70 protein-coding genes and 1 other annotated feature are annotated in these 54,845 nt (G+C 49.4%); of the genes, 4 read left to right on the forward strand and 66 right to left on the reverse strand.

From position 1 onward, the window contains the following. Window positions 1–322: 322 nt before the first annotated feature. Window positions 323–544 (reverse strand): hypothetical protein, encoded by a 222-nt coding sequence (locus ACE5KN_RS28975; protein WP_375528055.1) that lies wholly within the window; start codon window positions 542–544, stop codon window positions 323–325. A gap of 197 nt (window positions 545–741) precedes the next feature. Beyond that, a complete protein-coding gene (locus tag ACE5KN_RS28980) occupies window positions 742–1,365 on the reverse strand; it encodes a stage II sporulation protein M (RefSeq protein WP_375528054.1) in 624 nt (207 codons plus the stop codon). Window positions 1,366–1,578: 213 nt separating this feature from the next. Here ACE5KN_RS28980 and pdaB point away from each other — a divergent pair, with 213 nt between their 5' ends. Both pdaB and gerD read left to right on the forward strand, forming a co-directional pair. Beyond that, on the forward strand, window positions 1,579–2,385 hold the full coding sequence (pdaB, locus tag ACE5KN_RS28985; protein ID WP_375528053.1) for a polysaccharide deacetylase family sporulation protein PdaB: 807 nt from the start codon (window positions 1,579–1,581) through the stop codon (window positions 2,383–2,385). A gap of 166 nt (window positions 2,386–2,551) precedes the next feature. Continuing rightward, entirely contained in the window at window positions 2,552–3,247 is a 696-nt protein-coding gene (gene gerD / locus ACE5KN_RS28990) for a spore germination lipoprotein GerD (RefSeq protein ID WP_375528052.1), read from the forward strand. Window positions 3,248–3,311: 64 nt separating this feature from the next. Here gerD and salA read toward each other — a convergent pair whose 3' ends face one another. The 4 genes from salA to ACE5KN_RS29010 form a co-directional block, all read right to left on the reverse strand. Continuing rightward, a complete protein-coding gene (salA, locus tag ACE5KN_RS28995) occupies window positions 3,312–4,406 on the reverse strand; it encodes an iron-sulfur carrier protein/transcriptional regulator SalA (protein ID WP_375528051.1) in 1,095 nt (364 codons plus the stop codon). Between the two features lie 74 nt (window positions 4,407–4,480). Then, window positions 4,481–5,248 (reverse strand): N-acetylmuramoyl-L-alanine amidase CwlD, encoded by a 768-nt coding sequence (gene cwlD / locus ACE5KN_RS29000; protein WP_375528050.1) that lies wholly within the window; start codon window positions 5,246–5,248, stop codon window positions 4,481–4,483. Window positions 5,249–5,315: 67 nt separating this feature from the next. Next, a complete protein-coding gene (sat, locus tag ACE5KN_RS29005) occupies window positions 5,316–6,485 on the reverse strand; it encodes a sulfate adenylyltransferase (RefSeq protein WP_375528049.1) in 1,170 nt (389 codons plus the stop codon). A gap of 22 nt (window positions 6,486–6,507) precedes the next feature. Then, window positions 6,508–7,200, reverse strand: coding sequence for a phosphoadenylyl-sulfate reductase (locus tag ACE5KN_RS29010; protein ID WP_375528048.1), 693 nt, complete (start codon window positions 7,198–7,200; stop codon window positions 6,508–6,510). Window positions 7,201–7,553: 353 nt separating this feature from the next. Here ACE5KN_RS29010 and ACE5KN_RS29015 point away from each other — a divergent pair, with 353 nt between their 5' ends. Together ACE5KN_RS29015 and ACE5KN_RS29020 are read left to right on the forward strand one after the other, a co-directional pair. Beyond that, window positions 7,554–9,266 carry an NAD-dependent malic enzyme gene (locus ACE5KN_RS29015; RefSeq protein ID WP_375528058.1) on the forward strand — a complete coding sequence of 571 codons (1,713 nt, stop codon included), beginning with the start codon at window positions 7,554–7,556 and terminating at the stop codon, window positions 9,264–9,266. Window positions 9,267–9,402: 136 nt separating this feature from the next. After that, entirely contained in the window at window positions 9,403–10,353 is a 951-nt protein-coding gene (locus tag ACE5KN_RS29020) for an AEC family transporter (RefSeq protein WP_375528057.1), read from the forward strand. Between the two features lie 139 nt (window positions 10,354–10,492). On the opposite strand, the gene rpsI is transcribed toward ACE5KN_RS29020, so the two are convergent. From rpsI to ACE5KN_RS29320, 60 genes are all read right to left on the reverse strand, one after another. Beyond that, window positions 10,493–10,885, reverse strand: coding sequence for a 30S ribosomal protein S9 (gene rpsI, locus ACE5KN_RS29025; RefSeq protein ID WP_355325467.1), 393 nt, complete (start codon window positions 10,883–10,885; stop codon window positions 10,493–10,495). A gap of 19 nt (window positions 10,886–10,904) precedes the next feature. Next, window positions 10,905–11,342: a 50S ribosomal protein L13 gene (gene rplM, locus ACE5KN_RS29030; protein ID WP_375528047.1), complete on the reverse strand. Its 438-nt coding sequence runs from the start codon at window positions 11,340–11,342 to the stop codon at window positions 10,905–10,907. Window positions 11,343–11,551: 209 nt separating this feature from the next. Then, window positions 11,552–12,337: a tRNA pseudouridine(38-40) synthase TruA gene (truA, locus tag ACE5KN_RS29035; RefSeq protein ID WP_375528046.1), complete on the reverse strand. Its 786-nt coding sequence runs from the start codon at window positions 12,335–12,337 to the stop codon at window positions 11,552–11,554. Between the two features lie 532 nt (window positions 12,338–12,869). Beyond that, a complete protein-coding gene (gene rplQ, locus ACE5KN_RS29040; protein ID WP_305753562.1) occupies window positions 12,870–13,235 on the reverse strand; it encodes a 50S ribosomal protein L17 in 366 nt (121 codons plus the stop codon). A gap of 33 nt (window positions 13,236–13,268) precedes the next feature. Continuing rightward, window positions 13,269–14,213 (reverse strand): DNA-directed RNA polymerase subunit alpha, encoded by a 945-nt coding sequence (locus ACE5KN_RS29045; RefSeq protein WP_305753563.1) that lies wholly within the window; start codon window positions 14,211–14,213, stop codon window positions 13,269–13,271. A gap of 136 nt (window positions 14,214–14,349) precedes the next feature. Continuing rightward, window positions 14,350–14,745: a 30S ribosomal protein S11 gene (gene rpsK / locus ACE5KN_RS29050; protein WP_076315711.1), complete on the reverse strand. Its 396-nt coding sequence runs from the start codon at window positions 14,743–14,745 to the stop codon at window positions 14,350–14,352. A gap of 19 nt (window positions 14,746–14,764) precedes the next feature. After that, window positions 14,765–15,133 (reverse strand): 30S ribosomal protein S13, encoded by a 369-nt coding sequence (gene rpsM, locus ACE5KN_RS29055; protein WP_355325481.1) that lies wholly within the window; start codon window positions 15,131–15,133, stop codon window positions 14,765–14,767. A 21-nt stretch (window positions 15,134–15,154) separates the two neighbouring features. Next, on the reverse strand, window positions 15,155–15,268 hold the full coding sequence (gene rpmJ, locus ACE5KN_RS29060) for a 50S ribosomal protein L36 (RefSeq protein WP_003333770.1): 114 nt from the start codon (window positions 15,266–15,268) through the stop codon (window positions 15,155–15,157). Window positions 15,269–15,391: 123 nt separating this feature from the next. After that, window positions 15,392–15,607, reverse strand: a complete 216-nt coding sequence (infA, locus tag ACE5KN_RS29065) for a translation initiation factor IF-1 (RefSeq protein ID WP_006212898.1) — start codon at window positions 15,605–15,607, stop codon at window positions 15,392–15,394. Window positions 15,608–15,609: 2 nt separating this feature from the next. Continuing rightward, on the reverse strand, window positions 15,610–15,918 hold the full coding sequence (locus ACE5KN_RS29070) for a hypothetical protein (protein ID WP_375528056.1): 309 nt from the start codon (window positions 15,916–15,918) through the stop codon (window positions 15,610–15,612). Between the two features lie 9 nt (window positions 15,919–15,927). After that, window positions 15,928–16,680, reverse strand: a complete 753-nt coding sequence (gene map / locus ACE5KN_RS29075; protein WP_375528045.1) for a type I methionyl aminopeptidase — start codon at window positions 16,678–16,680, stop codon at window positions 15,928–15,930. Window positions 16,681–16,685: 5 nt separating this feature from the next. After that, window positions 16,686–17,330, reverse strand: a complete 645-nt coding sequence (locus ACE5KN_RS29080; RefSeq protein WP_375528044.1) for an adenylate kinase — start codon at window positions 17,328–17,330, stop codon at window positions 16,686–16,688. Window positions 17,331–17,420: 90 nt separating this feature from the next. Further along, window positions 17,421–18,719, reverse strand: a complete 1,299-nt coding sequence (secY, locus tag ACE5KN_RS29085) for a preprotein translocase subunit SecY (RefSeq protein ID WP_375528043.1) — start codon at window positions 18,717–18,719, stop codon at window positions 17,421–17,423. After that, on the reverse strand, window positions 18,719–19,159 hold the full coding sequence (rplO, locus tag ACE5KN_RS29090) for a 50S ribosomal protein L15 (protein ID WP_375528042.1): 441 nt from the start codon (window positions 19,157–19,159) through the stop codon (window positions 18,719–18,721). Before rplO ends, secY begins: the two co-directional genes overlap by 1 nt. Before the next feature lie 40 nt (window positions 19,160–19,199). After that, entirely contained in the window at window positions 19,200–19,385 is a 186-nt protein-coding gene (gene rpmD / locus ACE5KN_RS29095; protein ID WP_375357253.1) for a 50S ribosomal protein L30, read from the reverse strand. 12 nt (window positions 19,386–19,397) lie between these two features. After that, window positions 19,398–19,895, reverse strand: a complete 498-nt coding sequence (gene rpsE / locus ACE5KN_RS29100; RefSeq protein ID WP_375357252.1) for a 30S ribosomal protein S5 — start codon at window positions 19,893–19,895, stop codon at window positions 19,398–19,400. Window positions 19,896–19,922: 27 nt separating this feature from the next. Continuing rightward, window positions 19,923–20,291 (reverse strand): 50S ribosomal protein L18, encoded by a 369-nt coding sequence (rplR, locus tag ACE5KN_RS29105; RefSeq protein WP_375528041.1) that lies wholly within the window; start codon window positions 20,289–20,291, stop codon window positions 19,923–19,925. 114 nt (window positions 20,292–20,405) lie between these two features. Further along, a complete protein-coding gene (gene rplF, locus ACE5KN_RS29110) occupies window positions 20,406–20,948 on the reverse strand; it encodes a 50S ribosomal protein L6 (protein ID WP_375528040.1) in 543 nt (180 codons plus the stop codon). Between the two features lie 31 nt (window positions 20,949–20,979). Continuing rightward, window positions 20,980–21,378, reverse strand: coding sequence for a 30S ribosomal protein S8 (rpsH, locus tag ACE5KN_RS29115; RefSeq protein WP_375528039.1), 399 nt, complete (start codon window positions 21,376–21,378; stop codon window positions 20,980–20,982). 32 nt (window positions 21,379–21,410) lie between these two features. After that, window positions 21,411–21,596 carry a type Z 30S ribosomal protein S14 gene (locus tag ACE5KN_RS29120; RefSeq protein ID WP_013312154.1) on the reverse strand — a complete coding sequence of 62 codons (186 nt, stop codon included), beginning with the start codon at window positions 21,594–21,596 and terminating at the stop codon, window positions 21,411–21,413. Between the two features lie 69 nt (window positions 21,597–21,665). Continuing rightward, entirely contained in the window at window positions 21,666–22,208 is a 543-nt protein-coding gene (rplE, locus tag ACE5KN_RS29125) for a 50S ribosomal protein L5 (RefSeq protein WP_375528038.1), read from the reverse strand. Window positions 22,209–22,238: 30 nt separating this feature from the next. Next, a complete protein-coding gene (rplX, locus tag ACE5KN_RS29130) occupies window positions 22,239–22,595 on the reverse strand; it encodes a 50S ribosomal protein L24 (protein ID WP_355325521.1) in 357 nt (118 codons plus the stop codon). 76 nt (window positions 22,596–22,671) lie between these two features. After that, window positions 22,672–23,040: a 50S ribosomal protein L14 gene (gene rplN, locus ACE5KN_RS29135; protein WP_305753576.1), complete on the reverse strand. Its 369-nt coding sequence runs from the start codon at window positions 23,038–23,040 to the stop codon at window positions 22,672–22,674. Between the two features lie 35 nt (window positions 23,041–23,075). Further along, entirely contained in the window at window positions 23,076–23,339 is a 264-nt protein-coding gene (gene rpsQ / locus ACE5KN_RS29140) for a 30S ribosomal protein S17 (protein WP_355325525.1), read from the reverse strand. 48 nt (window positions 23,340–23,387) lie between these two features. Further along, window positions 23,388–23,585: a 50S ribosomal protein L29 gene (rpmC, locus tag ACE5KN_RS29145; protein WP_355325528.1), complete on the reverse strand. Its 198-nt coding sequence runs from the start codon at window positions 23,583–23,585 to the stop codon at window positions 23,388–23,390. Beyond that, complete coding sequence (gene rplP, locus ACE5KN_RS29150) at window positions 23,575–24,009, reverse strand: 50S ribosomal protein L16 (protein WP_305753579.1); 435 nt, start codon at window positions 24,007–24,009, stop codon at window positions 23,575–23,577. The genes rpmC and rplP overlap by 11 nt, the downstream gene beginning before the upstream one ends. A gap of 2 nt (window positions 24,010–24,011) precedes the next feature. Then, window positions 24,012–24,677: a 30S ribosomal protein S3 gene (gene rpsC / locus ACE5KN_RS29155; RefSeq protein ID WP_355325532.1), complete on the reverse strand. Its 666-nt coding sequence runs from the start codon at window positions 24,675–24,677 to the stop codon at window positions 24,012–24,014. 13 nt (window positions 24,678–24,690) lie between these two features. Continuing rightward, window positions 24,691–25,023 (reverse strand): 50S ribosomal protein L22, encoded by a 333-nt coding sequence (gene rplV, locus ACE5KN_RS29160; RefSeq protein ID WP_375528037.1) that lies wholly within the window; start codon window positions 25,021–25,023, stop codon window positions 24,691–24,693. Between the two features lie 35 nt (window positions 25,024–25,058). After that, entirely contained in the window at window positions 25,059–25,337 is a 279-nt protein-coding gene (rpsS, locus tag ACE5KN_RS29165) for a 30S ribosomal protein S19 (protein ID WP_305753582.1), read from the reverse strand. Between the two features lie 66 nt (window positions 25,338–25,403). Further along, window positions 25,404–26,234 (reverse strand): 50S ribosomal protein L2, encoded by an 831-nt coding sequence (rplB, locus tag ACE5KN_RS29170; protein ID WP_375528036.1) that lies wholly within the window; start codon window positions 26,232–26,234, stop codon window positions 25,404–25,406. A gap of 30 nt (window positions 26,235–26,264) precedes the next feature. Then, complete coding sequence (gene rplW, locus ACE5KN_RS29175; protein ID WP_375528035.1) at window positions 26,265–26,555, reverse strand: 50S ribosomal protein L23; 291 nt, start codon at window positions 26,553–26,555, stop codon at window positions 26,265–26,267. Next, complete coding sequence (rplD, locus tag ACE5KN_RS29180; RefSeq protein ID WP_355325542.1) at window positions 26,555–27,178, reverse strand: 50S ribosomal protein L4; 624 nt, start codon at window positions 27,176–27,178, stop codon at window positions 26,555–26,557. Before rplD ends, rplW begins: the two co-directional genes overlap by 1 nt. Window positions 27,179–27,204: 26 nt before the next feature. Continuing rightward, window positions 27,205–27,828, reverse strand: coding sequence for a 50S ribosomal protein L3 (gene rplC, locus ACE5KN_RS29185; protein ID WP_375528034.1), 624 nt, complete (start codon window positions 27,826–27,828; stop codon window positions 27,205–27,207). A gap of 39 nt (window positions 27,829–27,867) precedes the next feature. Beyond that, complete coding sequence (gene rpsJ / locus ACE5KN_RS29190; RefSeq protein ID WP_006676490.1) at window positions 27,868–28,176, reverse strand: 30S ribosomal protein S10; 309 nt, start codon at window positions 28,174–28,176, stop codon at window positions 27,868–27,870. Between the two features lie 304 nt (window positions 28,177–28,480). Further along, entirely contained in the window at window positions 28,481–29,671 is a 1,191-nt protein-coding gene (gene tuf, locus ACE5KN_RS29195; protein ID WP_375528033.1) for an elongation factor Tu, read from the reverse strand. 92 nt (window positions 29,672–29,763) lie between these two features. Further along, entirely contained in the window at window positions 29,764–31,839 is a 2,076-nt protein-coding gene (gene fusA / locus ACE5KN_RS29200) for an elongation factor G (RefSeq protein ID WP_375528032.1), read from the reverse strand. Window positions 31,840–31,885: 46 nt separating this feature from the next. After that, window positions 31,886–32,356 carry a 30S ribosomal protein S7 gene (rpsG, locus tag ACE5KN_RS29205; protein WP_375357238.1) on the reverse strand — a complete coding sequence of 157 codons (471 nt, stop codon included), beginning with the start codon at window positions 32,354–32,356 and terminating at the stop codon, window positions 31,886–31,888. 52 nt (window positions 32,357–32,408) lie between these two features. Continuing rightward, window positions 32,409–32,831 carry a 30S ribosomal protein S12 gene (gene rpsL, locus ACE5KN_RS29210; RefSeq protein ID WP_375528031.1) on the reverse strand — a complete coding sequence of 141 codons (423 nt, stop codon included), beginning with the start codon at window positions 32,829–32,831 and terminating at the stop codon, window positions 32,409–32,411. Between the two features lie 148 nt (window positions 32,832–32,979). After that, window positions 32,980–33,231, reverse strand: a complete 252-nt coding sequence (locus ACE5KN_RS29215) for a ribosomal L7Ae/L30e/S12e/Gadd45 family protein (RefSeq protein ID WP_375528030.1) — start codon at window positions 33,229–33,231, stop codon at window positions 32,980–32,982. A gap of 220 nt (window positions 33,232–33,451) precedes the next feature. Next, entirely contained in the window at window positions 33,452–37,066 is a 3,615-nt protein-coding gene (rpoC, locus tag ACE5KN_RS29220; protein WP_375528029.1) for a DNA-directed RNA polymerase subunit beta', read from the reverse strand. 119 nt (window positions 37,067–37,185) lie between these two features. After that, entirely contained in the window at window positions 37,186–40,731 is a 3,546-nt protein-coding gene (rpoB, locus tag ACE5KN_RS29225; RefSeq protein ID WP_375528028.1) for a DNA-directed RNA polymerase subunit beta, read from the reverse strand. 361 nt (window positions 40,732–41,092) lie between these two features. Continuing rightward, window positions 41,093–41,689, reverse strand: a complete 597-nt coding sequence (locus ACE5KN_RS29230; RefSeq protein ID WP_375528027.1) for a class I SAM-dependent methyltransferase — start codon at window positions 41,687–41,689, stop codon at window positions 41,093–41,095. A 137-nt stretch (window positions 41,690–41,826) separates the two neighbouring features. Then, window positions 41,827–42,192 carry a 50S ribosomal protein L7/L12 gene (rplL, locus tag ACE5KN_RS29235; protein WP_375528026.1) on the reverse strand — a complete coding sequence of 122 codons (366 nt, stop codon included), beginning with the start codon at window positions 42,190–42,192 and terminating at the stop codon, window positions 41,827–41,829. Between the two features lie 71 nt (window positions 42,193–42,263). Further along, a complete protein-coding gene (rplJ, locus tag ACE5KN_RS29240; RefSeq protein WP_355325573.1) occupies window positions 42,264–42,767 on the reverse strand; it encodes a 50S ribosomal protein L10 in 504 nt (167 codons plus the stop codon). A 61-nt stretch (window positions 42,768–42,828) separates the two neighbouring features. Beyond that, window positions 42,829–42,981, reverse strand: a sequence feature (ribosomal protein L10 leader region). A 67-nt stretch (window positions 42,982–43,048) separates the two neighbouring features. Next, window positions 43,049–43,741, reverse strand: a complete 693-nt coding sequence (gene rplA, locus ACE5KN_RS29245; RefSeq protein WP_375528025.1) for a 50S ribosomal protein L1 — start codon at window positions 43,739–43,741, stop codon at window positions 43,049–43,051. A 77-nt stretch (window positions 43,742–43,818) separates the two neighbouring features. Then, window positions 43,819–44,244: a 50S ribosomal protein L11 gene (gene rplK / locus ACE5KN_RS29250; protein ID WP_355325579.1), complete on the reverse strand. Its 426-nt coding sequence runs from the start codon at window positions 44,242–44,244 to the stop codon at window positions 43,819–43,821. Between the two features lie 70 nt (window positions 44,245–44,314). Further along, the gene (nusG, locus tag ACE5KN_RS29255) at window positions 44,315–44,848 is read right to left on the reverse strand and encodes a transcription termination/antitermination protein NusG (protein ID WP_355325582.1); all 534 of its coding nucleotides are present in this window, start codon (window positions 44,846–44,848) and stop codon (window positions 44,315–44,317) included. A 22-nt stretch (window positions 44,849–44,870) separates the two neighbouring features. Further along, a complete protein-coding gene (gene secE / locus ACE5KN_RS29260) occupies window positions 44,871–45,062 on the reverse strand; it encodes a preprotein translocase subunit SecE (protein WP_013312170.1) in 192 nt (63 codons plus the stop codon). Between the two features lie 21 nt (window positions 45,063–45,083). Next, window positions 45,084–45,233 carry a 50S ribosomal protein L33 gene (rpmG, locus tag ACE5KN_RS29265; protein WP_076176720.1) on the reverse strand — a complete coding sequence of 50 codons (150 nt, stop codon included), beginning with the start codon at window positions 45,231–45,233 and terminating at the stop codon, window positions 45,084–45,086. A 319-nt stretch (window positions 45,234–45,552) separates the two neighbouring features. After that, window positions 45,553–46,197 (reverse strand): RNA polymerase sporulation sigma factor SigH, encoded by a 645-nt coding sequence (gene sigH / locus ACE5KN_RS29270; RefSeq protein ID WP_355325587.1) that lies wholly within the window; start codon window positions 46,195–46,197, stop codon window positions 45,553–45,555. Window positions 46,198–46,359: 162 nt separating this feature from the next. After that, window positions 46,360–46,881: an NYN domain-containing protein gene (locus ACE5KN_RS29275; RefSeq protein WP_375528024.1), complete on the reverse strand. Its 522-nt coding sequence runs from the start codon at window positions 46,879–46,881 to the stop codon at window positions 46,360–46,362. A 3-nt stretch (window positions 46,882–46,884) separates the two neighbouring features. Then, a complete protein-coding gene (gene rlmB / locus ACE5KN_RS29280) occupies window positions 46,885–47,631 on the reverse strand; it encodes a 23S rRNA (guanosine(2251)-2'-O)-methyltransferase RlmB (RefSeq protein WP_375528023.1) in 747 nt (248 codons plus the stop codon). A gap of 73 nt (window positions 47,632–47,704) precedes the next feature. Continuing rightward, window positions 47,705–48,160: a Mini-ribonuclease 3 gene (locus ACE5KN_RS29285; RefSeq protein ID WP_375528022.1), complete on the reverse strand. Its 456-nt coding sequence runs from the start codon at window positions 48,158–48,160 to the stop codon at window positions 47,705–47,707. Continuing rightward, window positions 48,157–49,560, reverse strand: a complete 1,404-nt coding sequence (cysS, locus tag ACE5KN_RS29290) for a cysteine--tRNA ligase (RefSeq protein WP_375528021.1) — start codon at window positions 49,558–49,560, stop codon at window positions 48,157–48,159. The genes ACE5KN_RS29285 and cysS overlap by 4 nt, the downstream gene beginning before the upstream one ends. Window positions 49,561–49,706: 146 nt before the next feature. Continuing rightward, window positions 49,707–50,354 (reverse strand): serine O-acetyltransferase, encoded by a 648-nt coding sequence (cysE, locus tag ACE5KN_RS29295; RefSeq protein WP_375528020.1) that lies wholly within the window; start codon window positions 50,352–50,354, stop codon window positions 49,707–49,709. Further along, the gene (locus ACE5KN_RS29300) at window positions 50,339–50,605 is read right to left on the reverse strand and encodes a hypothetical protein (RefSeq protein WP_375528019.1); all 267 of its coding nucleotides are present in this window, start codon (window positions 50,603–50,605) and stop codon (window positions 50,339–50,341) included. Before ACE5KN_RS29300 ends, cysE begins: the two co-directional genes overlap by 16 nt. Before the next feature lie 252 nt (window positions 50,606–50,857). Beyond that, window positions 50,858–52,318, reverse strand: coding sequence for a glutamate--tRNA ligase (gene gltX, locus ACE5KN_RS29305; RefSeq protein WP_375528018.1), 1,461 nt, complete (start codon window positions 52,316–52,318; stop codon window positions 50,858–50,860). Between the two features lie 27 nt (window positions 52,319–52,345). Beyond that, window positions 52,346–52,837, reverse strand: coding sequence for a 2-C-methyl-D-erythritol 2,4-cyclodiphosphate synthase (gene ispF / locus ACE5KN_RS29310; protein ID WP_375528017.1), 492 nt, complete (start codon window positions 52,835–52,837; stop codon window positions 52,346–52,348). Beyond that, the gene (ispD, locus tag ACE5KN_RS29315; RefSeq protein ID WP_375528016.1) at window positions 52,834–53,532 is read right to left on the reverse strand and encodes a 2-C-methyl-D-erythritol 4-phosphate cytidylyltransferase; all 699 of its coding nucleotides are present in this window, start codon (window positions 53,530–53,532) and stop codon (window positions 52,834–52,836) included. The genes ispF and ispD overlap by 4 nt, the downstream gene beginning before the upstream one ends. A 96-nt stretch (window positions 53,533–53,628) precedes the next feature. Further along, the gene (locus tag ACE5KN_RS29320; RefSeq protein WP_375528015.1) at window positions 53,629–54,711 is read right to left on the reverse strand and encodes a PIN/TRAM domain-containing protein; all 1,083 of its coding nucleotides are present in this window, start codon (window positions 54,709–54,711) and stop codon (window positions 53,629–53,631) included. Window positions 54,712–54,845 lie beyond the last annotated feature (134 nt).

Genomic DNA, 54,845 nt, shown 5'->3' on the forward strand with positions numbered 1-54,845 from the left:
GAGCGATTAAGCTCATTTGAATCTGACGAGATATCATATCTCAATATTCGCTCCGTCATTTATTCTGTCATAGACACAAACCAAATGACTTCGCGGTTGGGTTTTACGATGTAAAACCTACTCACTCGTTGTTCAGTTTTCAAAGATCAAACACTTATTTTTCATCATCACCGCATCTCAGCGGCGACTTTTATAATATATCATTTATCCTTCGCTTTGGCAAGAACTTTTTTAAAAAGTTTTTTTTGTTTTGTCACAGCCATTCAAAGAACGAAAATCAATTTATCATAGAATGTCGGCGGAAGTCAACGGAAATTTGTATCTACTCTGATATCTTGCCCCTGATAGCATATTTCGATAGCTCTTTCGGAGCCGCGAACCGTGCATACATCCGAAACACAGTCTTGTACCGTAAAACTATTGCATTGCGAATATCCTGATCCAGACGTTTATCACTCAAATCCATCAGCATTTCGTCCAGCTCCCGACGAAGGACGTAGTCCAGTTCCTTACACTCTTTTTCGTTAAACAGCATACCCATCATTACGATCATGCTCCCTTGCTCGTTATATTATTAAGTATCCTATAGTGAAATCGGTTATATGCCGTAACGCCCTCCGCCTTCAATCTATTGCATGAATGGTTTTTGTCTGTATAGTTGTTCCAACGTTTACTGTTTTTTAAACGGATTTTAATAAAGTTCAAACGAATTCCGTTTAAATTTCACGCCCTATCGCTTTTTCAGCCTCTCATCAAGCTGTAAGATACAGTGCTTTCTATGATGGCTGCGATAAACAGGAGAATGACAACCCAAAGCGCAACATTCCATGTCTGCTTCATGAAGACCGGCCAGGACTTTGCAGGCTTCACTCTGCTGCTTTCCATGTTGACTCCCCTGCGGATCGATGACATGACCATCCCGCCAAACTTTAAACCGTACGCACAGGCGATCAATAAAACCGGGAGCTCGATGATACCATGCGGCAGCAGCCCTTTGACAATCAACTCATACAGATTAGCCGCCGAGTTTGCAGCCACCCAGTGAACCAGGAAACCGATGACCATGCCGTTCATTACTATAAAAATGACCGGAATGATCCCGAACGCCGCCCCCATAAACATAACCAGCACACACTTAATTGCGTTATTGAAAAAAATAAAGATGAAAAAACTAAGCTGCGCATTGCCTGATTCCTGCAGCCTTCCCGCAACCTGTCCCAGCCCTTCTATCTGCTGTTTGAGCATCTGCTCAATGACTCCCGTACTGATCCAGCCCAAGGCTATGCTTGCGCAAAACAGCAAAACAGTGAACAGCAAAACTCCCTTCATCGAATTCAAGATTTTCAAAAATGCTCCGAAACCCAAAATGAATCCCTCCTAGTTAAATTCTATAATCATAAGAAAAACGTTTATCGACGTATACTCGGAGAAGACAGACCGCACTCAGCGGAAGTTTTTCTTGAGATTATAGAGTTGTTCAGCTCCACTGAAAACTTATGAACTCTATAATCATAAAAAACATGGCCATGCATAGTGTAAAGTAAACAAGCTACTCTCCGGGAAAGGGGACCAAAGTGCATGAATTCTTTCTTTTATGTATTAAACGGCAAAAAGATCAAACGGTTTCTTATCGGTTTCGCAGCTGCTGTTTTTGCCATCGGCATCGTATATGTAGAACGCAGCAATATCAGTGTCTTTTCGGAGGAAGCCCCTGCAGCTGTATACAGTGTGCCGACTGAGAAAAAGGTCATTGCCCTGACCTTCGATATTAGCTGGGGTGATAAACGAACAGCCCCTATTCTGGAGGTCTTGAAGGAGAAGAAGCTGCAGAAAGCAACCTTTTTCTTATCCTCCCCCTGGAGCAAAACCCATCCGGAGCTTGTAAAGCAAATTGTGGACAGCGGGTATGAAATCGGGAGCCATGGACACAAGCACGAAAACTATACAAGCCTCAGCGATGAGGAAATACGCAGCCAAATTACGACAGCCCATACGATGTTAACCGACCTGACCGGGAAAGAACCCAAACTCATTCGTCTGCCCAATGGGGATTTTGATAAAAGAGTGCTGCAGATCGCAACCGAGTTAGGCTATACAACCATTCAATGGGATACCGATTCCCTGGACTGGAAAAACCCCGGCACTCAGAAAATCATTGACCGTGTTGTATCCAGAGCTCATCCGGGGGACATCGTTCTCCTTCATGCCAGCGATTCCTCTCAGCAGACTCATGAGGCCCTCCCCGTCATCATCGACAAATTGCGTGAGCAGGGCTACGAATTCGTAACCGTATCTGAGCTGCTGCAGCAAGGCACACAACAAGGAAAAGAAGTCAGGGACCAAGCGATGCTGCAGCAGGCCATTGAAGACGCCGCAGGGTTGTAAGCTCCATATTAAGCCATCCGGCAGCCGACTACAGTCGGCTGTTTGTTTTTCGTTTGTACAGACTTATTTTACTGCCATCCCATCAAAATTCCAAAAAGGCTGCAACATAATTCAGTCCCGGCGACCGCATACTATGCACAGTCACTTTATAAGGAGGGCAAGGTCCATGAAATGGCCGCACTATCGACTGATATGCGCAATACTTTGCATCGGAGCCGTACTGTCGGGCTGCGGATCTGAGCAAAATTATTCATCTCCTCCACAGCCCAGCTATAAGGAAATGAAAACCATGGTTGTAGATATTCTCAAAAGTGATGAAGGAAAAAAAGCGGTCGAGGAAGCCATGACCAGCGGAAGCGGTGCCTCATCTGGCGGAGGATCGGGCGGTACGATGGGCATGAAAATGCTGATGTCTTCATCAGCCTCCGGTGATCTCAAAACAGCGGTCAAGGATACATTGACTTCGCCCGAATACCAGAAGGAATTTGAGAAAATTATGACGGATCCGGCATTTGCGGGGGAATTCGCTAAAGCCATAAACAAGCAGAACAAAGAGCTGCACATGCAGTTAATCAAGGATCCGACTTATCAGAAATCGGTGCGGGAAATGCTTAGGTCGCCTGAAGTCAGCACCATGATGCTTGATATGACCAAAACCCCCGAATACCGCAAGCAAACCATGACCATCATGCAGGAAGCGATGCAAAATCCTCTGTTCAGGCTTGAAGTTATGAGTCTTCTGAAAAACGTAGTTCATGAGGAGCTGCAGCCAAAGGAAAAGAAAAAAGGTGGAGGCGGCGGTGGCGGAAAACAAGGTCAAGGTGGAGAAAGCTCAGGCCAGGGCGGGGAACAAGGCGGATAATGCTTAAAAAGGACAGCCCGACATTCATGCCGGTTCTGTCCTTATCTTTATTTTGCAGAGTGATTCAGCTGCCCTCAAGCCCGATCACATGCTTCGCGATCTGGTCATACAGCTGTCCATGCTCGGTATCCGCCTTATAGACGGATGGTGAAAAATCAGGCTCGGAAGGATGATTATCCGGAGCTCCCAGCGGGATTTGGGCAAGAAGAGGAACGCGCAGTGTCTCTGCCAGCAGCGCTCCCCCTCCCCTGCCGAACACGTAGTCCTTTTCCCCTGTCCGTGACTGGTAATAGGACATATTCTCCACAACGCCCAGCACCTCATGATCCGTCTGCACAGCCATGGCACCGGCACGGGCAGCGACATAAGCAGCGGTAGCGTGCGGGGTTGTAACGATAATTTCCTTGCTGTGTGGAATCATCTGATGAACGTCCAGGGCAATATCACCGGTTCCGGGCGGCAAATCAAGCAGCATGTATTCAGGACGCCCCCAGTTCACATCACTGAAAAACTGACGCAGCATCCGTCCCAGCATCGGACCGCGCCAGATGACCGGGTTATTCTCTCTGACAAAGAAACCCATGGACATCACTTTGACACCAAAACGTTCGACTGGCTGGATAACACCATCCTCTACAACCGGATACTCTTCAATGCCCATCATGTCAGGAACACTGAATCCGTAGATATCCGCGTCGATAATGGCCACACGTTTACCGTTACGGGCCAATGCTGCAGCAAGATTGACGGTTACCGTGGATTTGCCCACACCGCCTTTGCCGCTGGCAATTGCAATGAAGCGGACGCCTGATTGCGGATCAAGCAGCTCATGTCCCTCCATGCCGGCCGCGTGCCCTTTCGTAAGAACAGGATCGCTCTGCTCCCCCTTCTCTTCGCCCAGCGCCGCCCGTTCACGCTCCGACGCCTCCCGAAACCGTATATGAATATTCGAAACCCCGGCATGGCCCAGAGCTTCCCTGATCTCATGGTCCAGCTTTGTTCTGACCTCTCCATTGTCTGTTACCAATACGACGGTTAAGGAAACCTGATTGTCACGTACGACAATATCTCGAATAAACTCCAATTCCGTCAAATTTGTGCCGCTGCCCGGCTCCTGTATACGATGAAGCGCCTCCAAGACCTGTTCTCTAGCCAGCATTAACGAGTTCACCCCTGCTTCGAATAATTGAAATGCACTTCTGCCTGCTGACCTTATTATAGCATTATCCCCCGCTACATGCCTGCTGGCGTAGTGACGCGCTCACCCGAGATATAACGCAGAATCCCTTTATAGACCGCTGCGGATATTTGACGCTGGTACGCCTCATCGGCCAGCAGCCGCGCTTCCTGGGGATGCGACAGGAAACCGATCTCCACGAGGGCTGAAGGCATCTTGAGTGCCTGCAGCAGATAAACGGTGTCTACAGTCTTGGCAACCCGGTCCGTATTCTCCATATTTCGGCGGATCTCATCCTGTATCAGGGCCGCCAGTGAAGCGTTGTCCGCATGGCTCGGGTAATAAAAGGTTTGAGCCCCACTCCACCTGCTTGATGGAACGCTGTTCATATGGACGCTGAGAAAGAGGTCTGCATTATATTCCTCAATGAGGCGCACACGCCGCTTAAGATCCTCGGTTTTCCGCCTGGAATATCCCTGGGTGGACTCATCCGCAAGATCCCGGTCGTCCTCACGGGTCAGCTTGACCACAGCTCCGGCCTGCTGCAGATAATCGCGAAGGTAGAGTGTGATCGCTAGATTGATATCCTTTTCGATGACCCCTTCCTTGCTTACAGCTCCTCCATCCGGACCGCCATGGCCTGCATCCAGCACAATGACCTTCCCGGCCAGCGGCAGGCTCCAATAAGTCCAGGTGGTTGACGCAGGGATATCTGATACGGTCACCGCTGCGAAAAGAAACATCAGGCATAAACCAAGCAGCCATCTTCTCAACGTACGGTAGCGAATCCATAAAGTGATGTTGCGCTTTCGGTATTTGAGCATAAAAAAACGCCTCCGTTCCCATACAGATACTATTGATCTATATGGGACAAGGCGGACAAATAGTACATCAAGAGCCAATTTGTTGAGACATGCCTTCAATAAGAATTTGCGCTACCTCCGGTCTCGTAAATTCCGGCGGCGGGCAGACGCCGTCACGCAGCAATCCACGGACCTTCGTGCCTGACAATGTCAAATGATCTTCTTTCGGATGCGGGCATGTTTTGCTGGAAGCCATATTCCCGCATCTTTTGCAGAAAAAGCTGTGTTCGAAGAACAATGGTGTAATGCCCAGCTCCTCGGCCGTAAAGTTGCTGAAAATTTCCTGAGCCTCATAGGTTCCGTAATAATCTCCTACCCCGGCATGGTCCCGTCCAACAATAAAATGGGTGCAGCCGTAGTTTTTACGAACCATCGCATGGAAAATCGCCTCACGTGGGCCTGCATAACGCATCGCTGCCGGGAACACGCCCAGGAAGGTACGATTGGCAGGATAATAATGCTCCAGCAGAACCAAGTAACTCTTCATGCGCACATCAGCGGGTACGTCGTCCGACTTCGTCTCACCAACGAGCGGATTCAGGAACAGCGCATCCACGATTTCCAAGGCACTCTTCTGAATATACTCATGTGCACGATGGACAGGATTGCGTGTCTGAAAGCCTACAACGGTCTTCCAGCCCTGCTCGGCGAAATGACGGCGGGTGTCGGCAGGATCGAAATAAAACTCGCCGAATTTGGCAGGCTGTGGTCTGTTCAATACGTACACAGGTCCGCCTACGTAAGTAGAGGGGCGCTCAAACAGCTTCTTTACTCCGGGATGCTCGGGATCATCGGTTTTAAAGACACGTCTTGCTTCTTCGCCCTGATCGGCCTGGTACAGGCTGGTTACGTCCAAAATTCCGTAGATGATCCCGTCCCCTTCTCCAATCAGCGCGGCCTGCTCGCCGACAGTGAGTGTCGAGGCAGTGGATTCATCCACTGCAAGTGTAATGGGGATGCTCCATACTGTGCCGTCTGCAAGACGCATCCGCTCCACAACGGAATGATAATCCTGCTCATTCATAAACCCGGTCAGAGGAGAAAAAGCCCCTACCCCTATAAGGTCCAAATCGGAGATCGTCCAGGTGTTAACGCGGATCGCTGGAAGCTGTTTTGCCTTTTGCAGAAGAGCTTCCCGTTCTTCCCCCTCTGCTAAACGGTTAATCAGGGTTCCCCCATGCGGAAGTATAGCGGTCATATGATATCTCTCCTTCTACGAATTATTTATGAAGTCCGCATTCGGTTTTGTCGGAGCCGGACCAACGGCCTGCGCGTGGATCCTCTCCGGGAGCAACAGGGCGTGTGCAGTGCTCGCATCCAATACTCGGATAGTTCTGGTCATGCAGAGGGTTATAAATGACATTGTTGTCCCGGATATAGTTCCATACATCCTCAGAAGTCCAGTCAGCAAGCGGATTAAATTTAACGAGGCCGAATTTTACGTCATATTCGATTTTTTTCGCATTGGCGCGGGTAGGGGCCTGATCGCGGCGAATACCCGTAATCCATGCTTCATATTGGGACAGTATACGTGTCAACGGTTCAACCTTGCGGATATTACAGCAGGCATTAGGATCAGACTTCCACAGCTCCTCACCATGCTCTGCCGCCTGCTCCTGAGGGGTCAGCTTTGGAGATACCCGCACAAATTCCATTTGATATTTATCCATCATCCGATCGCGTGTCTCGTAGGTTTCCTTGAAATGAAAATCTGTATCTAAATAAAATATATCCGTGGAGGGGCTTATCTTTTGCAGCATATCGACCAGCACGACATCCTCTGCTCCGAAGCTGCAGGCAAAGGTGATATTCGGAAAGGTCTCAACGGCGTAACGAATCACATCTTCCGGCCCGGCATGCTCAAGCTCTTCCGCTTTCACTTGAATCAATTGTTCCTTCTCCAATAAGTTCATGTTGGAAACGCCTCCTTTTCAATCCCTACTAAACAAATAAGAATTATAAATTCAGTATAAAACTTTCTATCTAAATGTCAATGTGGAAAAAAGTAAAAATAATGCCCGAACAGATATTTAGCGTATCAATACAGGGTTTTTATCATGAAGATAAAAAAGGTTGATTACAATGATTTCCTGACCGAAAAAACGTGAATATATCAAGGTTTTTCAGAAAAATCGGCTGTAAATTCCGAAGGAGATGGAATTTTATTCATTTGACCTTTGTTAGGCGATTTTTTAGAATAGGAACGCATTTCAGCCGTAAAGGCAGTTCAATTACTGTTATGGAGCAAAAGAAAGAAGGTTTTGGAGTGGAAGCTTTTTATGTTAACGAAGATGGTTCTCTTTCTACCCCGTTAAAAGGCAAGGACGTGCTGGCCAATCCCCTGCTGAATAAAGGGGTCGCTTTTTCGCATGAAGAACGGCGTGAACTGGGGCTTGAGGGCATTTTGCCCCCTACGGTGCTGACGCTTGATGAACAGGCGGATCGCGCCTACAAGCAGTTTCTTGCTCAACCCACCATGCTGCGCCGCAACGCTTCGTTGAATGATCTGTACAACCGAAATGTCGTATTGTATTACAGGCTGCTGACGGATCATCTGAGCGAAATGCTGCCTGTTGTATATACACCAACGGTAGGACAGGCCATCCAGGAATACAGCCATGAATATCACCGGCCTGGTGGCGTCTATTTATCCATCGATAACCCCCAAGGTATTGAAGAGGCCTTCCGCAATACTGGTCTAAGTGCTGAAGATGTGGATCTGATCGTCGTTACGGATTCCGAGAGCATACTCGGCATAGGAGACTGGGGAGTCGGGGGCATTAATATCGCTATTGGCAAGCTGGCCGTATATACCGCCGCTGCAGGGATTCATCCTGGACGGGTTCTTCCGGTGGTGCTGGATGTAGGAACGAATAATGAGCGGCTGCTTGCCGATCCTCTGTATATTGGCAACCGCCATCACCGGGTGCGCGGAGAGCGATATGACCAATTCATCGATACGTTCGTCCAAAAAGCCTGTGAGCTGTATCCGGACGCACTGCTTCACTGGGAAGACCTTGGCAATGTGAATGCCCGCAGCATTATTGAAAAGTACGGAAATCAGATCCTTACATTTAATGATGATATTCAAGGAACAGGAGCCGTGACACTCGCCGCGGTAATGTCTGCCCTTAAAATAACCCGGGTTCCTCTGTCCGAGCAGCGAATCGTTGTCTTCGGTCCCGGGGCAGCCGGTATAGGCAATGCCGATCAGATTCGTGACGCCATGATGCGCAGCGGACTGTCGGAGCAGGAAGCCTTGAGCCGCTTCTGGGCCTACGACTATCGCGGTTTATTAACGGATGAAACGGAAAATGTGCTCGCATTCCAAAAGCCCTATGTCCGGAAAAACTCTGAAATCCGTGAATGGAAAAGCAGCAGCGATGGAACAATAACACTGCTTGAAGTGATCCGTCAGGTGAAACCGACAATACTGATCGGAACGTCCGGTTCTGCCGGCGCCTTTTCCGAGGAAGTGGTCAGAGAAATGGCCAAGCATGTCGAGCGCCCGATCATTATGCCCATGTCCAATCCTACGGCACTTGCTGAGGCCATTCCGGAGGATCTGATCCGCTGGACGGACGGGAAAGCGCTGATCGCCACAGGAAGCCCCTTTGAGCCTGTAGCTTATAACGGAACAACTTATGAAATCGGCCAATCGAACAATGCGTTCGTATTCCCTGGCCTGGGTCTGGGTGCGATCGTCGTTAAGGCCAGCGTGATTACAGGAGGAATGTTTACGGCGGCAGCGGAAGCTGTTGCCCGTATGGTGGATCTGTCCAAGCCCGGGGCAGCCCTGCTGCCTAATATCAGCCAACTGCGGGAAGTGTCGCTTGCTGTAGCAGAGGCCGTAGCCCAGGCTGCAATCAGTGATAACGTCGCCCGCACTCACCCGGACAGTATCCGCGAGGCAATTGAAGGTTTAATTTGGGAACCTGCCTATCGCCGGGTTAAAGCAGCTATGCCAGTTCCCGTATGACTTTTTGTTCTTTATAAAAGATGTAAAGCCCAAAAGCACAGCTTCCTGCGAACGTTCAGAGCTTCTTGTTTTGAACTCGCAGGGAGTTCTTTTTATTTTGACCACAATAACAGAAAGCGGGTATTTCCTCATGAGCATGAGTGTGGGACACATTTTTTTGATTCTGATCCCTATATTTTTTGTAATTATTTTGGGTTTCCTTGCCGGTCACTTTAAAAAATTTAATGAAACCACGTCCAAGGGACTTAATACACTTGTCACTAAATTTGCGCTGCCCGCACACTTGTTTGTCGGGATTACCACCACTCCCAGATCCACCTTGATCCAGGAATGGCCATTTCTGCTGGCGCTTTTTATCGGAATCATTATCTTTTACATTGCAGTACTTCTGGTCAGCCGCCTTCTGTTCAAACATTCTCTGACCGAAGCCTCCATGTTCTCCGTCAATTCAGCCCAACCCACTTTCGCTTTCATGGGAATTCCTGTACTTGGTGCCCTGTTTGGCGCCTCTGCAGTATCCATCCCTATCGCCTTAACAGGCATTATTGTAAATGCGATTCTGGACCCTCTCGCTACGATTATCGGGACAGTAGGCAGCAGGACGTCTGCCAAAGAACACGAAGACCTCTGGAAGGTAACCTCCAGCTCCATTCTGCATGGCCTTAAGGAGCCTTTGGCCTGTGTTCCATTGATTGGAGTTATCCTAGTTCTCTTCGGTTTCAAAAGCCCGCAGCTGGTTACCAGCTCACTTAATCAGATTGGAGATATCACTTCCGGTGCCGCTCTGTTCGCTGTCGGTGTCACCATTGGATTGAAACGGATCAGTTTCAGCCTCACCGCCTTCACGATTGCTGCTCTCAAAACGATCGTACAGCCCTTGCTTATGATGCTTATTGCATACCTGTGCGGGTTATCAGCCGCAGATACCGTTAAGGCGGTCCTGCTTGTGTCCTTTCCCGGCTCCGCTGTAGCTGCCATGATTGCCGTCCGCTTCGACAGCCTGGAGGCCGAGACAGCGTCAGCCTTCATTCTAAGCGCGGTTATATCGCTGGCAACCCTCCCGCTGCTGATCTCCTTGCTGATGTAGTTTATGAAGGTGTAAAACGACTCAAAGGTATAAGTGAACGGACGTTCAGCTACGCTGAAAACTAATTAACTCTTTAACCATAAAAAAGCCCCAGACCATAAAGGCCAAGGGCTTGGTGATCCTTGATAGACAAGGAATATTAACGTTTCGAGAACTGAGGAGCGCGACGAGCGGCTTTGAGACCGTATTTTTTACGTTCTTTCATCCGTGGGTCACGAGTCAGGAAGCCTGCTTTTTTCAAAGCTGGACGGAACTCAGGGTCTGCTTTCAGCAGAGCACGGGAGATCCCGTGACGGATTGCTCCGGCTTGACCAGAAATACCGCCGCCATGAGCGATAACGATCACGTCATAGTTTCCGTTTGTTTCAGTCAGGTTCAGTGGTTGTCTTACGATCATTTTCAGTGTTTCCACACCAAAATATTCATTGATATCACGTTTGTTAATGACAATGCGTCCTTCACCCGGTACGAGACGAACACGAGCTACCGAATGTTTACGACGACCTGTCCCATAGTATTGTACTTGTGCCATGAAACTGTCCTCCTTTTAATTAACCGCGAAGTTCGTAAACTTCAGGTTTTTGTGCTGCATGTGGATGCTCAGTGCCTCTGTAAGCTTTCAGTCTCAGCTTCATTTTCTCGCCCATGCGAGTTTTAGGAAGCATGCCATGAACAGCCAACTCCAGCATACGTTCAGGTTTGTTTTTCACCATATCTTGAGCGGTTGTAACTTTCAGACCGCCTGGATGCAGGGAGTGACGGTAGTATTTTTTGTTCTCCATTTTCTTGCCTGTCAGGACGATTTTCTCCGCATTGATAACAATAACGAAATCGCCGCCGTCCACATGTGGAGTGAATTCAGGCTTATGTTTGCCGCGGATCAACGCAGCCGCTTCGCTAGCCAGACGGCCAAGCGTTTTGCCTTCAGCATCAATAATGTGCCATTTGCGCTCAACTTCACTTGGCTTAGCCATATACGTAGTACGCATGGAAAGTTTCCTCCTTCAGATCGCTCACATAAATATGAAATTTATCTTTTTTTTTCAAAAAGCTCATTTATCTTCGTTCATTAAGTTGTTGCTTTTGTGATGGATGGATATTGCTATAAGGTGTAAATCTTAACTGGGGCTGTGGGAAAGCCATTAAGAAAACACAACTTATATATTACATGATTTATATGCATTCCGCAAGCAAAAACTTAAGTTTTTTGGACGTTTTCATCATATTCCACATTCCACAGCATCAGCCCGTGAGCAACCGCCGTTGGCCCCGCTTTGGTACGGTTTTTGGCAGCCAAAATCCCCGGAATATCCTCAGGTGTCTTCTTTCCTTCTCCTACATCCATCAGTGTCCCAACCATAATTCGAACCATATGCTGCAGAAAGCCGCCCCCGGTCACATAAATATGGATAATCCCCTGATCGTCCGATCCGGGACGGGAAAAAGAATGATCAACTTCTATATGTGCCTCATATACAGTTCTGACATGATTGAGCTTCTGCGACTGTGTGGACGCAAACGAAGTATAGTCATAGGTACCGACCATCAGCTGCAGCGCCCTGCGCATGGCCTCGATATCCAGACGCGTTGGATGATGAAACTGCGTTCGACGATGAAAAATATCCGGAAAACGGTTGGGGTTAATGCTGTAACGGTATGTCTTCCGTTTGGCCATGTGGCGCGCATGAAACGACAGCGGAACCTCTTTCGCATCCGTGAGAATAATATCCTCCGGCAGCCACGCGTTCAGCGCCAGACACCAGCGGTGGACCGGGATGCGCGATTCGGTCTTAAAATTGAACACCTGGCCGTAGGCATGCACTCCCGCATCCGTGCGGCCTGAGGCCGTAATCTTGACCCTCTCCCCTGTCAGGGAAAATATCGCATTCTCGATATGATCCTGAATCGTATTGCCACCCGGCTGAGTCTGAAAGCCATGGTAATGGGTTCCGTCATAGTTCACTCTCATGCATATGTTCCGCATGCTCCTAACACACCTTAGCATTCAAATTATCAAGTTCCGAGGAACGCTGATCCGATGTGGAGGATCGGCCGTTCCCTCAATTGTGAAACGCTGGCTCGAAGTAAGCCAGTCGTTTCACCTCCAGCGAAGCGCTGGCCCGAAGCAGGCCAGCCGCTTCGCTGCCCGGCGGAGCGTTGATCCAGATTCGGGATCAATCGCTCCGCCCCGCTCGCATGGAAGGCTCTACAGGATCACTGCCCCATAGGGGGAGTGATCCTGTAGAGAGCCAATCCTACATCAAATGCCGTGTATCTCCACCTAATTCCCTCTCTCCGCCAAGTTTGCGGGGGTCCAGGGGGTCGCAGACCCCGCTGGGGTCCCCTACAAGTTTTCCTTTGGAAAACTACTTCGGAAGCATAAGCACGCTAAGGGGGATTTAGGGGGATCGAAAACACATAAAAGGAGAAGCCCCTACATAGAGCTTCTCCAACAGGAAAAAAAGGGCTGCTCAGAATCAACCGACTCTGCCCACCCTTTCCTCATCCATACCTGCTTACGCGCGGTCAACCAGTTCCAGGTAAACCATCGGAGCGGCGTCGCCACGACGAGGTCCCAGCTTCAGGATACGAGTGTATCCGCCTGGACGCTCGGCATAACGAGTAGCCAGTTCGCTAAACAGTTTTTGAATTGCGTCCTGCTCACCATCCAAAGTTTCACGGCGAACGTATGCAGCTACCTGACGGCGTGCATGCAGATCTCCCTGTTTTGCTTTGGTGATCAGTTTCTCAGCGATAGAACGAACTTCTTTTGCTTTCGCTTCCGTGGTTTGGATACGCTCGTACAAGAACAGATCAGTTACCATGTCACGGAACAAAGCTTTACGGGCGCTGGAGTTACGGCCCAGTTTTTGATATGCCATGTTTTTCCCCTCCTTCTTACAAACGTTGCTGTATTACTCTTCCGTACGGAGTCCTAAACCAAGTTCCTCGAGCTTCTCTTGAACCTCTTCCAAAGATTTGCGGCCCAGGTTGCGGACCTTCATCATATCTTCTTCCGATTTCGTCGTAAGCTCCTGTACTGTATTGATACCAGCGCGCTTGAGGCAGTTATAGGAACGGACGGAGAGATCCAGCTCTTCGATCGTCATTTCCAGAACTTTTTCTTTCTTGTCTTCCTCTTTTTCAACCATGATCTCAGCATCTTTGGCTTCGTCGGTCAAACCAACAAACAGCATCAAATGCTCAGTCAGGATTTTAGCCCCAAGACTGACAGCCTCTTCAGGCCGAATGCTTCCGTCGGTCCATACTTCCAGTGTCAGCTTGTCATAGTTGGTCACTTGGCCTACACGCGTATTTTCCACACCGTAGTTTACGCGGGAAATCGGAGTGTAGATGGAGTCGACGGGGATTACGCCAATAGGCTGATCCTCACGCTTGTTACGATCTTGCTTAACATAGCCGCGTCCGCGATTGGCGAAAATACGCATGTGAAGTCTCGAACCTGGTCCAAGCGTAGCGATATGAAGATCCGGATTCAGGATTTCAACATCGCTGTCCGCACGGATATCTCCTGCCGTTACGGCTCCTTCGCCTTCCGCGTCGATTTCGAGTACTTTCTCTTCATCGGAGTGGATCTTGAGCGACAAAGCTTTCAGGTTAAGAATGATCTCCGTTACGTCTTCCATTACGCCAGGAACCGTTGCAAATTCGTGTAAAACCCCATCAATTTGTACTGATGTGACTGCCGCACCCGGCAGGGAGGAAAGTAAGATACGGCGAAGCGAGTTGCCCAGCGTCGTACCATATCCGCGTTCCAAAGGTTCTACCACGAATTTCCCGTAGGTGCCATTATCATTGACGTCAACCGTCTCAATTTTCGGCTTTTCGATTTCAATCACTGCAATATCCCTCCTTCAAAACGTCGCTCCTATAATGAAACATTCACCTTATCCAAACTTTACCATGCAGTATGCCTAAACAACCATTCTTGGCAGAATGCGCCGGTTTTATACTACACGCTGAGGGAAAATCTCATTAGACACGACGGCGTTTTGGAGGACGGCATCCGTTATGAGGTACCGGAGTCACGTCTTTAATCAGGTTAACTTCCAGACCTGCAGCTTGCAGAGAACGGATAGCTGCTTCACGGCCTGCGCCTGGTCCTTTAACCATAACTTCAACAGTTTTCATGCCGTGCTCCATTGCGGCTTTGGCAGCTGTTTCAGCAGCCATTTGCGCTGCGAATGGAGTGGATTTACGGGAACCGCGGAATCCCAGACCGCCGGAGCTGGCCCAAGAGATTGCGTTACCGTGTGGATCCGTGATAGTAACGATGGTGTTGTTAAACGTGGAACGGATGTGTGCCACGCCGGATTCGATATTTTTACGGTCACGACGTTTTGTACGTACGACTTTTTTCGGTTTAGCCATTGAATGTTATCCTCCTTTCTTATTTCTTTTTATTTGCTACAGTACGACGAGGTCCTTTACGTGTACGGGCATTCGTTTTTGTACGTTGACCGCGAACAGGCAGACCACGACGATGACGAATACCGCGGTAGCAGCCGATCTCAGTCAGACGTTTAATATTCAAGGAAATTTCACGACGCAGGTCACCTTCTACTTTAACCGCTTTGTCGATCGTTTCACGTAATTTGCTCACTTCATCTTCCGTCAAGTCACGAACACGAGTGTCCGGATTGATGCCTGTTTCCTTCAGAACTTTTTGGGAAGTCGTTTTACCGATTCCGAAAATGTAAGTCAAGGCGATCTCAACGCGTTTGTCACGTGGCAAATCCACACCAGCTATACGAGCCATTTTACGCTACACCCCCTTCTATTAACCTTGTTTTTGTTTGTGCTTCGGATTTTCGCAAATAACCATTACATTCCCTTTGCGGCGAATGACTTTGCATTTTTCGCAAATGGGTTTTACAGAAGGTCTTACCTTCATGTTCATTCCCTCCTCCAAGCTTTACCACTGGAAAAGCTCGTATCGTAAGTCTTCTTAAAGAGTTTTGCGGAACATAACCTGTTGATTCAGATAGACCTGATCTCATAGGAGATCAGACACGATTTATTTACGGTAAGTTATACGACCCTTGGTCAGATCGTAAGGCGATAACTGTACGACCACTTTGTCGCCTGTCAGAATGCGGATAAAATGCATACGCAGCTTTCCGGATACGTGAGCAAGAATCTGGTGACCGTTCTCGAGCTCCACTTTGAACGTAGCGTTCGGAAGCGGCTCAATCACCGTACCTTCCACTTCAATGACATCTTCCTTGGCCAAAATTAGTCTCCTTTCTCTTCAGCGTGAAATTGGGCAGATTCCAGAAAACGGTTCACTGCAAAACGCAACTTGCCGTTTGTAACCCGGCCGCTTTCATTTAAACTGTTTACTACCTCGCTGCTAATCACCGGCTGGGGCTCCAGATGAAGAATATTCTTCTTCTTGGCCTGGTCAAACTTCCTTTTGTCCCCGTCCGCAATATATACAAACCTGCTGTCCGCAATGGAAACGACGACCGCTGCCTGGCCGGCATCTCTGCCTTTCAGGATTTTCACAAGCTGACCAATCTGCAGGCTGCCTTGATCTACCATCAATATCACCTACGAATTCAGTGTAGTGAAAATTTCCATGCCGTCCGGGGTTACTGCCACTGTATGCTCGAAATGGGCGCACAATGACCCGTCCACCGTCACGACCGTCCAGTTGTCTTCCAACGTCCTTACATGGCGGGCTCCCGCGTTAACCATCGGTTCGATCGCCAGCACCATGCCGGGTTTCAGTCCCGGTCCCCTATCAGGAATCCCGTAGTTTGGAATCTGCGGTTCCTCATGCAGCTTGGCTCCTATACCGTGTCCGACATATTCCCTCACTACCGAAAAACCAGCATCCTCAATATATTTCTGTATCGCATGCGATATAGTAAACAAGCGAACGTCCGGTTTGACAAATGCCAGTCCCGCCATCAGGGCCCCCTCGGTCACATCCAACAGCCGTCTTGCATCTGGTGAGATGCTGCCGACCGGATACGTCCAGGCGGAATCCCCATGGTACCCCCGATACTGCGCGCCAATGTCAAACGTCACGATATCACCTTCGTTTAAAATGCGGCTTCCAGGAAATCCGTGAACCAGTTGTTCGTTGACTGAAGCGCAAATACTAGCAGGAAAACCATTATAACCTTTAAAAGACGGCACAGCTCCTTGACTGCGAATGTACTGATCAGCTATATGATCGAGTTCTCCTGTAGTAATACCAGGCTCAATATGTTCGGCCAGGAGGCGATGACATTCCGCCACGATGCGCCCGGCTTCCCTCATAAAGCTCAATTCCGTTTCGGACTTGCAAATGATCATTACAGTTAACCCCGCAGCAAGGATACGATATCTTTGGAAACTGCATCGATATCCTGCTCCCCGTCTATTTGACGCAGAAGACCTTTGTTCTCATAAAACGTGAGGAGTGGTGCTGTTTTGTTACTGTACTCGTCAAGCCGTTTGCCTACGCTCTCTTCGTTGTCGTCGGAGCGCTGGTACAGCTCGCCGCCGTCTTTATCGCAAATGCCTTCAACCTTGGGCGGATTGAATATCAGGTGATAGGTCGCTCCGCAGGTTTTGCAAATGCGCCGTCCGGTAATCCGCGCCATCAAACGGTCACGGTCTACTTTCAAATCAACGACATGATCGAGTTTGGTGCCCAGCCGTCCAAGAATTCCATCCAACGCTTCAGCCTGAGCCAGGGTTCTTGGAAATCCGTCCAGCAAGAAACCCTTCTTGCAGTCTGCCTGTTGGAGCCTTTCTTCAACAATGCCAATCGTAACATCATCCGGAACGAGTTCGCCGCGTTCAATGTACTCCTTCGCTTTCAATCCGATCGGAGTCCCCTGCTTCATCGCCAGACGAAAAGCGTCTCCGGTTGAAATGTGAGGGATGCCGAACTCATTCACGATGACATCCGCTTGTGTTCCTTTTCCAGCCCCGGGAGGGCCCATGATAAGAATGTTCACAATCTGTCACTCCCTCAAGACGACCCCTACACAAGAAACAGCACAATAGGTGCCGTTGACAAGTAAATTACCTGTCCCGGAACCTATCGCCTATTTATTGATGAAGCCTTTGTAATGGCGTTTAATCAACTGGCTTTCGATCTGCTTCATGGTATCCAATGCCACACCTATGATGATGAGCAGTGAAGTACCGCCGATTTGCACCGAACGAGGCAGGCCCGAAAGTGCCCCCAAGAATACCGGCAACACGGAAATGACAGCCAGGAACAATGCTCCTGTCATCGTCAGACGCGACATGACGCGAGTCAGGTAGGTCTCCGTTGCTTTCCCCGGACGGATGCCCGGAATATAGCCGCCGTTCTTCTTCATGTTGTCTGCCATTTGCTGCGGATTCATCTGTACAAATGTATAGAAGAAAGTAAAGCCGATAATCATCACAACATACAGCACCATTCCGAGCGGCTTGTCATAGTACAAATGGGTGGTTACCCACTGAGCCCAAACCTTGTCTGCCCAGAAACTTGCAATAATGATCGGGAATTGCAGCAATGACACCGCAAAGATGACCGGAATAACGCCCGCTGCATTGATTTTCATCGGAATATGCGTGTTTTGGCCGCCGTACATTTTGTTGCCGACTACCCGTTTCGCATACTGCACCGGAATTTTCCGGATCCCTTGCTGGATGAAGATGACCCCGACAACGACCAGAAGAATGACCAAAGCTATTATTATAGCTTTCAGAATGTTCAGGAAGAGCTGATCCGCCTGAATAAACTGGGACTCAATGATCGTCCGGATATGTCTCGGAATGCCGGCAGCGATGCCCGCAAAGATGATAATGGAAATACCGTTTCCGATTCCCTTCTCGGTGATCTGCTCACCAAGCCACATAAGAAACGTAGTACCGGCTGTCAGTACAATCGCAATCAGAATATAATCCGCAATGGTTGCCCCTGGAATCATTTCTGCGTTATACAGACGGTTAAAGCCGATCGAAGTACCGAATGCCTGAATCAGAGCCAGTATTACCGTACCATAACGGGTTATCTGTGCCAACTTCTTTTTGCCATGCTCCCCTTGTTTAGCCCATTCCGCCAGTTTCGGAATAACGTCCATTGAAAGAAGTTGCACGATAATGGACGCCGTGATATACGGCACAATACCGAGGGCAAAGATCGAGAACTGATACAATGCACCCCCGGAGAAGGTGTTAAGAAGACCGAACAAATCGCTTCCTGCCTGATCGGTTGCCGTAAAGACATCCTTATTTACTCCCGGAACGGGAACGAAGGAACCGATACGGAACACAATCAGAACCAACAGTGTGAACAGGATGCGAGTGCGAAGATCCTCAACCCGCCATATATTCTTCAGGGTTTTGAACATTAGATCACCTCGGTTTTACCGCCGGCAGCTTCAATTTTCTCCACCGCAGATTGAGAGAACTTGTTCGCTTTAACAGTCAGTTTTACAGTGACTTCGCCGTTACCCAGAATTTTGATGCCGGATTTAGCGTTTTTCACAATACCGTTTTCCATCAGGAATTCCGGAGTCACTTCTGTACCTTCTGCAAAACTATTCAGATCTTCGATGTTCACAACCGCATACTCTTTACGGGTTGGATTTACGAAACCGCGCTTAGGCAAGCGACGATACAGTGGGTTCTGACCACCTTCGAAGCCCGGACGCACACCACCGCCGGAACGAGCGTTTTGACCTTTGTGACCGCGACCTGATGTTTTACCTGTACCGCTACTAGTACCGCGACCAACGCGTTTGCGTTCTTTGCGGGAGCCTGGAGCGGACGAAAGCTCATGTAACTTCATCGTTCGTTGCACCTCCTTGTTTTTGTTGGAAATCTATAACTTAAGCCTCGATTTCTTTAACAGAAACCAGGTGGCTAACTTGATTGATCATCCCGCGGATTGCAGGATTGTCGTTGTGAACCACTGTCTGGTTGATCTTGCGCAGACCAAGTGTGTTTACAGTCGTTCTCTGTGTACCAGGACGGCCGATCAATGAACGAACGAGAGTAATTTGCAGTTTGCTCATGTCATTTCCTCCTTAGCCGCGCAGCTCTTCGACAGTTTTACCACGCAATTTCGCAACGTCTTCAGCGCGCTTCAAGCGGGACAAACCTTCCAAAGTCGCATTGACCATGTTCATGGAATTCGAAGAACCCAGAGATTTTGTCAAGATATCACCTACGCCAGCCAGTTCCAGTACGGCACGAACCGGACCGCCGGCGATAACGCCGGTACCTTCGGATGCAGGTTTCAACAGCACACGGCCTGCTCCAAACTTACCTGTGATCTGGTGAGGGACAGTTGTTCCTACGAGCGGAACATGAATCAGATTTTTCTTGGCATCTTCAATACCTTTGCGGATCGCATCAGGTACTTCGCCAGCTTTACCAATTCCAGCGCCAACCCAGCCATTGCCGTCGCCGACAACAACCAATGCGCTGAAACTGAAACGACGTCCGCCTTTTACAACTTTAGCAACACGATTAATATTTACAACTCGTTCAGTCAGTTCCAAAGTGTTAGGATCTACACGCAAGTCGTTAACCTCCTTTTGAAAAATGTCTTAAAACTCAAGTCCTGCTTCACGCGCAGCTTCTGCCAGCGCTTGAATACGGCCATGATACAGGTAACCTCCACGATCAAATACAATCCCGGAAACACCTTTTTCTTTAGCACGCTTAGCAACCAGTTCTCCGACTTTACGTGCGGATTCAACGCTGCCGCCGTTTTTAATTTCGCCGCTCAGTTCTTTGTCCAATGTCGAAGCTGCAGCCAGGGTTACACCTGCCACGTCATCGATCAATTGAGCATAGATATGTTTGGAAGAACGGAACACGTTCAGACGAGGACGTGCTGCTGTTCCAGTGATTTTCTTACGAACGCGCAGATGTCTTCTTACACGCGCTTTGTTTTTATCCTGTTTCGTAATCATCTTCTTGTTTCACTCCCTTCAGTTTGCCTTTACAGCTTCATATCAAGACGCACTGGGTAAAAAAGAAGCACAATATCTCTCCAGAGGAAAGACCGCACAAAGGCGGCAAGAATATTATTTCTTCTTACCGGCTTTACCTTCTTTACGAATAATGCGTTCACCTTCATACTTGATCCCTTTGCCTTTGTATGGCTCAGGTTCGCGAACGGAACGAATTTTAGCAGCATATGCGCCTACGCGCTCTTTATCGATACCGCGAACGATGATTTTTGTATTCGAAGGAACTTCGAACTCGATGCCTGGTTCTGGAGTGATTTCTACCGGATGGGAGTATCCTACGTTCAGAACGACTTTATCTCCGGATTTGCTTGCACGATATCCGACCCCAACCAGCTCCAGAGATTTTGCAAAACCTTCTGTTACACCGCTCACCATGTTGCTGACAACGGAGCGGGTTGTTCCGTGAAGGGAACGGTGAAGTTTGTTGTCCGAAGGACGAACAACGCTAATTTCATTGTTTTCCACAGTGACCTTCATGTCTTTATGAAGCTCGCGTGTCAAAGTTCCTTTTGGTCCTTTAACCGTGATTACTGTGTTGTTCAGTGTGACATCCACACCACTTGGTACTGTGATTGGCTTGCGACCAATACGGGACATATGTTGCACCTCCTATCTTGTTAACGTGGTATTACCAAACGTAGCAAACAACCTCGCCGCCGGCTTTGGACTGACGTGCTTCTTTATCAGTCATTACACCTTTGGAAGTCGAGATAATCGCGATGCCCAGACCGCCGAGTACGCGAGGAATTTCGTTGCTCTTCGTGTACACGCGAAGACCTGGTTTGCTGATTCTTTTCAGACCAGTAATGACACGCTCATTGTTGGCACCGTATTTCAGGAAAACACGGATAATCCCTTGTTTGTTATCTTCAATAAACTCCGCATCCCGGATAAAGCCTTCACGCTTCAGGATTTCGGCGATTTGCTTTTTCATTGTCGAAGCAGGCATTTCTACTGTTTCGTGACGAACTGTGTTCGCGTTACGAATACGAGTAAGCATATCTGCAATTGGATCAGACATAGTCATTGTGTATAAACCTCCTTCCCGTACAGGACTTTTTACCAGCTTGCTTTTTTCACGCCAGGAATCTGGCCTTTATAAGCTAATTCACGGAAGCAAATTCTGCAGATCTTGAATTTTTGCAACACCGAATGTGGACGACCGCAACGCTCGCAGCGAGTGTACGCACGAACTTTGAACTTCGGCGTGCGTTGTTGTTTAACTTTCATCGAAGTTTTTGCCACTTAGCCTGACACCTCCTAAATATTTTCGGAGAATTGGGTTATCATAAAACCCACTACGTTAAGCCGTCATTACTTTGCAAAAGGCATTCCCAGTTGAGTCAGCAGTTCGCGGGACTCTTCGTCGGTTTTGGCAGTCGTTACGATAACGATGTCCATACCGCGTACTTTATCCACTTTATCATACTCGATCTCAGGGAAGATCAGCTGTTCTTTCAGACCCAGTGTGTAGTTGCCGCGGCCGTCAAAGGCTTTGGTGGATACACCACGGAAGTCACGTACACGCGGAAGCGTGATGTTAAACAGTTTATCCAGGAAGTAGTACATACGCTCACCGCGCAGTGTTACTTTAACCCCGATTGGCATGTTCTCACGCAGTTTGAAACCGGCGATCGATTTCTTCGCACGTGTGATAACCGGTTTTTGGCCGGCGATCAGTTGCATGTCGTTTACAGCCGAATCAAGCACTTTGGAGTTTTGAACAGCGTCGCCAACCCCCATGTTGATTACGACTTTCTCGATTTTCGGAACCTGCATAACCGTTGTATAATTGAACTTCTGCATCAAAGCAGGAGTAATTTCATTCAGGTAACGTTCTTTCATTCTTGCTGCCATGAATTATGGGCCTCCTTTCTTTAAACAGTCTTATTTATCGATTTGTTCTCCGGAACGTTTGGCAACGCGCACTTTTTTACCGTTCTCCAGCACTTTGTAACCGATACGGGTTACTTTTCCGCTCTTAGGGTCGATGTGCATAACGTTAGATACGTGGATCGGAGCTTCCTGCTCGATAATACCGCCTTGTGGATTTTGCTGGTTAGGCTTTTGGTGTTTTTTGATCATGTTCACACCTTCCACAAGCACACGGTTTTCACGAGGATAAGCAGCGATAACGCGGCCTTTTTTACCCTTATCCTTACCGGTAATCACCATAACCGTATCGTCTTTTTTGACGTGAAGCTTGTTGTTGTGGGATTCCAGAACCTTTTTCACTTTTGGCATTTCGTACACCTCCTATTGCGTCCTTGATAAAAGGGGTTAAGAACTCGCTCTATTCGAAATTCCGCAGAATCTGTTATTAGATAACTTCCGGTGCCAAGGAAACGATTTTCATGAAGTCTTTATCGCGAAGTTCGCGAGCAACAGGTCCGAAAATACGTGTTCCGCGCGGGCTTTTATCTTCTTTAACAACAACAGCTGCGTTTTCGTCAAAACCAATGTAAGATCCGTCCTTACGGCGAGTGGAACGCTTCGTACGAACCACAACCGCTTTAACAACGTCACCCTTTTTGACAACGCCGCCTGGTGTTGCTTGTTTTACGGAACAAACGATCAGATCACCGATTTGAGCCGTACGACGTCCCGTACCACCGAGTACGCGGATACACATCAATTCCTTCGCACCGGAGTTGTCAGCCACAGCCAAACGTGTAAATGGTTGAATCATTTAGATTTCCTCCTTTCGGCAAAACTGCAGGTTCATTAGATAATTACTGCTTTTTCAACGATCTCGACCAGTCTCCAGTTTTTATCCTTGGACAGAGGGCGAGTTTCCATGATTTTAACAGTATCACCGATTTGCGCAGTGTTGTTCTCATCATGAGCTTTGAACTTTTTAGTGTACTTAATGCGTTTATGGTACAGATCATGTTTTTTGTAGGTTTCTACAGCAACCACAATCGTTTTGTCCATTTTGTCGCTGACTACTTTACCAACTTGCACTCTACGGGCATTACGTTCGCTCATTGTGTGCCTCCTTCCTGAATACATACGGGATATCAATCAACATTGATCTTAGCTAATCCCAAGTTCTCTTTCACGAATCACGGTTTTTGCACGAGCAATGTCTTTGCGCACATCGCGGATGCGGACAGGATTGTCGAGCTGACCGGTAGCGAGTTGAAAGCGGAGGTTAAAGAGTTCTTCTTTAAACCCGGAAATTTTTTGCTCAAGTTCTGCAGTGGTTAGGTTGCGAAATTCATTAGCCTTCATTTACTTCACCACCCAATTCTTCACGTTTCACAAACTTAGTTTTGATTGGCAGCTTGTGAGCGGCAAGACGCATAGCTTCGCGAGCAACCTCTTCCGGAACGCCGGCAAGCTCAAACATGATCTTACCAGGTTTCACAACTGCAACCCATTTTTCCACGTTACCTTTACCGCTACCCATCCGCACTTCAAGAGGCTTTTGTGTAATCGGTTTGTCAGGGAAAATTTTAATCCAAACTTTACCGCCACGTTTGATGTAACGAGTCATCGCGATACGAGCGGATTCGATTTGACGGTTAGTGATCCAGGATGGCTCAAGAGCTTGCAAACCGTATTCACCGAAGTTCAAAGTTGTACCGCCTTTAGCACGGCCTTTCATATGACCGCGTTGCTGCTTGCGGTGTTTGACGCGTTTTGGTACCAACATGATTAGTTGCCTCCTTCCTGAGCAGCTTGTTTCTTAGCCGTAGGAAGAACCTCTCCACGATAGATCCATACTTTTACGCCGATACGGCCATAAGTAGTATGAGCTTCCGCTGTACCATAGTCAATGTCGGCACGAAGCGTGTGCAGTGGAACAGTTCCTTCACTGTAGCCTTCCGAACGAGCGATCTCAGCACCGCCAAGACGGCCGCCCACTTGAGTTTTGATCCCTTTTGCACCTGCACGCATTGTTCTTTGAATTGCTTGTTTCAAAGCACGACGGAAGGAAACACGGCGCTCCAGCTGTTGTGCGATGCTCTCAGCAACAAGAATTGCGTCCAGCTCAGGGTTTTTAATTTCAGAAATGTTGATGTGAACCTTTTTACCGCCTGCGATTTTGGTGATTTCACCACGCAAATTTTCAACTTCAGAACCACCTTTACCGATAACCATACCTGGTTTCGCAGTGTGGATTGTTACGTTGATGCGGTTCGCCGCTCTTTCAATCTCGATACGGGATACAGCGGAGTCTTTCAGTTTATTTTTCAGGTGCTCACGAATTTTTACGTCTTCCAGCAAAAGATCACCGAAATCTTTGCCTGCGTACCATTTGGATTCCCAATCACGGATAATACCGATTCGGAGTCCGACGGGATTTACCTTTTGTCCCACACGTTTTCCCTCCTTATTTTTCAGATACCACCAAAGTGATGTGGCTGGTGCGTTTATTAATCCGGCTTGCACGTCCCATTGCGCGCGGACGGAAACGTTTCATCGTTGGACCTTGGTTGACAAACACTTCGGAAACAACCAGGTTGTTTACGTCCATGGAATAGTTATGCTCCGCATTGGCAATCGCAGAGTTCAGCAGCTTTTCAACTACCGGAGAAGCAGCTTTAGGTGTGTGGCGAAGAATTGCTACCGCTTCACCCACTTGCTTACCGCGAATCAAGTCGATTACGAGCTTGACTTTACGGGCGGAAATCCGTACAGACCTAGCGTGTGCTTTTGCTTCCATTGAGTTTACCTCCTCTCAAACATGGCGCTGGTTCATTATCTTCTTGTTTTCTTGTCGTCGTCCGTATGGCCTTTGTACGTACGGGTTGGAGCGAACTCGCCCAGTTTGTGGCCAACCATATCTTCAGTTACGTATACAGGCACATGTTTACGGCCGTCATACACACCGAAAGTGTGTCCGATGAACTGAGGGAAAATAGTGGAACGGCGGGACCAGGTTTTGATTACGACCTTCTTGTCCTGTTCGTTCAGCACCTCGACTTTTTTCAACAGGTACCCATCTACGAATGGGCCCTTCTTAAGACTGCGGCTCATGTGTGAATCCTCCCTTCGTCAAACATTCGTCCTTGTGGCTCGTTCACGCATTATGCACAGCGTGCATTACTTCGTGCGGCGGCGAACGATGTATTTATCAGAAGCTTTACCTTTTTTACGCGTTTTGTAGCCAAGAGTCGGTTTGCCCCATGGAGACATAGGCGATTTACGTCCGATTGGAGCACGACCTTCACCACCACCGTGAGGGTGATCGTTAGGGTTCATAACTACCCCGCGGACTTCAGGACGTTGTCCCAGCCAGCGGCTGCGTCCGGCTTTACCGATTTTAACGAGCTCATGGTCTTCGTTGCCTACGGAACCGATTGTAGCGCGGCAAACTTTCAGAATGCGGCGTACTTCACCGGAAGAAAGGCGAACAGTTACATACTTCTCTTCTTTACCGAGCAATTGTGCTTCCGTACCTGCTGCACGAACCAATTGTCCGCCTTTGCCAGGCTTCAGCTCGATGTTGTGGATAACCGTACCAACCGGAATGTTTTCCAGTGGAAGAGCGTTACCGATTTTAATGTCGGAGCCTACTCCGGATACTACTTCGTCTCCTACTTTCAGTCCTTTAGGAGCGATGATGTAGCGTTTCTCGCCATCCACATAGTGAATCAGTGCGATGTTGGAAGTCCGGTTCGGATCGTATTCGATCGTAGCAACGCGGCCCGGTATTCCGTCTTTGTTGCGTTTGAAGTCGATGATGCGGTATTTACGCTTATGTCCGCCGCCATGGTGACGAACCGTAATTTTACCTTGGTTGTTGCGGCCGGCTTTTTTGCTCAGTGGCGCCAGCAAGGATTTCTCCGGCTGATTTGTCGTGATCTCTTCAAAAGTAGAGACGGACATTGCGCGTCTAGCCGGGGATGTCGGTTTGTACTTTTTGATTGGCACTGAATTTCCCTCCTTACTTTACAGTTTCAATTATACCGTTTCAAAAAACTCGAGCGGTTTGCTGTCTTTAGTCAGCGTTACGAAAGCTTTTTTCCACTCGCTGGTGTAACCGGAATAACGGCCATAACGTTTGGGTTTCGCAGGAACACGCAGAGTGTTCACATTCGCAACCTTCACGTTGAAAATTGCTTCGATCGCTTTTTTGATTTCCGTTTTGTTCGAGCGGATATCCACTTCAAACACATATTTCAAGTCAGTCATCATTTCAGCCGTACGCTCAGTGATGATCGGACGTTTGATAATATCACGAGGATCCTTCATTACGCGAACACCTCCTCAACTTTCTGGACTGCTTCTTTCGTAATGATCAGTTTGTCGTGTTTGAGCACGTCAAGAACATTAATGCCATCTGCTGCGACAAATTTCACGCCAGGAATATTCCGTGCGGAAAGAGCCACATTATCATCATAGCTAGGAGCTACGACCAAAGCTTTACGGTCTGCTTTGAGGTTGTTCAAAATGGCAACAAATTCTTTCGTTTTAGGAGCGTTCATAGTAAGAGCGTCCAGTACGATAATTTGGTTCTCGATCACTTTGGAAGACAGTGCCGATTTGATAGCCAGACGGCGAACTTTCTTAGGCAGTTTGTACGCATAGCTGCGAGGTGTCGGTCCGAAAACAGTACCGCCGCCTTTCCATTGCGGAGCGCGGATGGATCCTTGACGAGCGCGACCAGTGCCTTTTTGTTTCCAAGGCTTGCGACCGCCGCCGCGTACTTCGGAACGACCTTTCACTTTATGAGTCCCTTGACGCAGGGATGCCAGTTGCATAACAACTGCTTCATGAAGAACGTGCTTGTTCGGTTCGATACCGAATACTGTATCTTTCAATTCAACTTCGCCAACTTGGCTGCCGCTGATATTGTAGACTGCTACTTTTGGCATTTCGTGTTCCTCCTTTCTTCAGGCGATTAATTCTTCACCGTTGCTTGAATTTTTACGAAGCTGTTTTTCGGTCCTGGGATGGAGCCTTTTACGAGCAGTACGTTGCGCTCTGCATCGACTTTTACAACTTCAAGACGTTGAATAGTCACAGTATCATGACCCATATGTCCTGGAAGACGTTTGCCTTTAGGAACGCGGTTCGCTTGAATGGAGCCCATGGAACCTGGTCCTCTGTGGTAACGGGAACCGTGAGACATAGGTCCTGTACTTTGTCCCCAACGTTTGATTACGCCGGCAAAGCCTTTACCTTTGGATGTACCTGTTACGTCAACGAATTCGCCCTCTGCGAAGATATCAGCCTTGATCTCTTGGCCAACTTCGTACCCAGCCAGATCAACACCGCGGAATTCACGAACGTAGCGCTTAGGTGCAGTGTTTGCTTTTTTCGCATGTCCTGCTTCAGGTTTATTGGCGTTCTTTTCTTTCTTGTCGGAGAACCCGAGCTGTACCGCTTCGTAGCCGTCATTCTCAGCGTCTTTCTTTTGCAGAACCACGTTAGGACCAGCTTCGATAACTGTAACGGCAACCACGTTGCCCTCAGCGGTAAATACTTGGGTCATTCCAAGTTTTTTCCCTAAGATACCTTTCATGTTGACACCTCTTTTCCTTTCTTTAATCACGCATGTTTATTACAGTTTGATTTCGATATCTACACCGGACGGCAGGTCCAAGCGCATCAAGGCATCCACAGTTTGCGGAGTCGGGTTCACGATGTCGATCAGACGCTTATGAGTGCGCATTTCGAATTGCTCCCGGGAATCCTTGTACTTGTGCACCGCACGGAGAATAGTAATCACTTGTTTTTCAGTAGGCAGCGGAATCGGTCCGGAAACACCTGCACCCGAACGTTTCGCTGTTTCAACAATTTTCTCAGCGGATTGATCAAGAATTCTGTGATCGTATGCTTTCAAACGAATACGAATTTTTTGCTTTGCCATTTTAGTCCCTCCTTCTATCGCCCAATTTGGTATCGGACATACTCCGTGAAAATTTTCTGACCACCGCTCCATGGCAAAGGGGCCGGGTGTGTCAGTAACCTCTCACATCATCGCACAGTCGCAAACAACATTCTTATTATATAGAATATAGCAGCCCAATGCAAGCAAAATCCTAAAAGATTTTCTTGACCCAAATCTGCAATGCAAAAAGCCCCCGTCTGAAAGACGGAGGCTTCTGAATCCTTTACAGTACACTGTTGCTCGTTCCAGTACAATGTTGCTTATATTCAAGGGTTAACCCTTATTATTTCAAGATTGTTGCTACAGCGCCAGCACCTACTGTACGGCCGCCTTCGCGGATCGCGAAGCGAGTACCTTCTTCGATCGCGATTGGAGCGATCAGTTGTACAGTAACTGTGATGTTGTCGCCAGGCATAACCATTTCAGTACCTTCTGGCAGGTTGATGATACCTGTTACGTCAGTTGTACGGAAATAGAATTGTGGACGGTAGCCAGTGAAGAAAGGCTTATGACGTCCGCCTTCTTCTTTGGTCAGTACGTATACTTGAGCCGTGAATTCAGTATGAGGCTTAACGGAAGCAGGCTTAGCAAGTACTTGACCACGCTCGATTTGGTTACGGTCAACACCACGCAGCAGGGCGCCGATGTTGTCACCAGCTTGAGCGGAATCCAGCAATTTACGGAACATTTCAACGCCCGTAACAACGGATTTCTTAGTTTCTTCGTGGATACCAACGATTTCGATCTCGTCGCCCACTTTAACAGTACCACGCTCTACACGACCAGTAGCAACTGTACCACGACCAGTGATGGAGAATACGTCTTCGACTGGCATCAGGAAAGGCTTGTCAGTGTCGCGTTCTGGAGTTGGGATGTAAGTGTCGATTTCTTTGAACATCTCAACGATTTTTTGTGCCCACTCGCCATCAGGGTTTTGCAGAGCTTCACGAGCAGAACCACGAGTGATTGGAGTGTCGTCACCTGGGAATTCATATTCGTTCAGCAGGTCACGAACTTCCATTTCAACCAGTTCCAGAAGCTCTTCGTCTTCAACCATGTCGCATTTGTTCAGGAATACGACGATGTAAGGAACGCCTACCTGACGGGAGAGCAGGATGTGCTCGCGAGTTTGCGGCATTGGGCCGTCAGCTGCGGATACAACCAGGATCGCTCCGTCCATTTGTGCAGCACCAGTGATCATGTTTTTAACATAGTCAGCGTGGCCTGGGCAGTCAACGTGAGCATAGTGACGTTGGTCAGTTTCGTATTCAACGTGAGCTGTGGAGATCGTGATACCACGTTCTCTTTCTTCTGGCGCTTTGTCGATTTGATCAAATGCTACTGCAGCACCGCCGTAAGTTTTGGACAGTACAGTTGTGATAGCAGCAGTCAGAGTTGTTTTACCATGGTCAACGTGACCGATAGTACCAATGTTAACGTGTGGTTTAGTACGTTCAAACTTAGCCTTTGCCATTTGAACAATTCCTCCTCAATATCTTGGGTTATGTTTAGACCATCAGGTGCGCAATTATAAAACTACTACACCTGACGACCATGTAAAACTTATTACTCGCCTTTGGCTTTGGAGACGATTTCCTCAGCGATATTCTTAGGAACTTCTTCATAGTGAGAGAGCTCCATGGAGAACACGCCGCGGCCTTGTGTACCGGAACGAAGTGTTGTGGAATATCCAAACATTTCGGACAGAGGTACTTTGGCACGGATAATTTGAGCGCCGCCACGGGAGTCCATACCTTCGATACGGCCACGGCGGGAGTTCAGCATACCCATTACGTCACCCATGTATTCCTCAGGAACCGTTACTTCAACTTTCATAATCGGCTCGAGCAACACAGGCTTACACTTGTCTTTCGCTGCTTTCAGCGCCATCGAGCCAGCGATTTTGAACGCCATCTCGTTGGAGTCGACATCGTGGTAAGAACCATCAACGATGGTAGCTTTTACGTCTACAAGCGGGAAGCCGGCAAGTACACCGTTCTTCATTTGTTCTTCGATACCTGCAAGAGCCGGAGCGATGTATTCGCGAGGAACGGACCCGCCGACAATTTTGCTGTCGAACTGGCTGCCTGTACCTGCTTCCAGAGGCTCGAATTCAACCCATACGTGACCGTACTGACCACGACCACCGGACTGACGAACAAATTTACCTTCCACACGAGCAGCTTGACGGAATGTTTCACGGTAAGCAACCTGAGGTTTACCCACATTGGTTTCTACCTTGAACTCGCGGCGCATACGGTCAATGATGATGTCCAGGTGAAGCTCACCCATACCAGCCAAAATCGTTTGGCCTGTTTCTTCATCGGTGTGTGCACGCAGAGTTGGATCCTCTTCCGTCAGTTTGCTGAGAGCAGTACTCATCTTATCTTGGTCAGCTTTTGTTTTCGGCTCAACCGCGATTTCGATAACCGGATCCGGGAAGTTCATGGATTCCAGAATTACCGGATGCTTCTCATCACACAGTGTATCACCTGTGCCTGTATCTTTCAAACCTACGGCAGCAGCGATATCACCGGAGTATACTTCAGTAATCTCCTGGCGGCTGTTCGCATGCATCTGAAGGATACGTCCGATCCGCTCACGCTTGCCTTTGGTCGCATTCAATACGTAAGATCCGGATTGAAGTACGCCGGAATATACGCGGAAGAATGTCAGCTTACCAACGTAAGGGTCTGTCATGATTTTGAAGGCCAATGCAGAGAATGGCTCTTCATCAGAAGACTTACGGATAGCTTCCGTGCCGTCTTCAAGAACACCCTTGATGTCAGGCACGTCGATTGGAGCAGGCAGGTAATCGATAACAGCGTCCAGCATCAGCTGAACCCCTTTGTTACGATAAGAAGATCCGCAGATTACCGGGAAGATTTTAACGGCTACGACACCTTGACGGAGAGCGCCTTTGATTTCTTCAACCGTCAACTCTTCTCCTTCAAGATATTTCATAGTCAACTCTTCGTCCAGCTCTGCAACCTTCTCTACCAGTTCCATACGAAGTTCTTCAACTTTGTCTGCATATTCTGCAGGAATTTCGGCTTCTTCGATATTTTGACCAAGGTCATCCTTGTACATATAAGCCTTGCGCTCAATGATATCGATGATACCGACAAAGTCGTTTTCAGCGCCGATTGGCAGTTGAATCGCAACAGCGTTAGCTTGAAGACGATCGCGCATGTCGCTAACAACGTTCAGGAAGTCGGCACCGATGATATCCATTTTGTTTACATATGCGATCCGTGGAACGCCGTAGCGGTCAGCCTGTCTCCATACGGTTTCAGACTGAGGCTCAACGCCTTCCTTCGCACTGAAAACACCTACTGCTCCGTCCAATACACGAAGGGAACGTTCAACTTCAACAGTGAAGTCAACGTGCCCTGGGGTATCGATGATATTAACGCGGTGACCCTTCCAAGCAGCAGTGGTAGCAGCGGATGTAATCGTGATCCCGCGCTCCTGTTCCTGTTCCATCCAGTCCATTGTCGCAGCGCCTTCGTGAACCTCACCGATCTTGTGCGTACGGCCAGTGTAGAACAGAATCCGCTCAGTTGTGGTAGTTTTACCAGCGTCAATATGAGCCATGATCCCGATATTACGTGTATTTTTCAAGGAGAACTCTCTTGCCATGAAATGGGTCTCCCTTCAAAATTGAAGTTTATTAGTGAGCTGAATCCTACCAGCGGTAGTGAGCAAACGCTTTGTTCGCTTCAGCCATTTTGTGTGTGTCTTCACGTTTCTTAACGGAAGCACCAGTGTTGTTGGATGCGTCGATGATTTCTGCAGCCAGACGCTCTTCCATTGTCTTCTCACCGCGGCTGCGCGAGTAGTTCACGAGCCAACGGAGTCCCAGGGAAGTACGTCTCTCGGGTTTAACCTCGATTGGTACTTGGTAGTTGGCACCGCCTACACGGCGAGCTTTAACTTCCAGGACTGGCATGATATTCTTGATAGCTGCTTCAAATACTTCCATTGGATCGTTGCCCGTACGCTCCTGAATGATGTTGAATGCATTATACAGGATGCTTTGAGCAACTCCGCGTTTTCCGTCGAGCATGATGCGGTTGATCAAACGTGTAACAAGCTTGCTGTTATACACTGGATCAGGCAGCACGTCTCTCTTGGTAACTGGACCTTTGCGTGGCATGGATATCCCCCTTTCTCAATTGTTCAGCCGGCAGCTGCCGGTCTATTTTTCATTAAGCCTTTTTAGCTTTAGGACGTTTCGCGCCGTATTTGGAACGAGCCTGCATACGGTTGTTCACGCCTGCTGTATCCAAAGCACCGCGTACGATGTGGTAACGTACACCCGGAAGGTCTTTTACACGACCACCGCGAATCAGCACGACACTGTGCTCTTGCAGGTTATGTCCGATACCCGGAATATAAGCCGTCACCTCTACACGGTTCGTCAAGCGAACACGAGCATATTTACGAAGCGCGGAGTTCGGTTTTTTCGGAGTCATTGTACCTACACGAGTGCAGACACCGCGTTTTTGCGGAGAGCTGATGTCGGTAGCTTCACGTTTCAAAGCATTGAAACCTCTTTGCAGAGCTGGTGATTTAGACTTTTCGATTTTGGCTTTACGGCCTTTACGCACCAATTGGTTAATAGTTGGCATTGTACTGCCACCTCCTTCCTCAATTCTTCATGATCTTTTGATAAACACACTTTTAAGTCCACAGACCCAGGCGGTTCATAAAAGAACAAATGAAAAGTTTTTGCCTTTTGGATTCTCTTAAACCCTGCTGACAAAAACGTTTCTTACCCTATTGTTTTACGATAGCAGCCATTGCAGCTCCCACTTCGATTCCGCAGGCCTTGCCGAGATTGCTCATCGTATCGACTAGCGTCACTTTAACCCCGTGCTTGTCGCACAGTTCAACAAGTCTGGAAGTGAGGCGCGGATCTGCGTCTTCAGCCAAATATACTTCCGAGGCGAAGCCCAATTCAACCATCTTAATGGTCTGTTTGGTACCGATCTTGACATGAGCATCTTGCAGACTTTGTTCTTTAGACATTTCGCATTCCTCCGAAAAGACCTTAATCACAATCCTGCATCTCACGCACCTTTGCTATATTAGCACTGACGAATAGGCAATGTCAAGATATTAATTCATATCAATTACAAGGATTTGGAACATGGCCAGGAAGGGGGCAGGCAGAAGCTTTCCCCTTCCTTTCTCCATGTCCCTAACCTAGTGAATCTTAACTGATAGAACTGGTGTTCATCCAATTGGCTTAGTCAGCCGATACCGGTTCGAGCTCTTCCGGAGAAGAATCTCCGTTATCAGGCTCCATGATTTGCACGCTGCGGTAGCGGTTCATGCCTGTTCCCGCAGGAATAAGCTTGCCGATGATCACATTTTCTTTCAGGCCGAGCAGTTGGTCCACTTTGCCTTTGATTGCAGCATCGGTCAACACGCGTGTTGTTTCCTGGAACGAAGCCGCGGACAGGAAGGAATCCGTTTCAAGGGACGCCTTGGTGATACCCAGCAGAACCGGTTTGGCTACTGCAGGCTCCTTGCCGTTCAGGATAGCCACTTTATTGGCAGCTTCATATTCATGTACGTCAACGAAAGATCCAGGCAGAAGCGTTGTGTCGCCCGCATCAATGATACGGATTTTGCGCAGCATCTGACGAATCATGACTTCAACGTGTTTGTCGTTGATTTCTACGCCCTGGTTCCGGTATACACGCTGAACCTCCTGAAGGATATAGTTCTGCACGCCGCGGATACCTTTAATGCGCAGCATTTCTTTAGGGTCAATGGAACCGTCCGTCAGTTCGTCACCAGCTTCAATGGCCATGCCTTCACTTACGCGCAGACGAGAGCCGTAGGTGACAGAGTACGTTTTGGTTTCCGCTTCCCCTTCGATATCGATTTCACGGCGGTCCTTGCCTTCGCGGATTTCTTTAACCGTACCGTCAATCTCACTGATTGTGGCTTGACCCTTAGGGTTACGGGCTTCAAAGAGCTCCTGAATACGAGGCAGACCCTGGGTGATATCGTCACCCGCAACACCGCCGGTGTGGAACGTACGCATGGTGAGCTGTGTTCCCGGTTCGCCAATGGATTGGGCAGCGATAATTCCAACTGCTTCACCGATCTCAACAAACTTCCCGGTAGCCAGGTTGCGGCCATAACACTTTTTGCAGACACCATGTTTCGCACGGCAGCTGAGTACGGACCGGATTTGCACCTTGTCGATTCCCGCCTTGACGATCGCTTCCGCTTTATCGGAATCGATCAGCTCATTGCGGCGGGCAATAATTTCACCCGTTTCCGGATGACGGACTGTTTCGAAGCAGTAGCGTCCTTCCAGACGATCATACAGATCCTCGATAACCTCTTTGCCGTCTTGAATCCGGCCGACGGTAAAGCCTTTATCCGTACCGCAATCATCCTCGCGGACGATGACATCCTGCGCCACGTCAACGAGACGGCGTGTCAGGTAACCGGAGTCCGCCGTACGAAGTGCCGTATCCGCCAGACCTTTACGGGCACCGTGCGTCGAGATGAAGTACTCGAGTACGGTCAGGCCTTCACGGAAGTTCGACTTGATCGGGAGCTCGATAATGCGCCCGGACGGGTTCGCCATCAGACCACGCATGCCTCCAAGCTGGGTAATCTGCGATTTGTTACCGCGCGCCTTGGAGTCTACCATCATCATGATGGAGTTGTAGCGGTCCATGGATTTCAGCAGCACGTCCGTCAGCTCATCCTTCGCCTTGGACCAGATGTCGATAATCCGGTCATAACGCTCTTCGTTCGTAATCAGACCACGGCGGTACTGATTCGTAACGATTTGCGCCTTGGCATCGGATTCCTCCAGAATTTTCTTCTTCTCTTCAGGCACGACAACGTCGGAGACCGCTACAGTTACGCCTGCGCGGGTAGAATATGTGAAACCGAGCTGTTTGATTTTATCCAAAATCACAGCAGTCTCTGTTGTATGGTAAATCTCGAAGCAGCGGGCGATAATGTTGCCAAGGTAGTCCTTGCCAACCCCGCTTGCCTGCGGCGCGTTTTGAATCGCCTCAACAATGTTGGCGCCTTTATCATAGATAAAGAACTCCTCCGCCGTTCCTTCAAGAAGGTTGGCGCGTGTCGCATTGTTGATATACGGGAAGCTCGCAGGGAAAATTTCGTTAAAAATAATTTTACCGATGGTTGTGATCAGCATCGCATTTTGCTGCTTTTCGGTGAAGCTTGTTTTGCCAAGCACCTTAACCGGAATAGCTACGCGTGCATGCAGACCTGCGGTTCCGCGCTGATAGGCGGATACAGCTTCGTTGACGCTGCCCAGGATCATGCCTGTGCCTTGTTCTTCTTTGTTGTCCATCGTCAGGTAGTAAGAGCCCAAGACCATATCCTGGGATGGGGTGACAACCGGCTTGCCGTCTTTCGGGTTCAGAATGTTCCCGGAAGCAAGCATCAGCAGGCGCGCTTCAGCCTGTGCTTCAGCGGACAGCGGAACGTGTACGGCCATTTGGTCACCGTCGAAGTCGGCGTTGTATGCCGTACATACGAGCGGATGCAAGCGGATGGCGCGACCTTCGACGAGGATCGGTTCAAACGCCTGAATACCGAGACGGTGCAGCGTAGGGGCACGGTTCAGCAGAACCGGATGCTCCTTGATCACTTCTTCGAGCACATCCCATACTTCGGCGCTTACGCGTTCAACCTTGCGTTTTGCGCTCTTGATGTTATGGGCAAGCCCTTTATTTACAAGCTCTTTCATTACGAAAGGCTTGAACAGCTCCAGCGCCATCTCTTTCGGCAGACCACACTGGTACATTTTCAGGTAAGGACCTACTACGATAACCGAACGGCCAGAGTAGTCTACCCGTTTACCCAGCAGGTTCTGACGGAAGCGGCCTTGTTTACCCTTCAGCATATGGCTGAGGGATTTCAAAGGACGGTTGCCGGGTCCGGTAACGGGACGTCCGCGGCGGCCGTTATCGATCAGCGCATCGACAGCTTCCTGAAGCATGCGTTTTTCATTCTGTACGATGATGTCAGGCGCACCAAGGTCAAGCAGTCTTTTCAGACGGTTGTTGCGGTTGATCACACGGCGGTACAGATCATTCAGGTCGGAAGTCGCAAAACGTCCGCCATCGAGCTGAACCATCGGGCGAAGCTCTGGTGGAATGACCGGCAGCACGTCCATGATCATCCATTCCGGCTGGTTGCCGGAGTTGCGGAAGGCTTCGATAACTTCAAGGCGTTTGATCGCACGGTTGCGACGCTGGCCTTGAGCTGTACGCAGCTCTTCCTTCAGGAATTCGAGCTCTTTGTCGATATCAAGGTCCTGGAGAAGCTTTTTGACAGCTTCCGCACCCATGCCTGCCTGGAAACCGTAACCATATTTCTCACGGTAGCTGCGGTACTCTTTTTCGGAAAGCAGCTGCTTTTTCTCCAAAGGCGTATCGCCAGGATCTGTTACAACATAAGATGCGAAGTAAATAATCTCCTCAAGAGAACGAGGCGACATATCGAGCGCTAGGCCCATACGGCTTGGAATCCCTTTAAAATACCAAATATGCGATACAGGTGCAGCCAGCTCAATATGGCCCATCCGTTCGCGGCGAACCTTGGCGCGGGTTACTTCCACACCACAGCGATCGCAGACAACGCCTTTGTAACGAACGCGTTTGTACTTGCCGCAGTGACATTCCCAGTCCTTGGTCGGCCCGAAAATTTTCTCGCAGAACAGTCCTTCTTTTTCAGGTTTAAGCGTACGATAATTGATCGTCTCCGGCTTTTTCACTTCTCCGCGGGACCAAGAGCGAATTTTTTCCGGGGATGCAAGCCCGATTTTCATGTATTCGAAATTGTTGACGTCCAACAAGGAGCAACCCTCCTTAACCCTATCCTAATTACTAGGTTCCATAACGGCCCGCCTTCACGAACCGTTACGGGAGCCTGCACATTGCCATTGTCTTAGACGAGTCACTTGCCAGAAAGAACTTATTCCATTCCGACTTCCGCGCCCTCCAAATTCAGGCTCAGTTTGTCACCGGTGGTGTCGTCTTCGTCATCGATTTCTTTCATTTCAATTTCCTGCTCGTCTTCGGACAGAATCTTGACATCCATACCCAAGCTCTGCAGTTCCTTGATCAATACTTTAAAGGATTCAGGAACGCCTGGTTCCGGAACGTTTTCGCCTTTGACGATCGATTCGTATGTTTTCACACGTCCGACCACGTCATCGGATTTCACGGTCAAAATTTCCTGCAGTGTATAAGCGGCACCGTAAGCTTCCAGCGCCCACACCTCCATCTCACCGAAGCGCTGGCCGCCGAATTGGGCTTTACCACCCAGCGGCTGCTGCGTAACAAGCGAGTAAGGACCTGTGGAGCGGGCATGGATCTTGTCGTCAACCATGTGCGCCAGCTTGATCATATGCATGACGCCGACTGTAACTTCACGCTCAAAGCGCTCGCCCGTACGGCCGTCATAAAGCACGGTTTTACCGTTGCGCTGCATACCAGCTTCTTCCATCGTATCGAATACGTCGTACTCGTTCGCACCGTCGAAAACCGGTGTGGCGACGTGAATGCCGAGACGCATGGCAGCCATGCCAAGGTGAACCTCCAGCACCTGACCGATGTTCATCCGTGAAGGCACGCCCAGCGGGTTCAGTACGACCTGTACAGGTGTACCGTCAGGCAGGAACGGCATATCTTCTTCCGGAAGAATACGGGCCACGACACCTTTGTTACCGTGACGGCCGGCCATTTTGTCACCCTCGGAAATTTTACGCTTCTGTGCGATGTACACACGGACAAGCTGATTAACTCCAGGTGGCAGTTCATCGCCGTTTTCGCGGGTAAACACCTTAACGTCAACCACGATACCATCCGTACCGTGCGGCACACGCAGAGAAGTATCACGAACTTCACGCGCTTTTTCACCGAAGATAGCGTGCAAGAGACGTTCTTCAGCAGTCAGCTCTGTCACGCCTTTAGGCGTTACCTTGCCAACCAGGATGTCTCCGGCGCCAATCTCGGCACCGATGCGGATAATTCCGCGTTCATCCAGATTGCGCAGCGCTTCTTCACCGACGTTAGGAATGTCACGCGTAATTTCTTCAGGTCCGAGTTTCGTATCCCGTGCTTCGGATTCGTACTCCTCAATATGAATAGAGGTATAGACATCTTCCTTCACGAGCTTCTCGGAGAGCAAGATCGCATCCTCGTAGTTGTAACCTTCCCAAGTCATGAAGGCTACGACCACATTGCGTCCCAGAGCCAATTCGCCCATTTCGGTCGAAGGTCCGTCAGCCAGGATATCGCCTTTTTTCACCACATCTCCGCGTTTTACAATCGGACGCTGATTGATGCATGTTCCTTGGTTCGAACGCATAAATTTGTGTAATTTATATTTAACAATATCGCCTTTGACTTCGCTGCCATCCACTGTTTCAATGCGGCGCAGCCAGATTTCATTGGCGGAAGAACGTTCAATAATCCCGTCATACTTGGATACAATACATACACCGGAATCTTTGGCGGATTTATGTTCCATGCCCGTACCAACCAAAGGAGCCTTAGGAATAAGAAGCGGAACAGCCTGCCGCTGCATGTTGGATCCCATCAGCGCGCGGTTGGAGTCGTCATTTTCCAGGAACGGAATAAGCGCTGTCGCTACAGACACAACCTGCTTCGGCGATACGTCCATGTAGTCTACACGGTTACTCGGCATCGGAAGGATGTTGTCAGACTGCTTGTTGTAACGCACAATGACGATTTCGTCCTTGAATGTATTGTCTTCATTCAATTCCGCGTTCGCCTGGGCAACAATGTAGTTATCCTCTTCATCGGCTGTCAGGTAGTCAATCTGATCCGTTACTTTGCCGGTCTTCGGATCAACCCAGCGGTAAGGCGCTTCGATAAAGCCGTACTCATTGATCCGCGCAAAAGTCGACAGCGAGTTGATCAGACCGATGTTCGGACCCTCCGGGGTCTCGATCGGACACATCCGGCCGTAGTGGCTCGGGTGAACGTCCCGCACTTCCATGCCCGCGCGTTCACGAGTCAGACCGCCCGGTCCGAGTGCGGACAGACGGCGCTTGTGCGTCAATTCCGCCAGCGGGTTCGTCTGGTCCATAAACTGTGACAGCTGCGAGCTTCCGAAGAACTCCTTGATGGAAGCGATCACCGGACGAATGTTGATCAAAGCTTGCGGTGTAATGACATTCGCGTCCTGGATGGACATTCTTTCACGAACAACACGTTCCATACGGGACAGACCGATGCGGAACTGGTTTTGCAGCAATTCGCCTACGGAACGCAGACGGCGGTTGCCCAGATGGTCAATATCATCCGTGCTGCCGATGCCATGCAGAAGGTTAATGAAATAGCTGATGGAGGAAATGATATCCGCCGGCGTAATGTTCTTGACCGTCTTGTCGATATTTCCGTTAGCGATCAGCTTGATGACTTTACCGTCTTCAATCGGCGAGAATACGTCGATCGTTTGCAGCGGAATGTCGTTGCTGTCCAGCACGCCGCTTGCCACATGATACGTGCGGTGGCCGACCGAATTCTCCAGATGTGGCATGATTTCGTCCAAGAGTCGACGGTCAACCATTTGTCCCGCTTCGGCAATGATTTCACCTGTGGTGGTATCAATCAGAGATTCGGCAAGCCGCTGGTTAAACAGACGGTTCTTGATATGAAGCTTTTTATTGATTTTGTAGCGGCCAACATTGGCCAGATCGTAACGCTTTGGATCGAAGAAGCGAGCTACGAGCAAGCTTTTCGCATTTTCCAGTGTCGGTGGTTCGCCCGGACGAAGACGCTCGTAAATCTCGATCAGCGCTTTCTCCGTGGAATCCGTATTATCCTTGTCGAGTGTATTGCGGATGTATTCGTCATTGCCGAGCAAATCCAGGATTTCAGCATCTGTACCAAAACCAAGGGCGCGCAGCAGAACAGTAACAGGTATTTTACGGGTACGGTCGATGCGGACATAGATGATATCCTTTGCATCCATCTCCAGTTCGAGCCATGCACCCCGGTTAGGGATAACCGTTGCAGTGTATGCCGTTTTCCCGTTTTTATCTACTTTTGTGCTGAAATAGACGCTGGGAGAGCGAACCAACTGGCTGACAATAACCCGTTCCGCACCATTAATAATAAATGTACCGGTTTCGGTCATCAGCGGGAAGTCTCCCATGAACACTTCCTGCTCTTTCACTTCTCCGGTTTCTTTATTAATAAGCCGGACCTTCACCCGCAGCGGCGCCGCATACGTAACGTCGCGTTCTTTCGCGTCATCTACTGTATATTTAGGCTCTCCGAGGCTGTAGTCGATAAACTCCAAAACCAGGTTACCCGTGAAGTCCTGAATTGGCGAAATATCCTGGAACATTTCACGCAATCCTTCTTCCAAAAACCATTCATAGGATTTTTGTTGGATCTCAATAAGGTTCGGAACTTCAAGTACCTCGTTAATACGTGCATAACTACGCCGAGTGCGTCGACCATATTGAACAAGATGTCCTGCCAACTTTAACTCACCCCTCATGTCTACTCACTTAAAAATTTCGTTGCGAACCTTTGTTTGGTACCTTATAATGGAACTCATACAACAGATTCGTTCTCCACAAATGAAGAAAAGCCCTTGCTCGAACACATTCGAAAAAAGAGCGACTATCTGTGGAATCTTTCTGCCGGAAGCACCTTATCCTTGTAGATTTGCCCAAAATGTATATATTATACGTAGGCAAGACAAAATATATGCCTTGTCTGCTATAACCTATTGACATTTCAGCAAACTAAAGACATAAAGGGCATCCTATATACTGACATTTTATAATAATATCACAGACCACGACCAGTGTCAATGGTCTTCTTCTTGTTTTATTCCCTCATTTTGTAGCTTTAAAAATCCGGTAGCCCTTATCCTTCGTGACTTCCTCTACGAGTGGAAACAAGCTTTCCAGTTTCGCTTTTGCAGAAGGTGCGCCTTGCTTCTTCTGAATGACAACCCATAAAGCCCCACCATCGTTCAGATGATCAAACGCCAGATTGAATATGGAATGCACAGTCTCTTTGCCTGAGCGGATCGGCGGATTGGTCAGAACGACATCAAACCTTTTTCCCAGCACTGCCTGGAATAAATCGCTTTGCAGTATAGTGACATTGTTAATCCGGTTTCGTCCGGCATTCTCTCTGGCCAGTTCAACCGCTCTTTCATTGATATCAATCATGGTAACCCGTCCTGCCGGAGCCAGTTTTGCCGCCGTCAGACCGATGGGGCCATAACCACAGCCGACATCCAGGATTTCCGAATCTTCCGAAAAATCCATCGCCTCAATCAGTACCCGGCTCCCGTAATCAATCCCCTGCTTGGAAAAAACCCCGGCATCACTTACAAAACTGAGAGACTGCCCGCGGAGCTCCGCTTGAAGTATGCGCCTGTCATGCGCAGCGTCAGGGCTGCTAGAGTAATAATGGTCAGACATCCCGTCCACATCCTTCGGGTTTTGTTAACATCCTGTCCATAGCCTTGCTGTTTTAGACTTATATATCTATTTACAGCAAACGAACCCCTTGAGACGATCTTCAAGGGGTTCGCTTTGCCACTTACCTGTTAAGGTAATTATTTCAGTTCGATCGTTGCGCCTGCTTCTTCCAGTTTAGCTTTGATGGATTCAGCCTCTTCTTTACCCACTTTTTCTTTCACTGGTTTTGGTGCGTTGTCTACCAGTTCTTTAGCTTCTTTCAAGCCCAGACCAGTAACTTCACGAACTGCTTTGATAACGTTGATTTTGGAAGCGCCAGCGTTAGCCAGAACTACGTCGAATTCGGATTGCTCAGCTTCAGCTGCGCCACCTGCAGCGCCGCCAACTACTGCTACAGGAGCAGCTGCTGTTACGCCGAATTCTTCTTCGATTGCTTTAACAAGATCGTTCAGTTCCAGTACGGACATACCTTTAATTGCTTCCAGGATTTGCTCTTTACTCATGGTTGAACCTCCGTTTATATAATAGTTTTTTAGTTTAAACTGCCATTCTTACAACACGACCGGTATTCCGGTTACGCGCTTTGCTCTTCCTTCTCTGCAACAGCTTTAACTGCAAGCGCGAAGTTGCGCACTGGAGCTTGAAGCACGCTGAGGAGCATGGAAAGGAGACCTTCGCGGGATGGAAGTTCAGCCAGAGCCTTAACTTCCTCAACAGATACCACTCGACCTTCCAGCACGCCGCCTTTCAGTTTGAGAGCATCGTTCTTCTTAGCGAAGTCGTTCAGAATTTTGGCTGGAGCCACTGCGTCCTCTGTACTGAAAGCAATCGCTGTAGGACCAGTCAAAGCAGAGTCCAGTTCAGTCAGCTCTGCTGCTGCAGTCGCACGGCGAAGCAGTGTGTTCTTCAGCACTTGGAATTCAATGCCAGCTTCACGAAGCTGCTTGCGCAGCTCAGTTACTTGAGCAACGGTCAAACCGCGGTAGTCAGCAACGACGGTAGTTGCACTCTCGCGCAATTTCGCAGTTACGGCTTCAACGGTTTCTTGTTTTGCTTGGATCACTTTTGCATTTGCCAAACTGTACACCTCCTGATAAATTTTTGCCGTCTCTATGATACGTTCACAAAAACGGAGCTACATAGGCATAAGAAAAGCCTCCGTAGCATATACGAAGGCTTGATGAATCAACACGGGCAGGCGTACCTGCCACATGCAACGTTCTATCATAACACCTCGGTAGGAAATTAAGCCTTCCGGCACCTACTGTCTACGGTAAGCATATTCGAATGTTAGGGTCGGTCATAATGACGCAACTCATACAGAATAACAGCTAGAATTGATAATGTCAATCCCCAATATTATCTGTAGCTTGCTGCGTTCACGCGTGCGCTAGGGCCCATTGTGGAAGATACCGCAATGTTCTTCAGGTATACACCTTTAGCAGCCGCCGGCTTCGCACGGTTCAGAGCGTCGATCAACGCTTTGAGGTTTTCATTCAACTGCTCAGCAGTGAAAGAAACCTTACCGATTGGTGCGTGAATTTGACCTGCTTTGTCGAGACGGTATTCGATTTTACCGGCTTTGATCTCTTGAACAGCCTTGGCAACGTCGAATGTAACTGTACCCGCTTTAGGGTTAGGCATCAAACCTTTACCACCGAGCAGACGGCCCAGTTTACCAACCTCACTCATCATATCAGGTGTAGCTACGCAGACGTCGAATTCGAACCAGCCTTGTTGGATTTTGTTGATCATGTCTTGATCGCCTACAAAATCAGCGCCAGCCGCTTCCGCTTCCTTCACTTTATCACCTTTTGCAAATACCAACACGCGTTGGGTTTTACCAGTACCGTGCGGCAGAACAACCACGCCACGAACAGCCTGGTCTTGTTTACGAGCGTCTACGCCCAGACGAACTGCTGCTTCAACGGTTTCGTCGAACTTCGCAGTTGCCGCCTTTTTCACCAGCTCAACGGCTTCAGCAGGCTCGTAAGTTGCTTCGCTGTCGATCAGCTTGGCAGCTTCCAGGTATTTCTTACCGTGTTTAGCCATTATATTTTCCTCCTTTGTGGTATTAGCGGATATTCCTCCCACATCACCGGCATCATGCCGGAAAACAAAGCTTACGCTTAGTCAACGATGGTGATACCCATGCTGCGAGCAGTACCTTCAACCATACGCATAGCCGCTTCAACGGAACCAGCGTTCAGGTCAGGCATTTTTTGTTCAGCGATTTGACGAACGGTATCGCGGTTAACGGTAGCCACTTTCGTTTTGTTCGGTACGCCGGAACCTTTTTCGATCTTAGCAGCGACTTTCAACAGAACTGCAGCCGGTGGAGTTTTGGTGATGAATGTGAAAGAACGGTCTTCAAACACCGAAATTTCAACCGGAATAATCAGGCCTGCCTGATCAGCAGTACGCGCGTTGAATTCTTTACAGAATGCCATGATGTTGACACCTGCTTGACCCAAAGCCGGACCTACTGGAGGCGCTGGATTCGCTTTACCTGCAGGAATCTGCAGTTTTACAATTTTGATTACCTTTTTTGCCATGGTGACACCTCCTTGACTCGATAGTGGTCAATGGATCCTTAGATCCTCCCACAAGAAACCACAGAAAACCTTATATTTTCTCCACTTGAGTATAATCCAACTCCAGCGGGGTTTCCCGTCCAAACATGTTGACGTGTACTTTAAGCTTGCTCTTGTCAGCCAAAATCTCTTCCACGGAGCCCACAAAATTCGCAAATGGACCAACCTTGATCCGCACGGACTCTTTCACGTCGAATTCTATCTTCGGTTTCGGCTCAACCATGCCCATATGCTTCAGAATCTGCTCAACTTCCTCTGGAAGCAAAGGCGTAGGCTTGGAACCCGAACCCGTTGATCCTACAAACCCTGTTACACCCGGCGTATTGCGGACAACATACCAGGAGTCATCGGTTTGAATCATTTCGACCAAGACATATCCGGGGTAAACTTTACGCATAACGGTCTTCTTCTTACCGTCTTTGTTCACCAGTTCTTCTTCCATAGGAACAAGAACACGGAATATCTTGTCTTCCATGCCCATGGATTCAACGCGTCTTTCCAAATTGGCTTTGACTTTGTTCTCATACCCGGAATAGGTATGAACGACATACCATCTTTTTTCCATATCAAGCCACCTGGGACCCTTCTTAGATAATCGCTTCGATCACAGCAGAAATGCCGATATCAAGAACCCAAAAATAAATCGTGACAAACGCAATTGTCCCAATGACAATCAGCGTATAGTTAGTCAACTCTTTACGATTGGGCCAGCGAACTTTTTTGAGTTCAGCCCAGCTTTCAGAGAAAAAGGAAAACAGAGACTTGAAACTGCGTTTCACGCCGACTACACCTCCATAAAACTATCTGGTTTCACGATGAGGAGTCTGCTCGTTACAAAACTTGCAGAATTTCTTCATCTCCATGCGGTCGGGGTGATTACGCTTGTTTTTGGTTGTTGTGTAATTTCTTTGTTTGCAATTCGTACAAGCCAAAGTGATAATTACCCGCATGATGTGCACCTCCCGAAGACATCCGACGAACAGGAAGTCTCTAAATTGGTCCTAAAAAAACGCAAATTTAGGCCTACCTAAAACACTTTATCATAAGGGGGGTACCATGTCAACGAATGTTTAAGCGCATTTCCCCCTTACGTCCTAGCAACTTTTTGCAAAGGTATGCTGGGGGTGTTTTCCTTTTGAAACTCTCAAACTGTTCGGCATTTATACTAATCAAGTATAAATCATTTCGAAGCGTTATAAACCTGCCGACAAACGAATGCAATAAAAAAAGACTCATATAACCGAGCCTTTTTCCTGCAATGTGCTTTCTTCAATTATCGCGGACTTCCAAATATTTTTCAAGCTTGCGTTTGACCCGCTGCAGTGCGTTATCAATGGATTTCACATGGCGGTTGAGATCAACGGCGATTTCCTGGTAAGACCTTCCGTCCAGGTACAGCATCAGCACTTTTCGTTCAAGATCGCTTAATATTTCCGACATCTTGTCTTCCAGCCCGACAAACTCTTCCTGATTGATAATGAGCTCTTCCGGATCACTTACCCGCGAGCCGCAGATCACATCCATAAGGGTACGGTCCGATTCTTCATCGTAAATAGGCTTGTCCAGGGATACGTAGGAATTCAGCGGGATGTGCTTCTGGCGTGTCGCCGTCTTGATGGCTGTAATAATCTGCCTCGTGATGCAGAGCTCGGCAAACGCTTTAAAAGAGGCAAGCTTATCCCCCTTGAAGTCACGGATCGATTTGTACAAACCGATCATGCCTTCCTGGATAATGTCCTCCCGGTCAGCACCAATCAGGAAATAGGATCTCGCCTTGGCTCTGACAAAGTTCCGGTATTTATTAATCAGAAACTCCAGCGCCTCGCTGTCACCTTCATGGACCGCTACGACAATGTCTTCATCATTCTTGTAATCATACACTGACAACATGATATCTTTGAGGTCGACACTCACTAACAATCCCTCCGGCTGCAACGCAAGGTACCCGTTACTACTCAAAATATACGACAAGTATACGCCAAGGCCCTGAGAACCGTCAACCACACCCGCTACAAAAAGATTAATTTAAGTCTGATATGGAACCGAATGATATCCCTTGAAATCAATGGGATTTCCCTACTGGCGCCTCCATTTTTCAAACATCTTTCTCATTTCCGGACTGAGAGAAGCGTCAAGCGTATTGCGGTGAAGCCGCTCCGTGTTCTGTTCAATCCGCTTTTGAACCTCCCGTTCGGATTCCTCCACCTCAATCAGGAGCTCGCGCGCAGATACCCTGAGAGCCCCCTGTCCAAACGCGACATGCTGCTCAACAAGGTCGCTGGTGGCTACATATACGGACCTTCTGCGGCTGCTGAGCTCCCCGACCAGCCGCTCGATACATTCATCGGCCGTTTCTTTTTCTTTCGTGAAATAGATCTGCACTTTGCTCTGCGAGAAGGTTTTGCCGAGCCCCGGCACCCGGTAGGCGTCAAATACAACGATGACTCTTCTCCCCGAATACGCCTGGTGGTCGGCGAGCCGCTCAAGCAGCCTGTCCCGCGCTTCCTGCAGGCCGGACTTGGCAAGTGCGGACAGCTCGGGCCAGGCTCCGATCATGTTATAGCCATCCACCAGCAGAACATCGCGCGTATCCGCCATTTGCTAGGACCGGGCCATTCGTCCGCGCAGCACTTCGTACATCACGACGCCCGCTGCCACCGATGCATTCAGCGAATTGATCTGTCCTTCCATGGGAAGCTTGACGAGCACATCGCACTTTTCCCGTACAAGCCGTCCCATGCCCTTGTTCTCGTTGCCAATCACAATCGCCACCGGTCCGGTGAACACCCCATTGCCAAAAACCGGTTCAGCAGCGTTGACATCTGTCCCCACGACCCAGATTCCTTCTTCTTTCAAACGGTCGATGGTCTGGGCAAGATTGCTCACCCGCGCAACCGGCACGTATTCGACAGCTCCCGCAGAAGTTTTCGACACCGTTGCCGTAACAGCCGCCGAACGCCGCTTTGGCACGATAACGCCGTGCGCTCCTGTGCAATCCGCCGTGCGGAGAATGGAGCCCAGATTATGCGGATCTTCAATTTCATCAAGCAAAATCAGAAAAGGAGCTTGTCCCTTCTCTGCAGCAGCGGCGAGCAAATCCTCCACTTCCGCATACGCATGCGGCGCAGCCTGGGCTACTACCCCTTGATGCTGAATGCCCGGAACCATCTGATCCAGCTTGCGCTTGTCGGCCTGCTGAACGATAACGCCGGCTTTTTTAGCTTCCACGATAATCGGCTGCGTCAGATGCTTTTGCGCATTTTCCGCAAGCCATATTTTATTGATCGGACGCCCTGAACGAAGGGCCTCAATCACGGAATGCTTGCCCGCAATCCATTCCTCTTCCATATTGCACTTCCTCTCTCAAGGGCGGTCTGCTCTTATTGTCACTGTTTATGTCACGGCAGTCCGCTCGTTTATCTTATTTTTTGCTTTCGTCCATTAAAGCGATACCTTTGCCAATCAATTCACGCAGCCGCTCCAGTCGGCCGTCGCAATACAGGAAGCCGAAAAGCCCTTCCAGCGCAGTGGCATGACGGTATTCGAGGACATCGGCATTTTTCGGCACACTGCCGGATTTCGCGTTCCGGCACTGTCTGACAATATCCTGCTCCTCTTCCGTCAAATTCTGCTCCAGCATCTGCAAAATTCTGCTCTGCGCTTTGGCCGAGACGAATCCTGTCGCTCTGCGGTGGAGATGGTTCGGACGCAGGTTCGCCTGGGCAAGCAGGTACTGGCGGACGGCCACCTCATACACGGCATCTCCGATATAAGCAAGCGCAATCGGCGGGATCATGCGGGCCGGCTTGGAGGGCGGGTACGGAAACCAGCCCCCGTCCAAGCCCTCTCTCTCCAGATTCATGTGCTCCCCGCTCATTTGCGCCGCCAGCGCATGCCCTGCGCCGTGTCCTCAAGAAGAATCCCCTTCGAAGCGAGCAGGTCACGGATTTCATCCGCCCGCCCCCAATTTTTCGCCTTGCGCGCTTCCACGCGTTCAGCGATCAGCTGCTCGATCTCCTCGTCCAGCAGCTCCTCGCCGGCCTCCGAGTACAGCCGCAGCACACTGTTCAGGCCCTGGAAGGTATCCAGCAGCGCCTGCAGTTCGGCTTTATTGACCACGTCTTGCTGAAGTACCTGATTCGTTTCGCTTACCCATTCGAACAAAGCTGTGATGGCGTCCGGCGTGTTAAAATCATCATCCATTTTCTCGCGGAAATGAGCACGGATTTGCTCCAGCTTCTCCTCAATCTCCGCCGAAACCTTGCCGTCTCCTTCCGTGGAGGTTTCAAGACGGTGCTTGAGGTTGGTCACTGCATTGGCGATGCGCTCTACGCTTTTTTCCGACTGCTCCATCGTTTCATCATTAAAGTTCAGCGGATTGCGGTAATGAGTGGATAGCATGAAATAGCGGATGGCTTCTTTCTTGTAGCGGGCGCGCAGGTCCTTTACAAGGATGCCATTGCCGAGCGATTTGGACATTTTTTCGTTGTTGATGCGGATATATCCGTTATGCATCCAGTACCTTGCCAGAGGCTCGCCGGTCAGCGCTTCGGACTGGGCGCATTCGCATTCATGATGCGGGAACTGCAGATCCTGACCGCCGCCGTGAATGTCAAGCGTTTCCCCCAGATAATGGAGAGCCATGGCCGAGCACTCGATATGCCAGCCGGGACGGCCTTTTCCCCACGGACTTTCCCAGAAAATCTCACCAGGTTTGGCTGCTTTCCACAGTACAAAATCCTCCGGGCGCTCCTTGCGCTCATCGACCCCGATGCGGATGCCGAACTGAAGCTGCTCCAGGTTTTGACCGGACAGCTTCCCGTAATCCTTAAACTTTTCCGTCCGGAAGAAAACATCCCCGCCGTTCTCATAAGCATAGTCCCTGTCCACCAGATTCTGAATGAAGCGGATGATCATATCCATGCTTTCCGTCACCCGGGGATGTACATTGGCACGCGGGATACCCAGGCCTTCCAGGTCCTCGTAGTATGCCGCTATAAAACGCTCGGCCACCTCGGGAACCGTCGTTCCGAGCTGCTCTGCTTTGCGGATCAATTTGTCATCGACGTCCGTAAAATTCGACACATAGTTCACATCATAACCGGAATACTGCAAGTAATTGCGAACAATGTCGAACACAATGATCGGGCGCGCGTTTCCGATATGAATATAGTCGTATACTGTAGGACCGCACACGTACATTTTCACTTTTCCCGGCTCAAGCGGCTCGAACAGTTCCTTGCTCCTTGACATTGTGTTATAGATTTGAAGCGCCATAAACTTACTCCTCCTATCCTGCAGTCCTTCCGCCAAACAGCTGCGGCAGCCGGAAGCAGGCCAGCTTCCCTGGTTAATTTGTAATCTCTACTACGGTCAACCGATTAACCACTAGGATTATCGAATTTCCCTTTTTTCACTATATGTTAATTGCATCTGGCTTTTTCCCGCTTTAGCTCGGACACCTCGGCGCGCAGCCGTTCGATTTCTTCCTGCAGCGAACGGATCGAGTCGACCACCGGATCGGGCAGCTGATGACTGAGCCGGTCCCGGCGTTTGCCGTCCTGGCGCACGATTTTGCCGGGAATGCCGACAACCGTGCTGTTCGGAGGAACCTCTTTTAATACGACTGAATTGGAGCCTATGTTGGACTGATCCCCCACCGTGAAGGAGCCCAAAATTTTCGCCCCTGAGCCGATAACTACATTATTGCCGATTGTCGGATGTCTCTTTCCCTTTTCTTTCCCCGTGCCGCCCAGAGTTACCCCCTGATAAATCACGACATCATTGCCGATTTCACAGGTTTCGCCGATGACTACCCCCATGCCATGGTCAATGAACAGACGTTCCCCAATGCGGGCGCCCGGATGAATTTCAATGCCTGTCATGAAACGGGAAAATTGCGATATGATGCGGGATAGTGTGCACCAGCGACGCTTATAAAAGGCATGCGCAATCCGGTGCGCCCAAATGGCATGCAGTCCCGAGTAGGTGAAAACCACCTCCAGCTTGCTTCTTGCCGCCGGGTCGTTATCCAATACTGTCTGAATATCAGATCTCATTTGCCTGAACATGCCCTTCCCTCCTTGCTCCTTTTGTAAGGCAGCCGCTGAGTTTTCGAATTACTGGCAAACGGGACAAGAAAAAAACGCCCCTGCAGCCTGTGCTGCAGAGACGTTTCACCGTGGTTCCACTCTGCTTGAGGTGTTCCATGCTCCCATAGACAGGTCAGATCATGGCACCTCCTCTTTCCCGTCCAGTAACGCGGACGAAACGGCACAATCTGGCCGGCATGCCGGTTCAATTGCACAGCTCCCAGGCGCATTTCCGCTGCAGGTCATTTGAACGGCTCGCAGCCCGGGAAGCACCCTTGACCGTTCTCTCTGAAAAATGCCCTGTTGCAGCGTACTTCTCCTGTTCCCAGCTTTTCAAACTAAATTATCTAACTAAATCATTTATATGAAACAACGATCAATTTGACAAGCAAAATGTTGGTTTTCTGATGCAGTTTATTATAACGAAAAGAATACAATCTGACAAGAAAGCAGCAACAGCCGCTTCATGCCATAGAGGGCGATTATCCCTTGATCTGAGCACGAAGACGATCTAATACCGTATCCCGCCCAAGCAGATAAATCGTTTCATTCAGGTCACGCCCGTGGGTCTGGCCGGTCAAGGCAACCCGGATGGGCATAAACAGCTGTTTGCCCTTGAAGCCCGTTTCTTTCTGCACCTCTTTAATTAAAGCGGCTATGCGTGCAGCTGTAAATTCCTCGGCTGCCTCGATCTTATCGGCAAAAGCTTTAAGCACGACCGGCACCTGCTCCTCCGCAAGGATCGCCGTTCCTTCCGCATCCAGCTCCAGATGAGTACGGAAAAATACGTCCGACAACTGAACGATGTCCGAAGCTGCCGTCATTTGCTCCTGATACAAACGAACAAGCGCGTTGGCCCATTCCTGCTGTTCCGGCGTGAGGCTGGCCGGCAGGCGTCCTGCCTTCTGCAGATGCGGAATCGCCATGTCAGCGATCCGGCCGGGATCGGCATGCTTAATATAATGGTTGTTCAAATGCGCCAGCTTGTTTGGATCAAACACGGCCGGGCTTTTGGACAAGCGGTTGGCGTCAAAGATTTCAATCAGCTGTTCTTTGCTGTAAATCTCCTCTTCGCCTTCCGGGGACCATCCAAGCAGCGCAATGAAGTTGAACATGGCTTCAGGCAAATAACCGAGGTTGTCATACTGCTCCATAAACTGAATGATGGATTCATTCCGTTTGCTGAGCTTTTTGTGATCCTCGCCGACAATAAGCGTCATATGCCCGAAGACCGGCGGATCCCAGCCCAAAGCTTCATAAATCATAAGCTGGCGCGGAGTGTTGGAAATATGATCTTCGCCGCGCAGCACGTGGGTGATTTTCATCAAATGGTCATCAACAGCTACCGCAAAATTATAGGTAGGAATGCCATCTTTTTTAACGATGACAAAATCGCCCGACTCTTTGGAGTTAAACGTAATTTTACCTTTTACCATGTCATCAAACGTATATTCCCGCTCATCAGGCACGCGGAAACGGATGCTCGGCACACGCCCTTCTGCTTCGAAGGCCTGGCGCTGCTCCGGAGTCAGGTCGCGGTGCTTGCCGGAATAGCGAGGCGTCTCGCCGCGGGCGATCTGCTCTTCCCGCTCCTGCTCCAGCTCTTCCTCCGTACAATAGCAGCGGTAAGCAAGGCCGCGATCCAGCAGATCCTGCCAGTAGACCTTGTAAATATCCAGGCGTTCCGTTTGGCGATAAGGACCATATTCTCCGCCGACATCCACGCTTTCGTCCCAATCCATGCCGAGCCATTTCAGGTACTTCAGCTGGCTTTCTTCTCCGCCTTCAATATTGCGTTTGACATCTGTATCTTCAATCCGGATAATAAACTTTCCGCCCCGGTTTCTGGCATATAAATAGTTGAACAGCGCCGTTCTGGCATTGCCGATATGCAGATGTCCTGTTGGACTTGGCGCATAACGCACACGAACCTCTGTGCTCATGTATATCCCCTCCGTGTCTCTAATCTCTCAAGATGATAGCATACCCTTGACAAGGCAGACAACAGACTGTGCTGCAATGCCCTCACCGCGGCCGGTAAAGCCGAGCTGCTCCGTCGTTGTCGCTTTGACATTCACCTGGCTCAAATCCTCCGCGCCGAGCGCGCGGGCGATCACTTCAACCATCTGCGGTATGTACGGGGCCATCTTCGGCTTCTGTGCGATGATTGTCCCATCGACGTTGCCGAGACGGTAACCCTGCTCCTTGGCAAGCGCCCAGACATGCTCCAGCAGCTTGAGGCTGTCTGCATCCTTGAAAGCCGGATCGTTGTCCGGAAAATGCTTTCCGATATCGCCAAGACCCAGTGCGCCCAGAATGGCATCCGTAATCGCATGCAGCAGCACATCGGCATCCGAGTGGCCGAGCAGCCCTTTCTCGTAAGGAATCGTCACCCCTCCGATAATGCACGGCCTTCCCTCCACCAGCTGATGAACATCAAAACCCTGTCCTATACGAATCATCCTGCGTCCTCTCCCTTTTTGCTAATCCATAATTGTGCAATATCCAAATCTTCCGGTGTCGTAATTTTAATATTGGTGTATTTCCCCTCCACGACCCGCACCGGAATGCCCAGCCGCTCAACGAGCATGGAATCATCCGTCCCGAGAAAGCCTTCATGCTCGGCGGCTTCATGAGCCCGCAGCAAATCAGAAAGACGAAAAGTCTGTGGCGTTTGAATGCTCCACAGACTCCGGCGATCCGGCGTAGCCGCAATCACCCCTTCTTCATTAACCTGCTTGATCGTATCCTTTACCGGCACGGCAAGTACGGAAGCCCCGAACTCCCGGGCAGTCTCCAGGCATCTCCGGATTTCATCACGGCCCACGAAGGGACGGACACCGTCATGCACCATAACCCATTCGGTCTGCAGGCATTCCAGTCCGCGATGTACGGAATGCTGCCGTTCGGAGCCCCCTGCGATGACGTCCTTAACTTTGGCGATCTGATGCCTGTCAATCCACTTCCGGCACCGCTGCACATCATCCGCTCCTGTAACGAGTACAATTTCGCTTACCTCGGGTACAGCCGCGAACACCTCAAGCGTGTATATAAAAACAGGTTTGTCCTGCAGCAGCAGAAACTGCTTGCTCTCCGCAGTTCCCATGCGGGTACCGCGTCCCGCCGCCACAACGACAACGCCCAAGCTGTTGTTCATAGCGCGAATCCCGCCTTAACGTCAGTATGATATATGGAACGGAACAGACCGGGTCTTCATCCCGGACTCTTTCATCCAGCTATCATCATACCGCTTTTACTGGGCTTTTTCCAATAATTTTGGCTTGGCGAAGATCATTCGGCCCGCAGATGTCTGGAGCACGCTGGTCACCAGCACCTCCATCGTCGTCCCGATATAGTCCCGTCCGCCTTCTACCACAATCATCGTTCCGTCGTCCAGATAAGCAACACCCTGGCCGTACTCCTTGCCATCCTTGATGATCTGTACCATGATTTCCTCTCCCGGAAGCACGACAGGTTTGACTGCATTGGCCAGGTCATTGATATTCAGCACGGATACTCCCTGCAGCTCGCATACCTTGTTCAGGTTAAAGTCATTGGTTACAACCTTGCCCTGCAGTACCTTCGCCAGTTTGACCAGCTTGCTATCCACTTCGGAGATTTCCTCGAAGTCTCCTTCATAGATGAGAACCTTCACATCAAGCTCCTTCTGAATTTTATTCAGGATATCCAGCCCGCGCCGGCCGCGGTTGCGCTTGAGCAGATCGGAGGAATCCGCAATATGCTGCAGCTCTTCCAGCACAAATTCAGGGATGACAATAGTCCCTTCAATGAAACCCGTCTTGCAAATATCCGCAATTCTTCCGTCAATGATGACACTCGTATCCAAAATTTTATGCTCCTCAATTCCCCTGCCCTCCTGCACCTCCTCGCGACCGAATCTGCCTGATTTCCAAAACGACGCCAGATCCTCCCTTTTCTCAAGCCCCACCATAAGACCGACATAACCGCAAACGATCATGACGCCTACTTGCAGAATCTGACCCGCTTGTCCAAGCCAGGAGAGGCCCGGGTACAGCAGAATCGACAGGATCAGACCGGCGACAAGGCCTGTCGTGCCGGCAGCCATTTCATTCATCGGAATTTTGGACAGACCCTCAATCCCTTTTTGCAGCCGATACGCTGCCGCCGTGCCGGCGATATTGCAAAGCACCATAAACAGCACCGCACCAGCCACTACCCAAATGAAGCCGCCCGTGGCGGTCGCTCTCATCCATTCCGGCATCCAGGACACGGCCCCGGACGCTTTTTGGAACAATGTGTAACCGAACCAGGAGCCGCATAAACCGGTAAAAATTAAGATAGCCCTTCTCAACATCGAGTCCTACACCTCCTAAAACCTTTCAATTCCAAAATTTAGTTTCCCTTTATCCAGTATGGTCCACTTTCACCTTCGGTAATCGCAGGCTGTAAATTTTTTACACATGTTATCTTTTCACGAACGCCTAGCAG

Source organism: Paenibacillus terreus (assembly GCF_042138595.1).
Classification (GTDB): Bacteria; Bacillota; Bacilli; order Paenibacillales; family Paenibacillaceae; genus Paenibacillus; species Paenibacillus terreus.

Excerpts from the sequence above, each read along its gene's own strand:
- ACE5KN_RS28975 (WP_375528055.1), bottom strand. The coding sequence starts at position 544 with ATGATGGGTATGCTGTTTAACGAAAAAGAGTGTAAGGAACTGGACTAC.
- pdaB (WP_375528053.1), top strand. The coding sequence starts at position 1,579 with ATGAATTCTTTCTTTTATGTATTAAACGGCAAAAAGATCAAACGGTTT.
- gerD (WP_375528052.1), top strand. The coding sequence starts at position 2,552 with ATGAAATGGCCGCACTATCGACTGATATGCGCAATACTTTGCATCGGA.
- salA (WP_375528051.1), bottom strand. The coding sequence starts at position 4,406 with ATGCTGGCTAGAGAACAGGTCTTGGAGGCGCTTCATCGTATACAGGAG.
- cwlD (WP_375528050.1), bottom strand. The coding sequence starts at position 5,248 with ATGCTCAAATACCGAAAGCGCAACATCACTTTATGGATTCGCTACCGT.
- sat (WP_375528049.1), bottom strand. The coding sequence starts at position 6,485 with ATGACCGCTATACTTCCGCATGGGGGAACCCTGATTAACCGTTTAGCA.
- ACE5KN_RS29010 (WP_375528048.1), bottom strand. The coding sequence starts at position 7,200 with ATGAACTTATTGGAGAAGGAACAATTGATTCAAGTGAAAGCGGAAGAG.
- ACE5KN_RS29020 (WP_375528057.1), top strand. The coding sequence starts at position 9,403 with ATGAGTGTGGGACACATTTTTTTGATTCTGATCCCTATATTTTTTGTA.
- rpsI (WP_355325467.1), bottom strand. The coding sequence starts at position 10,885 with ATGGCACAAGTACAATACTATGGGACAGGTCGTCGTAAACATTCGGTA.
- rplM (WP_375528047.1), bottom strand. The coding sequence starts at position 11,342 with ATGCGTACTACGTATATGGCTAAGCCAAGTGAAGTTGAGCGCAAATGG.
- truA (WP_375528046.1), bottom strand. The coding sequence starts at position 12,337 with ATGCGGAACATATGCATGAGAGTGAACTATGACGGAACCCATTACCAT.
- rplQ (WP_305753562.1), bottom strand. The coding sequence starts at position 13,235 with ATGGCATATCAAAAACTGGGCCGTAACTCCAGCGCCCGTAAAGCTTTG.
- rpsK (WP_076315711.1), bottom strand. The coding sequence starts at position 14,745 with ATGGCTAAACCGAAAAAAGTCGTACGTACAAAACGTCGTGACCGTAAA.
- rpsM (WP_355325481.1), bottom strand. The coding sequence starts at position 15,133 with ATGGCTCGTATAGCTGGTGTGGATTTGCCACGTGACAAACGCGTTGAG.
- rpmJ (WP_003333770.1), bottom strand. The coding sequence starts at position 15,268 with ATGAAGGTAAGACCTTCTGTAAAACCCATTTGCGAAAAATGCAAAGTC.
- ACE5KN_RS29070 (WP_375528056.1), bottom strand. The coding sequence starts at position 15,918 with ATGGTAGATCAAGGCAGCCTGCAGATTGGTCAGCTTGTGAAAATCCTG.
- map (WP_375528045.1), bottom strand. The coding sequence starts at position 16,680 with ATGATCATTTGCAAGTCCGAAACGGAATTGAGCTTTATGAGGGAAGCC.
- secY (WP_375528043.1), bottom strand. The coding sequence starts at position 18,719 with ATGTTCAAAACCCTGAAGAATATATGGCGGGTTGAGGATCTTCGCACT.
- rplO (WP_375528042.1), bottom strand. The coding sequence starts at position 19,159 with ATGAAGTTACATGAGCTTTCGTCCGCTCCAGGCTCCCGCAAAGAACGC.
- rpmD (WP_375357253.1), bottom strand. The coding sequence starts at position 19,385 with ATGAGCAAACTGCAAATTACTCTCGTTCGTTCATTGATCGGCCGTCCT.
- rplR (WP_375528041.1), bottom strand. The coding sequence starts at position 20,291 with ATGATTACGAAACAGGATAAAAACAAAGCGCGTGTAAGAAGACATCTG.
- rplF (WP_375528040.1), bottom strand. The coding sequence starts at position 20,948 with ATGTCCCGTATTGGTCGCAAGCCAATCACAGTACCAAGTGGTGTGGAT.
- rpsH (WP_375528039.1), bottom strand. The coding sequence starts at position 21,378 with ATGACTATGTCTGATCCAATTGCAGATATGCTTACTCGTATTCGTAAC.
- rplE (WP_375528038.1), bottom strand. The coding sequence starts at position 22,208 with ATGGCAGCAAGAATGAAAGAACGTTACCTGAATGAAATTACTCCTGCT.
- rplX (WP_355325521.1), bottom strand. The coding sequence starts at position 22,595 with ATGCCAAAAGTGAAAAAGGTTCTGGAATCCCACAACAACAAGCTTCAC.
- rplN (WP_305753576.1), bottom strand. The coding sequence starts at position 23,040 with ATGATTCAACCATTTACACGTTTGGCTGTGGCTGACAACTCCGGTGCG.
- rpsQ (WP_355325525.1), bottom strand. The coding sequence starts at position 23,339 with ATGAGCGAACGTAATGCCCGTAGAGTGCAAGTTGGTAAAGTAGTCAGC.
- rpmC (WP_355325528.1), bottom strand. The coding sequence starts at position 23,585 with ATGAAGGCTAATGAATTTCGCAACCTAACCACTGCAGAACTTGAGCAA.
- rplP (WP_305753579.1), bottom strand. The coding sequence starts at position 24,009 with ATGTTGGTACCAAAACGCGTCAAACACCGCAAGCAGCAACGCGGTCAT.
- rplV (WP_375528037.1), bottom strand. The coding sequence starts at position 25,023 with ATGGAAGCAAAAGCACACGCTAGGTCTGTACGGATTTCCGCCCGTAAA.
- rpsS (WP_305753582.1), bottom strand. The coding sequence starts at position 25,337 with ATGAGCCGCAGTCTTAAGAAGGGCCCATTCGTAGATGGGTACCTGTTG.
- rplW (WP_375528035.1), bottom strand. The coding sequence starts at position 26,555 with ATGAAGGATCCTCGTGATATTATCAAACGTCCGATCATCACTGAGCGT.
- rplD (WP_355325542.1), bottom strand. The coding sequence starts at position 27,178 with ATGCCAAAAGTAGCAGTCTACAATATCAGCGGCAGCCAAGTTGGCGAA.
- rplC (WP_375528034.1), bottom strand. The coding sequence starts at position 27,828 with ATGAAAGGTATCTTAGGGAAAAAACTTGGAATGACCCAAGTATTTACC.
- rpsJ (WP_006676490.1), bottom strand. The coding sequence starts at position 28,176 with ATGGCAAAGCAAAAAATTCGTATTCGTTTGAAAGCATACGATCACAGA.
- tuf (WP_375528033.1), bottom strand. The coding sequence starts at position 29,671 with ATGGCAAAGGCTAAGTTTGAACGTACTAAACCACACGTTAACATTGGT.
- fusA (WP_375528032.1), bottom strand. The coding sequence starts at position 31,839 with ATGGCAAGAGAGTTCTCCTTGAAAAATACACGTAATATCGGGATCATG.
- rpsG (WP_375357238.1), bottom strand. The coding sequence starts at position 32,356 with ATGCCACGCAAAGGTCCAGTTACCAAGAGAGACGTGCTGCCTGATCCA.
- rpsL (WP_375528031.1), bottom strand. The coding sequence starts at position 32,831 with ATGCCAACTATTAACCAATTGGTGCGTAAAGGCCGTAAAGCCAAAATC.
- ACE5KN_RS29215 (WP_375528030.1), bottom strand. The coding sequence starts at position 33,231 with ATGTCTAAAGAACAAAGTCTGCAAGATGCTCATGTCAAGATCGGTACC.
- ACE5KN_RS29230 (WP_375528027.1), bottom strand. The coding sequence starts at position 41,689 with ATGTCTGACCATTATTACTCTAGCAGCCCTGACGCTGCGCATGACAGG.
- rplL (WP_375528026.1), bottom strand. The coding sequence starts at position 42,192 with ATGAGTAAAGAGCAAATCCTGGAAGCAATTAAAGGTATGTCCGTACTG.
- rplA (WP_375528025.1), bottom strand. The coding sequence starts at position 43,741 with ATGGCTAAACACGGTAAGAAATACCTGGAAGCTGCCAAGCTGATCGAC.
- rplK (WP_355325579.1), bottom strand. The coding sequence starts at position 44,244 with ATGGCAAAAAAGGTAATCAAAATTGTAAAACTGCAGATTCCTGCAGGT.
- nusG (WP_355325582.1), bottom strand. The coding sequence starts at position 44,848 with ATGGAAAAAAGATGGTATGTCGTTCATACCTATTCCGGGTATGAGAAC.
- rpmG (WP_076176720.1), bottom strand. The coding sequence starts at position 45,233 with ATGCGGGTAATTATCACTTTGGCTTGTACGAATTGCAAACAAAGAAAT.
- ACE5KN_RS29275 (WP_375528024.1), bottom strand. The coding sequence starts at position 46,881 with ATGGCGGATACGCGCGATGTTCTGCTGGTGGATGGCTATAACATGATC.
- rlmB (WP_375528023.1), bottom strand. The coding sequence starts at position 47,631 with ATGGAAGAGGAATGGATTGCGGGCAAGCATTCCGTGATTGAGGCCCTT.
- ACE5KN_RS29285 (WP_375528022.1), bottom strand. The coding sequence starts at position 48,160 with ATGAGCGGGGAGCACATGAATCTGGAGAGAGAGGGCTTGGACGGGGGC.
- cysS (WP_375528021.1), bottom strand. The coding sequence starts at position 49,560 with ATGGCGCTTCAAATCTATAACACAATGTCAAGGAGCAAGGAACTGTTC.
- cysE (WP_375528020.1), bottom strand. The coding sequence starts at position 50,354 with ATGTTCAGGCAAATGAGATCTGATATTCAGACAGTATTGGATAACGAC.
- ACE5KN_RS29300 (WP_375528019.1), bottom strand. The coding sequence starts at position 50,605 with ATGCGCCTGGGAGCTGTGCAATTGAACCGGCATGCCGGCCAGATTGTG.
- gltX (WP_375528018.1), bottom strand. The coding sequence starts at position 52,318 with ATGAGCACAGAGGTTCGTGTGCGTTATGCGCCAAGTCCAACAGGACAT.
- ispF (WP_375528017.1), bottom strand. The coding sequence starts at position 52,837 with ATGATTCGTATAGGACAGGGTTTTGATGTTCATCAGCTGGTGGAGGGA.
- ispD (WP_375528016.1), bottom strand. The coding sequence starts at position 53,532 with ATGAACAACAGCTTGGGCGTTGTCGTTGTGGCGGCGGGACGCGGTACC.
- ACE5KN_RS29320 (WP_375528015.1), bottom strand. The coding sequence starts at position 54,711 with ATGTTGAGAAGGGCTATCTTAATTTTTACCGGTTTATGCGGCTCCTGG.